This is a genomic window from Venatorbacter sp. C2-1 (genome assembly GCF_022832715.1).
Taxonomy (GTDB): domain Bacteria; phylum Pseudomonadota; class Gammaproteobacteria; order Pseudomonadales; family Oceanobacteraceae; genus Venatoribacter; species Venatoribacter alkanivorans.
Window position 1 is genome coordinate 3,882,747 of sequence record NZ_CP094879.1, and the last position, 57,671, is coordinate 3,940,417.

Here is a 57,671-nt window from a genome sequence, read left to right on the forward strand (position 1 = left end):
CTGTCAACACTTTTTCGCTTATTTATTATCAACTTACGAATTTACAGCAAAAACGGCGCCGATTGTGCAGATTACGTACAATCAGCCTGCCTGACTGCATTCAACCAGCTCCCAGCTGATCTCTTTATCGCCCGCCTGAATACGCTCACGCATGCGCTCATTAAGTTGTGAAACTTCGATAACCTCAACCCAGTATTCGCGCACCGACTTGGTAACCACCAGCACCTCTACCGGTATTCCGGAACTCTCCACATCTTTCTGCAGACCATAGGCCGACTCTTTATTGCGGAACAGGCCCAGTGAAACACCTTCTGCCAGATCGCCCTGGGTAATGATGTAACTGTCGAATTTCCGCTTCTGCAGCTCCTTTAAAGTACGCAGGGCTTCTTCGCGGGTGGCCCGTGGCGGAACATGCACCCAGTATTCAGAAGGCTCACCACTGGCGATTTCAACAATATTAATCCGTCCGTGCAGACTCAGTGCCGTTACACGCGCCAGCAGATGGCGCGCATCCAGCTCATCGGCATAAGGGCCTGCTACGTAGCAGAGCGAATCACGGTGATCGCTGGTTGCGCGCGGAGCGGCAGGCTGCAAACTATCTCCGGCCTCACTGACAAGCTGCAGGCGCTTGACCGACCCTGGAATTTCCAGTGCACCAGGTGGCGCCGCATTAACTTCACCCTGCTTTTGCCAGAACGTCGCCAGCAACAGCAGGTTGCCAAACACTAAGGTAAAAAAGATCCAGCGCATAAGGAATCCATACCATCAAATACAAGATCAGGCCGGTACTCACAGCCCAGCTGTGTTGCCAACCATAAACCATCACCACCGGTAATAACCAACAGATGCTGTGGATAATCCTGCTGCACAGAGCGCACCAGTGCAGCCTGCTGGCGGTAAACACCGGAGCTGACACAACCAACAGTGTCCCGCCCAGGCAACAACTGCTGAGCAGCCTGCTCGTCATTATAAGGACGCACACGCTGCGTACTGTTAAACAGCGCCTGCTGCGCCAGCTGTAATCCGGGGACAATAAAACCACCGTCATGGTGATTGCCTGCTGACATTAAATCAACCGTCAGTGCGGTACCGGCATCGGCCACTATTAATGCAGAAGAATAATGACAACGCGCCCCCAGCATAGCCAGCCAGCGGTCGACTCCCAGCCTTGCCGGGTCAGGGTAACAATGCACAAACGCGGGGTAATTACTTACCGGCTGCGCCAGCCAGTGCAGTCTGGCGCCATAATGCGCATGCAGACTCTGATGCAGCCCGCTATTGTCGCGCACACTGGCAACCACAACACGGTCACATTGCGCCGGGAAAAGACGCCCCACTTCAGCATCAGACATCTGTGCCAGATCGGTATGAGCAACGCCCCCATGAGCCTGCACAACACCGGCCTTGCGCCACTGCCATTTTATGCGGCTGTTGCCGGCATCAATCAGCAGGACGGACACTGAGCTCTCCGGCATTAATAACTTCAATCCCGTTATCCGTCTGCAGCATTAATTCACCTTTACGGTTAACGCCTTTTACCCTGCCGCGCTTTTCATGAGCGGCGGAGATGATGCGCACATCCTGCTGATGGTAAATATCACGTTCCGACCAGTATTGCTGGTAGGGAGCAAAACCATTACGCTGAAACTCATCCACAACGGCAAGCAACTCATCAAGGATGGTGGCGGCCACTTCATTACGCGACAGATCCGGCTTAAAGCTGCGCAACTCGGCCCAGGGTTGTTCAATACTTTCCGCATCGCTGTTGCTGAGCGCCAGATTCAGTCCTACACCAATAACAACCTGACAATGGCTGCTGTACTCACCGGTCACTTCCAGCAAAATGCCGGCGAGTTTTTTTCCGTCGGCGTAAACATCGTTCGGCCATTTCAGACCAATGCCATTAATACCCAGCCGGGCGAGTGCTTTTTCGACCGCAATAGCCGTCATCAGACTTAACCCTTCGAGGGCAGCCATACCGCCGGCAAATGAAACCAGCAGTGATAAATAAATATTTTTACCAAAGGGGCTGACCCACTGCCGGCCACGGCGGCCGCGACCACTGACCTGCTTTTCAGCCAGCACGGCATAACGCTTACCCATATGATCGCCGGCACGTTCAAACAGATAGGTATTGGTAGAACCAACATCCAGCAGAATTTCCAGAATATCGAGACGCTGACTCAGGGTTTGCTGAATACGCTCTTTGTCCAGCAACTCGATAGCATCTTGCAGGCGATAACCTTTCCCTTTAACGGACGAATAGGGAATATTCAGCTCGTCGAGTTTTTTCAGTTGCTTCCATACCGCAGCGCGGCTGACGCCCAGCGTTTCGCCCAGCTCTTCGCCGGAATGAAACTGACCATCCGCAAGTAATTCAAGAATCCTGTTGAGCATAGTGCTACCTCCGCGCTGCAATATACCCGATCAGCCTGCCCCACACAGCACACCATAATAAGAAGCAGGTAATTTTACCGGCTGCACAGCGACAGCGCTTTCAGCCATACTTTATGCAATCCGGATAATCAGGAACCGCGCACGCCGGTTCACCATCAGAGGCAAACATGGTCAAACCCCTGCTGATACTGTGCCTGTTGATAAGCAGCTCCGCCTTTGCCGCCGAAGCGATACGTGTTCAGCCACAACGGACTGCCGTCGATGGCAGCTACCTTTATTACACCGACCTGTTACGCCTTGTGCTCAATAACACCAGCAAAGAATATGGCGACGCCGAGCTGGTCAGCATCAGCCGCCTGACCCAGGCGCGGGCATTTCAGGCGCTGCACGATAATCTGATCGATGTGTTCTGGGCCGGCACCAGCCGCGAACGTGAAGTCTTCGTACAGCCTATCCGCATCCCCCTGCATGCTGGCTTGCTTGGTTTCCGTATTCCGGTTATCCGCAAAGCCGATCAGGCACGCTTCGATGCCCTGCACAACCTCAGCGACCTGCAACAGCTAGGCGCCTGCCAGGGTGACCACTGGCCGGACTCGGACATCCTTGAAGCCAACGGTTTTAATGTACAGAGAGCAACCAAATTTGAAGTGATGTACCAGATGCTGCAGGCCGGCCGTTGCGACTACTTTCCGCGCGGTATTAATGAAGTTTATGCCGAGGTCAGCCACGTCAGCCGTAACGACCTGATGGTGTACGAGCGCATCATCCTCAACTACCCCTTTCCGATGTACTTTTTTGTCAGCCATGACAACCCGCGCCTTGCCGAACGGCTGACCAAAGGTATGGAGCAACTGGCCGCCAGTGGTGAACTGCTGAACTTCCTGCAACAACATCCGACAACGCGTGACATATTCCCCCTCAGCCGGCTCAGCAACAGCTGGGTTATTCCACTGCACAACCCACTTCTGCCCGAGCGGACCCCCTTGTCCAACAAACGCCTGTGGATTGAACTTCCCTCCAGCACCAGGCAATCACCAGCCACTCCCTGAGTCGCGCAATCAGCTGCCAGCCTTTGGCCCGGGTTCTTCTCACATCACCAGAAAAAATGTCCGGTATAAAGAATATGCGTTCTCTCTATGCAGACAGCGCCGGTGGCCGGAACTGACTCGCCCATAAGAATGAGCGCCGCGGCACACGCAGTGCGGGATACAGCCGCATGCTGGCAAAAATACTGGTAAAAAATTGATCGAAATCAGGGCATCTGAAACCACCTTGTGAGCCTGAAATACAGCATCACCCCCACCGGGCCTGCATTGCGACTAAAGCCCAACATGTGTATAAAACGCCCGTTTGAATTCTGGCCGGCAGACACAATGAGCCACAAGCTCGCGCTGGCAGGCACCAACAGTGCCGAACTGTGTACAGATTTTTACCTACAGGCGAAATCGAATGGCAACAAACAAGGTAGATGTACTGCTTGTTGGTGGCGGGGTTATGAGTGCCACTCTGGGCACCCTGCTCAACAAGCTTGATCCTTCCCTCCGACTGACCATGGTGGAACGCCTGGATCATGTCGCCCATGAAAGTACCGATGGCTGGAACAATGCCGGTACTGGCCACGCAGGCTATTGCGAACTTAATTACACTCCGGAAAACGAGCAGGGCGATGTCGAAATCAACCGCGCCCTGACCATCAATGCCAACTTTGAAGTATCCCTGCAGCTGTGGACTTCTCTGGTTGGCTGTGGCGACCTGCCGGCACCGGACAACTTTATCAATCCAACCCCGCACATCAGCTTTGTCTGGGGTGAAGATAACGTTGCTTTCCTGCGTCAGCGCTGGGAAAAGCTGTCCGCGCATCATCTGTTCAAAGATATGCAGTACAGCGAAGACCACGATGTGCTGCGCCAGTGGATGCCACTGGTGATGGAAAACCGCGACCCTGCTGAAAAGATTGCTGCTACCCGTATTAACTACGGCAGCGACGTCGACTTCGGCTCCCTGACCCGCAATCTGGTCGAAACGCTGAAAAAGCGTGAAGCCTTTGAGCTGCTGCTGAACCACGAAGTCAGCGAACTGGAGCAGAACAAAGACGGTAACTGGAAAGTACGCCTGAAAGACCGCGCCTCCGGTAAGAGCAAAACCATCGAAGCCGGTTTTGTCTTCCTTGGTGCCGGTGGTGGCGCCCTGCCGCTGCTGCAGAAATCCGGCATTCCGGAAAGCAAAGGCTACGGCGGCTTCCCGGTTTCCGGTCAGTGGCTGGTCTGTAAAGACGAAGCCACCGTTAAGCGTCATTACGCCAAGGTCTATGGCAAAGCCGCGATCGGTGCGCCACCGATGTCGGTTCCGCATCTGGATACCCGCATCATCAACGGTACTCCGGCGCTGCTGTTCGGACCTTACGCTGGTTTTACCACCAAGTTCCTTAAGGCCGGCTCCAAGCTGGACCTGATCAAATCCGTACGTGCCAATAACCTGCTGCCGATGATGGACGTGGGTATGAACAATATGGATCTGACCAAATACCTGATCGGTGAAGTGCTGCAATCCCACGAAGACCGCATGAAATCCCTGCGTGAATACTTCCCGGGCGCTGACTCCGGCAAGTGGACACTGGCCGAAGCCGGTCAGCGTGTACAGATCATCAAAAAAGACGGCCGCGGCCGCGGCAAGCTGGAGTTCGGTACCGAACTGGTGGCTGCCAAAGACGGCTCGCTGGCGGCCCTGCTGGGGGCGTCACCCGGTGCTTCGGTTGCCGCGCAGGCGATGATCGAAGTGATCGAACGTTGCTTTAAAGAGCGCCTGGAGAACGGCTGGAAAGCCCGCCTGCAGGAGCTGGTGCCATCCTATGGTGAATCTCTGGTCAACAATGCCGAACTGCTCGGCAGCATCCGCCAGAACACCCTGAGCACCCTTGGCCTGCTGCGCGATTAACGCGCGCAGGTCAGCTGACAATTTCAAGATAATCCAACAGGAGTTTTACCTATGTTGATTGGTGTACCTAAGGAAATCTATCCTGGGGAAGCCCGGGTCGCCCTGATCCCAGCCGGGATTCAGACCCTGCTGACCGCCGGCTTTGAAGTCGTGGTACAGGAAGGCGCAGGCGATGGCGCCCACTTCAGCGATGAAGAATACCGCAGCAGCGGTGCCAGCATCGCCCCGACTGCTGAGTCGCTGTACGAGCAGGCTGACATCATCCTGAAAGTCCGTCAGCCACTGGACAGCGAAGTGCCACTGCTGAAAGAAGGCACCACCCTGATCTGTATGCTGGATGCCTGGTTCAACCAGCCGCTGATTCAGCGACTGGCTGAGCGCAAAGTGCGTTCTTTCGCGCTGGAATTTATTCCGCGCACCACCCGCGCGCAGTCTATGGACGTACTCAGCTCTATGGGTGCGATCTCCGGTTACCGTTCAGTACTGACTGGCGCTATGGCACTGCCACAGTACTTCCCGATGCTGATGACCGCTGCCGGTACGATTCACCCGGCGCGTGTATTCATCATTGGTGCCGGTGTTGCCGGTCTGATGGCCATCTCTACAGCCCGTCGTCTGGGTGCGGTGGTTGAAGCCTACGATACCCGTGCTGAAGTCCGTGAACAGGTTGAATCACTGGGTGCCAAGTTCGTTGAATTCGACCTGCCACAGGAAGAAGGCGGCGCCACCGGTGGTTACGCGACCGAGAAATCGGAAGAGTTCTACCGCAAGCAGCGTGAACAGATGACCGCCAAAGTATCCCAGGCGGATCTGGTTATCACCACCGCGGCGATCCCGGGCAAGATGTCTCCACGCCTGATCACCAAAGAAATGCTGCATTACATGAAGAAAGGCTCTGTGATCGTCGACCTGGCTGCCGAGCGTGGCGGTAACGTCGAAGGCACTGTGGCCGGCGAAAAAGTGTACGTCGATGGCGTCACCATCATCGGTTACACCGACCATCCGGGCCGTGTACCTGTGCATGCTTCTCAGCTGCTGACCAAAAACATCTCCACCTTCCTGCTGAACATGTCCAAAGAAGGCGTGCTCAACGTGAATATGGACGATGACATCGTGGCCGCCACTCTGATTACCGAAGACGGCGAAATCAAACACGCGGGCCTGAAAGCCCAGATCGAGAAGGAATAAATCTGATGGAAATGTTCATCATGAGCCTGACCATTTTCGTACTGGCGATCTTCGTCGGTGTGGAAGTGATCAACAAAGTACCCCCTACGCTGCACACCCCGCTGATGAGCGGTACTAACGCTATTTCCGGCATCGTCGTGGTTGGCGCCATCTTAAGTTCCGGCGGCAGCGAGCACACCACTGTGCTGTCTACCGTGCTGGGCGTCGCCGCCATCGTGCTGGCAACCATCAACATCGTGGCCGGTTTTATGGTAACCGACCGCATGCTGAACATGTTCAAAAAGAAATAAGGTAGCGGGACACAATGGAAATTCTGATTAACTTAGGTTACCTGGCTGCCGCCGTACTCTTTATCTTCGGCATCAAAGGCATGACCACTCCGAAAACCGCCGTGCGCGGTAACCAGATGTCGGCTATCGGTATGCTGGTTGCGGTGATTGCCGCCCTGCTCGACCACAACGTGGTGCGTTTCGAATACATCATCATCGGTGTTCTGGTCGGTGGTGCTATCGGTGCCCTGATCGCCAAGAAAGTCGCCATGACCGACATGCCGGAAATGGTTGCCAGCCTGAACGGTATCGGTGGCGGTGCTTCCCTGCTGGTTGCGGCAGCCAACTACCTGGAAAGCCAGAAGCTGGCGGAAATGGGTCAGTTCACTGCCTCTTACGACTGGTCGCTGGCGGTTATTCTGTCGATCCTGATCGGTGCGGTTACCCTGACCGGCTCTTTCGTTGCCGTCGGCAAACTGAAAGGCAAAATCGGCGACAGCAACAAAGTTATGCTGTTCAAATGGATCGTTAAACTGTGCTTCCTGGTTCTGATCAGTGGTGCGGCGTACTTCGCCATTGTTGATCCGCTGAACTCCGACATGCTGGTTGCCGGTCTGATCATCATCTGTCTGATCCTGGGTGTTTCTCTGGTGATGCCAATCGGCGGTGCGGATATGCCGGTTGTGGTATCCCTGCTGAACTCCTACTCCGGTCTGGCCGGTGCCGCTGCCGGTTTCGTACTGGGCAACAACGGCCTGATCATCACCGGCTCTCTGGTGGGCGCGTCCGGTATCATCCTGACCACCATCATGTGTAAAGCGATGAACCGCTCCCTGACCAACGTTCTGTTCGGTGGCTCAATGGCCGCAACCGCTGGCGTGAGCAAGTCTGAGAACGATGCTTTCTACGAAGGCAAAGTGAAGTTCTCTTCTGCTGACGAACTGGCGATGCTGTTAGACGGCGCGCAGAAAGTGGTCTTCGTTCCTGGTTACGGTCTGGCCGTTGCTCAGGCACAGCACGCTACCCGCGAACTGGCCAACATGCTGGAAGCCAAAGGTTGTGATGTTAAATACGCCATTCACCCGGTTGCCGGCCGTATGCCTGGTCACATGAACGTACTGCTGGCGGAAGCCGAAGTGCCGTACGACCAGCTGGTTGAGATGGACACCATCAACCCTGAGTTCTCTCAGACCGATGTGGCCATCGTACTGGGCGCCAACGACGTGGTTAACCCGGCAGCCTCCAAAGACCCGGCGTCGCCGATCTTCGGTATGCCGATTCTGGACGTACACAACGCCAAGACCGTTGTAGTGGTGAAACGTGGTCTGTCACCAGGTTTCGCCGGTATCCCGAACGAACTGTTCATCCGCGACAACAGCCTGATGGTATCCGGCGACGCGAAGAAAGTTCTGCAGGAAACCATTACTGCGCTGAAAGATCTGTAAGACACTTCAGTACGCAGAAACAGAAAGCGCCCCTTGGGGCGCTTTTTTTATGCCTGACGACTGCCCTGCGGCGACCGTCAACAGCCCGGACACTGCCTGCTGTCATTCGAATCCGGTTGTGCGGTTAAAGCTGCTGCTTCCTGCAGCATGATTCTGTGGATCACCCGGTTGCATGCTTAGCGCGGGTCCGAAGGCGGATGTGCTTTCAGTAAATCGATAAAGTCCTGCAGGTATGGCGGCATATCCTGTTTAAGGGTAACAGCATGCCAGTGACGATTGGCCCATTCGACATTCAGCGAGCGCAATACCACATCCCCCGCATCTGACCAGCGTTTTACTGCCCAGCGGGCCATCAGCGTGATGCCCAGACTGGCACTGCACCATTCCAGAACGGCTTCGGTCAGGGGCATTTCGGTGACGTTAAGTTTGCTGATTTGCGCATCATTAAACATGGCGCGCAGTAAACGACTTTTGCCTGAGGGATACAGCAATAAATGCTGATCAAGCAATTGTGCAGGCTGAACAGAATCTGACCGGGCTAATGCATGGTCCGGTGACATCACCACAACAATGTCATCGTTAAACAGAAGGTGGTTCGTGAATTTTCCAGCAGACGGTGACATCCGGATGGCAATGTCCAGTTCACCGGATTCTAATTGTTGGCAGAGGTTATTGCTGATTTCCGGCTGCAGCTGAATGCGCACATCAGGGTATTGCTGCTGATAAAGGGGAATAATCCGGGGCAGCCAATGGAATGACGTATAACATTCTGTCGCCAGGCGAATGCAGACATCATTGCCCCGTTTCAGATTATTTAAGTCGTCATGCATCGCGGTCAGCTCATCAAATATCGTCCCGGCCGCTTCCAGAACCCGCTGTCCGGCAGGAGTGATCACCATTTTCTTTCCGTGGCGATAAAACAGACTGATAGCCAAGGTTTCTTCAAGCACTTTTAACTGATGGCTTAATGCTGACTGAGTGAGATGCAAGCCACTGGCGGCGGCAGAAAGGCTGCCGCTGCTGGCAATCGCCCGTATCAGGCGCAGATGGCGAATCTCAAGACGCTTGAGCAGAGATTCCATAGGGCTTGCCCCTCAATAAAACCAATTAAACAGATTCATCATTATTACAAAAACAATGAGATAGATTCACCAATTACTCAATTCTACACTGCCCGGGTACTGACCACTACCTGAGGAACTACCTATGTACGCACTGTATTATCAGCCTTTCGCCTGCTCCTATGCGGTTCATATCGCGCTGGAAAAAACCGGTCAGCCCTTTGAGTTGCATAAGGTGAATTTACGCAATGGCGAGCAGCAGTCAGAGGCTTTTCTGGCGCTGAACCCGCAGGGACAGGTGCCCGTGCTGCAATATGCTGACGAGACTCTCACCCAGGCCGGGGCCATTCTGTTGCGCTTGTCTGAACGGCATCCTGAGGCTGCGCTTATGCCAGAGCCTTCTTCACCGCTAAGAAGTACGGCGCTGCAAATGCTCTTTTATATATCGAGCACCCTGCACCCGGCTTTTTCGATGCTTTTTTACCCGGAGCGTATCGCCGCATCTGCCCGTGATGAGGTAAAAAGCAAAGCGCTGGAAAAAATTCAGCTGCAACTGAGCCACTTAGAAAGGCGGCTCGGGCAACATACCTATTGCGCCGGTGAGCAGGTATTTGCGCCGGACTACTTACTGCTGGCAATTTTAAACTGGTGCCGCCTGTTTCAGATTTCTCTCAGCTCCTTTCCCAACATTAAGCGGTTTCTGGCCGATATGAACGAAAGAGCCGAAGTGAAAAAAGCACTGGCGACGGAGCTGCAGGAAATGGCGGCTTAAACAAACCTATCCCCGGCTCCGCTTGAGGTGCTGTGCATAAACAGCATCTCGGCTGCCCGGCTACGGCACCCTTGCCCTGACCTTCCTTTACCCATAAGCCCGCAGCCCTGGGTTAGTATTCATATTTTCATTAATAGTGGAGTCAGAGATGAGCGGCAACCACATCCGCGTCTGGGATATTTTCGTGCGCCTGTTTCACTGGCTGCTGGTCGCGGTGATCGGTTTTGCCTGGTGGACTGGCGAACAGGGCGGCGACTGGATGGAGTGGCATAAACGCTGCGGCTATACCGTACTGGGGCTGGTGATCTTCCGGGTGCTCTGGGGTTTTGCCGGTACGGCCTATGCCCGCTTCAGCCATTTTATCTATTCCCCGAAAGCCACGTTCGCTTACCTTGCCGCCATGCTGAAAGGCCGTGAGCCTCTGTACCTGAGCCATAACCCGCTGGGTGGCTGGGCAGTCGTGGTGTTACTGCTGTGGTGTACTTTACAGGCCGGCACAGGCTTATTTGCCAACGACGATATCCTTACCGAAGGGCCGCTGGTGCATCTGGTTGGCTACGATCTGAGTATTGAGATTACCCGCTGGCATAAACTGCTGTTCGATGGTCTGCTGATCATCGTCGCGGTTCATATCGCCGCGGTGCTGTACCACCAGCTGCTGCGTAAAGAGCCGCTGCTGCAGGGCATGCTGACGGGCAATAAAGCGGCCGGTCATAGCCACAATCAGGCAGCCGACAGAGTGTCTGTGGCAGTAAGCGCTGGCTGGCTGAAAGGCCTTGCGCTGGCAGCGATTGCCGCCGCCAGCGTCTGGGGACTGATCAGTCTTTAAACGGCTCAGTCTTTGAACTTGTCGTGGCAGGACTTACAGGTCTTCGCCACGCTCATAAAGGCCGGGCGGATGGCGTTCATATCGCCGCTGGCGGCGGTTTCTGCCAGGGCTGCGGCGTTGGTTTCAAAGTCGGACATAATGCCGGCAAAGGTTTCCCAGTCTTTTTCAATCGCTGGTAAGGCATCGGTCGAGCCGCTGTAGCTGCCGTTGTAAGTACCGGCAATAAAACCTTCCAGTGGCATCTTGCTCAGCGCTGCCAGGTTATCAGCGCGGCGGGTAAATTCAGCCGCATTGAACTCCTGCTTGCCTTTCACCATGTCGCCCATCGGGCCGAAGTTCCACTTCACTGCCTTGTAGATACCCTGTCGGTATTCCACGGCGTCAGATGCTTTTACTTCAGCCAGGGTTGCTGCACTGATGGCCAGCAGTGTGGCAACGATTCCGGTACGTGTTATCAGGTTCATGCTTTTATCCTCTCAGCATTATCAGTTACCGCTGCAGTGTATCGGTCTGGCCGCCACAGGCTATAAACCATTACCAACCTTTACATTTCTATCAATAAGGCATTAGCCGGCCCACGCAGCAACCGTCATTACCGCTTTTAATCAGCGCCATCGGCAAAACTCATTATCCGGGTGGTTATGCCCGCGCCTATGCTAAAGGTTCAGGCTAAAGGTTCAGGCTAAAGGTTCAGGCTAAAGGTTCAGGCTAAAGGCTCAGACTGACGGCTCAGGGCTAAATGCACCGCGTGGCATTCACCGGAGAAATAGAGGACATCACGAATATGATTAAACAAGCGTTTATCAGTGTTTTCGCCCAGTTAGGCGCTCAGGCAGCGGCCGATTCCTGAGTTTCAGGAGCGGCAGCATCATCCTGCAGTAAGGTGGGGAGCAGAAAAGGCATCAGCGTCTGCGGCGCCAGATCCAGCAACAAACCCGGCAGGGTGACGGTGAGCGGTGGCAGCCAGCGTGGCGGGCTGTAAGCCAGTTCACATAACTGGCACTGCCCTTCACCGCCGTTACCCAGTCGCTCGGCCAGACTGTGTACGCTGCCCAGTACGATCAGGGCAAGACACAGAAGTAGCAGGGTGAAAGACGGGCGACGACGCATAGCACCTCCGCAGTGGTAACCGGTCAGAACAGAGCTAAAGAGAACATCTGTTCAATCCAGCTTAGCCGCATGGATATTGAAGTGCACCTCAATCGCCCGCTGCACATCACGAATGGTCGGTGTTTTTTCGGTATGCACCAGAATAATCAGCGACTGAGCATGCACGTGATGATCACCGTCGGGATGGGTAACCACCTCACCGTCTTTGGTCACATACGCCAGCGGAGTCCCCAGATTGGCCTGTACCACCGCATTCACCACATCGGCCCAGCGCTCGCCTTCCAGCCAGACCGGAAAACGCACCGGGTGATCGTCGGCATGGGTAAACATATCTTCAATCACCAGCTCCACGCCGGGTGCAACCATCGCCCGCACGATGATTTCCGGATAGGAGCGGATCGGGCGCAGCACGGTTTTAATCTGCAGCTTACGCAATCTGGCGCGGTTGCTGTCTTCCACACACTCAACAATAGTGATGTGGCCCAGGTGCAGCTCAAACAGGCGGTAAGCAATATCGAAGGTGTAAGAATCACTGTCGGCGGAATATTCGTCACGCGCCAGCACCACAATATGGCTGGCACGCTCTGCCCCGGCACGTTTTAAATCCTCCGGCCGGCTGGCCAGCCCGGTGGTATGAACGACCCCCAGCTGACGCAGGCTGTCGGGCAAACCATCGGGGAAATCGTCATTCAGCAGCTGGATCGGCGTATCGCGGTATTCGTCGCTTTCACGAATCTGCATGATCATGCGCTGAAAATAGGCTTCGCGGTTATATTTGGGCGAATTAATAATGAGAATATGATCGGCCATGTTCCAGTCCCAGTGTCCGGTGCGGATACGTTCCCGCCGCGCAATGCGGAAATCCACATAATCGCTGATTAAAAAAGTCATAAGTGTGATGCCGCAGATAAACATCAGCAGCATGGTGGCGGCCTGACCGGCCGGGGTAGAGGCAGATACATCACCATAGCCCACAGTAGTAAGCGTGGTCATGGTCAGCCAGATGGCGTGCCAGAGCGCCATTTCCTCCAGCCACACCATGGCCGCCACGTGCAGCGCCGCAAAGCCCAGCAGCACCAGCGCCGAGCGGATCACCGAGCGGCGGATATTGGTATCAGTCTGATACACCGCATGCCGCACACGGCGGTGATGATGGATAAAACGGGTTACTTTATTCATGCCCGCATCATAGCCCGGCCCCAGCGCATCCCCAAGCCATCAGTACCTGAAAAATATGCCGTAATCCGCTACACTCGCGCTATTTCTTACCGCGAGAGTCAGCTTATGGGTTACCACATTTACGGCATCGGCAATGCACTGGTCGATAAAGAGTTTGAAGTCGGCGATGAGTTTTTCGCCAAGGCCGGTATTCAGAAAGGCATGATGACCTTAATCGATGAACAGCAACTGGCCAGCATGCTGGAAACCCTGAGCACGGATTACGGCCTGAAAAAACGCGCCTGTGGTGGCAGTGCTGCCAACACTATTATTGGTGCCAGTTATTTCGGTGCGAAAACCTTTTATACCTGTAACGTAGCCGCTGACGAAGCCGGTGATTTTTACGTGGCCGATTTAAAAGCTGCCGGTGTCGATACCAATATTGGCGGCGAGCGCGATCAGGGTGTAACCGGTAAGTGTCTGGTGATGGTAACGCCGGATGCCGAACGCACCATGAATACCTATCTGGGAATTACCAGCGACCTGCACGAAAAGCACATCCACGAAGATGCTCTCGCACAATCGGATTATGTGTATATTGAAGGCTATCTGGTGACCTCCGACACCTCCCGCGCTGCGGCCGTACGCGTACGCGAACTGGCACGCAAACACGGAGTAAAAGTGGCGATGACTTTCTCCGATCCGGCGATGGTGCAGTTCTTTAAAGACGGCTTGCTGGAAATGCTGGGCGACGGCGTCGACCTGCTGTTCTGTAACGAACAGGAAGCCAAGCTGCTGGCCGATACTGACGATCTGAATATCGCCATCGATGTGATTAAACAACACGCCAAAACCTTCGCCATTACCCTCGGTGCCGAAGGCGCACTGGCGTTTGATGGCGAAACCCTGCATAAAATTGCGCCGCACAGCGTAACCGCCGTCGACAGTAACGGTGCCGGCGATATGTTTGCCGGCGCTTTCCTTTATGCCATTACTCAGGACTATGGTTTTGATGTTGCCGGACGTCTGGCATCCGCCGCTTCGGCTCAGGTTGTCAGCCAGTTTGGTCCGCGTCTGGATGCCGAACAGCACGCGCCGTTAAAAGCGCATCTGCAGGGCTAGGACCTGTCGACACTAATTAAACAGGCCCTAAGAGAAACGACGGGCGCACAGCCTTTACCTGATGTGGGCAGCCGATAAACACGGCCTGCCCGCTTCTCTTTCTTCAGTTCCTTATCCCCTGCGCCGATCCATCAGAAACCGCCGGTCAATCCCGCCCCACCGCGTTATCCAAACAGGATATACCCACAATGATCCGGCCTGCGCTATTGAAGATGCCAGCCGTCCACATAAAATCAAAAATAACTGGTGGCCCCGAAGCTGGGCTTGGTTATGCAGGATTGCTGGTGCTTGTATCATCGGGATAAGAGGGTTGGTGGTACTTTTTGCGGGCAGTCGGGTCATCGGTTTCTTTTAACGCTATTCGATACTGGTGCTTAGATGAATATTGAAAACTATGAGGAACTCATTCTGGCTGCCATGAGCCAGCAGGAGCCACAACGCCTGCTGTTTGTTCTGGCAAAATCAGAGTTGCCCGAGGGATACACAGAAGAGCAGCAGGAACGCTTTGAAAATGGTGAAGGCGGTGTGCTCAGCCCGGTGTTATGCGTTGATAAACTTCCTGGCGAAGTGATGCACTTTCATGAGCTGGTCAGCGAATCGGAAAAAACCGGACAGCAGTGGGACGTGGCATTTATCAGTGCCATGTCTGGCCATGACGGCTTTCCGCCACAACCGGAAGAGGCTGACCAGTACCTGCAGCTTATGGTGAATAAGATCAACGCCGGCATGATATCCGAATACCTGACGTTCAACCGTAGTGGTGAACTGATCGCCCTTTACTGATTTGCCCTTTGCTGATTTATAGCGACTTCTGGCTCTGTTTATGAATGCGGCTGATTAATTTCATAACCGGGGCCGGAATTCTCCCCATCAGTTCCAGACTGTCGATAAAGTTTTTCAGATACAGCCCGAGCTCGGTGTTACCTGTTATTAACAGCCGACGCTGGAAAAACAGCGTATCCGGATCCACTTCGTTATGCAGCATTTCCAGCAACGATTGCTGATCTGTGCGCAGAGTAACCTCTGAGATCTGCGCCGGGATCATCACTTTGATTCTTTTATCATAAGCCGTAACGGTAAATGAGAAGTTCAGATCACGGATATTAACCGTCGCCAGCTTGCGCTCAAGAAAATCAAGTTCTCCGGCAGACAGCTCTTTTCCAAGAAGATGATTAAGTGCAGATGCGATTACCTGCTCAAGAATAAAATCGGGCGTATAACGGGTTATTTTCTCAGGTAGTTTTACCAGCCTGTCACCTGCGGCCCTATGAAATTTCCGGGAAAGCATAACTAACCTTCACACCCCAGCACCTGTATTTCCGCCAGAATAAAAAATTCTTAAGCCAATGAGCAAAGCCCATTAATGGGTAGTTCAAACCTACCTATTCGTGGGCTTAGCGGCGGTCACCTGATTTCATTAACATATCAATAGTGTCTTAGGTCCTATCATGGCGGAAATACTATGGAATTGCTTTGCCCTGCGGGAAGCCTTCCTGCCTTAAAAGCGGCAATAAACCAGGGTGCTGATGCGGTATATGTTGGCCTTCGGGGAGATACCAATGCCCGCCACTTCGCCGGCCTGAACCTGGCAGGTTCAGGGTTAGATGAAGCCGTTGCTTATACGCACAAACATGGGCGGAAAATCCATGTTGCCATCAATACATTTGCGCATACAGACGGCTGGGAGCGCTGGCAGAAATCCGTTGATACTGCAGTAAGAGCCGGGGCTGATGTCCTGATTCTTGCCGATATATCGCTGCTGGCATACGCACATGACCGTTATCCAAAAGTTGAAAAGCATCTGTCCGTTCAGGCTTCTGCAACCAATCCTGCCGCTATTGATTTTTACCGCAATCTGGGAATCTCTCGTGTGGTACTGCCGCGGGTATTATCGATGCAGCAGGTAAAATCATTAGCGCGGATTTCAGATATGCCGCTGGAGGTTTTTGCATTCGGCAGCCTCTGCATTATGGCTGAAGGCCGCTGCTATCTCAGCTCTTATATGACCGGTGAATCACCGAATACTGCTGGCGTCTGCTCTCCGGCTGCCTATGTCCGCTGGGATGAGAAAGCAGACGGATCGCTGGAGTCGCGCCTCAACGGCGTCATGATTGATCGCTTTAATGCTGATGAAAATGCCGGCTATCCCACATTGTGCAAAGGACGCTTTCAGGTCGGAAACGATTTGTACAATGTGCTTGAAGAGCCAACAAGCCTGAATACTCTGGAACTGCTACCGGAATTATTCAATGAAGGCATTGCCTCGCTGAAAATCGAAGGGCGCCAGCGCAGCCCTGCCTACGTGGAAAAAATTACCCGGGTATGGCGCCAGGCAATTGATGCCGTTCAGGAAGATCCGCAACGATTCCGGGTAAAGGATGAATGGAATCAGGTTCTGAATTCATTATCGGAAGGCAGCCAGACCACACTTGGCGCTTACCACCGGAAATGGAAATAAATAATGAAATTTTCTCTCGGTGCAATTCAGTATTACTGGCCTAAAAATACCGTTCTGAAGTTTTATGACGGTGTGGCCGCCTCTGATATCGACATTGTTTATCTTGGCGAAACGGTCTGCAGCAAACGCAGGGAACTGAACTTACAGGATTATCTGGATATAGCATTTAAATTGCGGGAGGCAGGAAAGCAGGTCTGCCTGTCGACAATGACCCTGCTTGAGAGCCCGGCCTTACTGCGGGAAATGGCACGTTATATTGATAACGGTGAATTTGTTATTGAAGCCAATGATATTGGCGCCGTGCAGCTTGCGCAGGAAAGAAACCTGCCGTTTATCGCCGGCCCGGCAATCAACTGTTACAACCAGCACACGCTGAAATATCTGGTAAATTCCGGCCTGAAACGCTGGGTAATGCCTGTGGAGCTTTCCCGTGACTGGCTGAAAACATTGCTCGAACAGGAAGTCGTGCGTGATATCCGCAGTTGTTTTGAAACAGAAGTGTTTGCTTTTGGTCATCTGCCTCTGGCCTGGTCAGCCCGCTGCTTTACTGCACGCTCAGAAGACCGGCAAAAGGATCAGTGCGAACTGTGCTGCATTAATTATCCCAAAGGCAGGGAGGTACACAGTCAGGATGGAAAACAGGTATTTGTTTTAAATGGTATCCAGACCCAGTCAGGCCAGCGTTACAACCTGATCAATGATTTACCTTCCATGCACCGGCTGGTCGATATTGTCCGCCTGAGTCCGGAACCGGAAGGCACTCTGGATTGGCTGGACCGTTTCCGGGAAAACATCCGCGGTAAGCATCCGGTCAAACTCGCAGCAGGAGACAGCAATGGTTATTGGAATCGCCTTGCCGGAATGCTGACGGTTGAAACCTGAGTCAGCACCTGTGCCAATATCTCAGAATGAGTATCTGACATACCTATCTGGTGGGGGCGGAGTATCTCTGCAGCCGAATTGTTTTTGCCCTTAATTCTGTCATCGTAGCCTATTCTATATGGCTTAGTGGCAGGACTTTATATGCCGAATCTGACAGGCTGGAAGCCGGACGATACGGATTTCTGGAAAAATACAGGCAACCGTTATGTACGCCACCTGCCGGTTCTGCAATTAATTCTGTTACTTGCCGGTTCGTCCGTATGGATGGGCTGGTCAGTACTCTCGGCCCTGATGGCCGACAGCAGTTGGGGTTTCAGCCCGCAAGAGCTTTTTTCGCTGATTTATATCGCAGGCTTTTCTGGCGCAGCGCTGCGTCTGTGTGGCAGATTTCTGGTATTTCAGCTGGGTACCCGGGCCGTAATCTGGTCAGGAATTATTGGAATATGGATTTCGCTGATTGCCATATTCTGGGTCTTTAAAGAATCAGACACGCCTCTTTGGGCATTCAGAATAGCGGCAGCCTGCTGTGGCTTTGGCGCTGTTATCCTGCCCCAGATCACCAGCATCAACCGCTATATTTATCCGCGCCGTATGCGTTTTATTTCCCAGGAAATGCCCATTGGACTGGGTGATGCCGGGCTGATTCTGATTATGGTAATGATCCCGACGATCATCTATTGGAATCCACCACTAAAAAATATTTTTACCGAATACGTTCTTATTCATGACAGCAGCAACCTGATCGGTGTCATCCATGAAGGCCACGGGCTTTGGTTTCAGTGGTTAATACTTCCAATTGCCGGAATGTGTCTTTTTGCCGCCTGGCTGAACCGCTTTTCACCGGCAGTTAATATACAGAATATGATGCTGACCCGGTCGGCCAGTATCTCTTCCTGGGGGCGTTCCTGGTTGCTGCTTCTGCTGGTCATATTGGCCAGCATCGGCATCCCCTATATGTCGAATAACAGCATGATTACCGGCGCCTTTCCTGCCGTCAGGGAAATGAGCATTTTTATCGTTATTTTCCTCGTGATTTTTGCCATGCAGAATCTTGCGGGCAATCAGATATTTGCAGAGCAGCAACTGAAAGCCCTGGCTAATCGTGAAGTCCATATACTGGCGCTGATGTACCTGATGGGCCATGGTTCTTTTCTTGGATTATCCGTCAGCCTGCCTCTTCTGACAGACCTGATATTTTCCTATATTCCAACCGATGGACATATCGGCAGCCGGATCAATCCTGCCGCCCCATCCATCCTGTCCTACTGCTGGATAGGCCCTCTGTTAGGGCTTTCGGCCAGAGCTGCGGGAAGCTGGATGTCTAAACACATCAATCCGGGAAAGATTCATCAGGTGGCACTGTTTGCGCTTTTTCTTAGTACCGTCGGCATGGCTTTGACCATAACATCAGCACTCTCTTCATCGAATCCGGAATTCTATTTCTTTCGTTTTTACATGATTACCCTGTTATTTTTCATTGCTTCTGGCATGTCATCCGGAAGCATTACCAGCCTGGCTATTAAGAAGATTCCTGCGAATTACGCCGACCACAGCCTGATATGGATAATCAGTATATCGTCCTTCGGGTTTTTCTATATTCCTGCATTGTTTGCTGATCACTGGCAAAGTGCCGGGCCGGCGGCGGTGTTATCCGGCCTGTCTATTTTTTACCTGACAGGGATGATCATTAACTGGTTTTTTTACTGGCGAAAGGGAGAGGAATCACTCAGCTGAATGACAAGATACAGAATCAGGAATGAATATCGGGGATAATTTTACTTTCTATATGGTTTACCAGATCAAGCAGAACATCGTCGCCATACTCTTCATCCTGACGTTTTTTTAAGCCATATTCAGAAAGCAACAGATGATGACTCTCGGTGACATCAATACTGTTAAGACTACGCTGTACGCAGCGCAGCGGACACCCATCAATTGCCAGAACCGGACGACCCGACTGAGCCAGCCGGATAATAGGTTTAACCTGGCCACCGATACCGGCTATACAGGACATTTCTGCAACACCTGAACGATCCAGATGAACGGCAATCCGGTTGGCAAGCTGTGCCACCTGAGAACAGCCAGAGCAAGAATAAACCAGTGGTTTTTCCGGATCTTTCATAAGAATTCTCCACTGAAAAAATCTGTATACCAGAGTTTTATTTCCAATAAACAGCTGCGTTTTCTAGTAAAAACGGGGATTAATTACGGGGAAGTTTTAATATATCACGCCGGATATTTTTTACTATCAATCTGTTCAGAATAGATGTCGGTCTTATGCGGAAAAGGTGAGGAGCCTGTGAATAATCCGGTACGGATATGATCCGTTATTCAGAGGCTCACTCTTTGGGTATCAGCCATAGTAAAGGCCATTCCCCCTAGCAGGCTGTTGATTTTCTATCTGCTTTGCCACTGCAGTGTTAAAAACCGACTCAAAATGCTCATTTACGACCTGTAAACTGCGCTTTTTCGCCGGTTTTTGCCTTGCATTGACTACCTCAAAAACGAAAATAAACAACCTGACAAGCCTGTTACTTGGCTTTCTGCTGACTGTAATAGGCAGCAAGGTTAGCAATATCCTGATCACTCAGACCTTTTGCCATTGGCGCCATAATGGCTGCATTGCCTCCGGTTCTCTGGCCATCGCGATAAGCCTTGAGTGCATTTTCAAGATAGGCCGCATGCTGTCCGGCCAGTTTTGGATACATTGGGACCATGCTGTTACCATCAGCATTATGGCAGGCTGTGCAAATTCCTGATTTTGCCTGTCCGGCAGCTGCATCGCCGGCCGCCATGCTGGCAGAACTGAATGCCATAGTAACAATGGCGCTTGCCAGAAGTATTTTTTTCATCATCAATCTCCTTAAGGTTGCCCTGAGGCTTATAGCTGCCAGATGGCAGTCAATGTGACTGCAGAAATGGTTATTATTAACCACCCATACAGAATTCTTTGTAAGAAGAGCGGAGCCTGCTTCATCTCCATAAAATACCGGATGATCCAGATACCTTTTATCAGAGCTGCAAACCAGGCTGCAACCGCTAACAGAATCAGATGCTCCGGCTTGCGGAGAACAACAGCCAGTGTCAGCAACAGCATTAACAACCACAAAGTCTTTAATGACGTTCCTGCCATACTGCTCATAGCATCATCCTGTTTCATCTTAGTACATAAAGCGCCGGGAAAAGAACGATCCACACCAGGTCAACCATATGCCAGTAAGAGGCTGCACTTTCCGCCGCTTTTAGTTTCTGCTCATCGTCCGAGTCTGTCTTTTTCAGCCAGTGGCCGAGAATAATAAGAATCATCATTCCGGCAAGCACATGGAGAAAATGAAAGAACGTCGTGAAAAAATAAAACCCGAAGAATATATCGTAGTGCAACGAGTACCCATTGCTATAGAGTGTTTGATATTCACTCACTTTACTAATGACATAGATCATTCCACAGCCGGATGCCGCGAAAAAATAACGCGCATAGCCATCGCCCTGAATGCGGAGCTTATTAACGCCTGTTGCCACCAGGTAACTGCCCGTCAGCAATGCCATCGTATTAATCACCCCGGCATAAACATGCAGCTCCTGCAGACCGGCCTGAAACATCTCCGGCTGCCGGAGGCGAACCAGAGAGAAGCCGGCAATCAACAGGCCAAAAACAGCCAGTTCAGCACAAAGAAAAAACCACAGGGCAATATCACCCGGTATCTTGTCTTTTCCGCTCAGAGTCAGCGGGCTGTTCATATGTTCAGTCCGGTCAGATTAAGATAGAGCTTCGGCAGTATCCGTGGCAGCTGATCCGCACGGTTAATACAGAAGTACCCCTGATGACCAAACACATAAGGAACATAATCAGCACTGTTCTGATCAATGGTGACACAGTGGGTTGTTACCCCTGCACGGTGAGCCTCGGTGATCGATACCCGGGTATCTTCAAGGCCATAACGACCTTCATACAGATCCAGATCATTAGGCTTACCGTCGGTCAGTATCAGCAGCAGGCGCTTTTCTGCCGGATGGTCATTAAGGATATCGGTTGCCTGGCGGATAGCCGCTCCCATGCGCGTGTAGTAGCCGGGCGTTAAGGCTTTAATCCGGCCGTGAACATTTTCACCCCAGTGTTCATTAAAGTTTTTGATCATATTAATCCGCACGTGATCGCGCCGGCGTGATGAAAAGCCATACATAGAAAAGCGATCACCGCTGGCATCCAGTGCCTCCCCCAATAAATGCAGACTGTCGCGGATAACATCGATAACCTGCTTATCATTGTTGGCCCAGGCGTCGGTCGACAGCGACAGATCAGCGAGAACAAGACAGGCCAGATCACGGTTCTGACGACGCTGCTGCCGCCATACCGGCGCCACGCTTTCGGCGTGTCCCTGCAGCCGGCTGGTGCAGTGATCGATCGCAGCATTTATATCCAGCTGCTGCCCCTGAACCTGCCGCCGCAGTTGCACCGGCTGAGTGTTAAAGCAGGCAAACTGCCGGCGCAGACGCTGCGCAGTCTGCTTAAGCTCATCTGGTAAAGGGGCTGGCTCAGCACCGCGTGGCAGCATCGGAATAACCCGGCAGTAATCCTCACGTAAACACTGCTGGCGGTAATCCCACTCCGGATAAGACAGGCCGGAGCCCAGCGGTATGTCATCCTCCGCCGCGCTGGGCAGATCCAGATCGAGACGTATTTTTGAAGCCTGACTGCCACGGGTCCGCGATAGCGTAATCAGATCAAGATCTTCTGCTATTTTTCCGGCATCCGCGTCGTCTGCATCATCTGCGGTACGGTCAACAGGAATAAATTCCGACCACGACAATAAGCTTTCCAGACGAAATAACAGCAGGCCATTACGGCCATCAGGATCATCGGCAAATTCGGCCTGGCGGCGGATATTTGCCGTGCTTTTCTGTTGCACCTCAGACGCTGCGGGCTCCTGTACATCGCCACTGCGCTGAAGCGGAGCCAGATTTCTGCCCGGATATAACCACAGGGGCACAGGATCAGGATCTCCCGGCCCGTCAGGCAGCGCAGTAACAGATCCCGGCTCCTTCAGAGCAGCACGCAATGCCATCTCTCTGGGCAGAGCCGCAGCACTGAGCTTCAGCCGTAAATCTCTCTGTTGCAGCTCGGCCTCAACCAGACGCCGGTAGACAGGGACCAGACCGGGATAGCGTTGCAAACAATGCTGCACGCTATGCTGATTATCAACAAACCACGGGGCAGAGCCGGCAGCTGCCGGAAGCGTGCAGGATGCCAATGCCGCCAGCCACAGATACAGGTCAGCATTCAGCGTCCGCTGCGGATAAAAGTCGATATGATCCGGCAGATATAAATGATTCTGATCACGCCACGCCAGCGCCTGACGCAGACCGGAACCTGCGACCTTCTGCAACCACGAGCGCGACGCTTTAACCCGTTGCTCAGCAGCAACCGAGAGACGCAACCCGGCATCGCCGCCCAGCGCCCTGAATATCATCGCCAGTGTTTTCTGTTCATCGCTGAGCAACACCGCCGCATCCGGATAAGTACGGACAGCCACGCGGGTAATAAAATGATGCCAGCGGATACCAACAGCTTCTTCCATCGCAGTTACTCCTGTTCCCGGGCAATAATTACTGGTAATTGCCGCTCATACTGTCTGGCATCATCGCCACTGGCCCAATACAGCAGTGATCCGGCAGGATTGTGTTTTTGCACTTCAGCACAGGTATCAATACAGAGCCTGCATTGAGTGCAGGTAATCTTCCGCTGCTTATGTGCTCTTGGCGGCAGGCGCATAGGACAGACCTGATCACAGGCATGACAGTCACGGCAGTCTTTTCCCCGCTCTTTGCGGTAACCAATCACCAGGCCACGCGGATTAGCCGCCCAGATCAGACTCTGAAAAATTCCGACTGCGCAGCCATACCGGCAGAACCAGTGACGGGCCAGCGTAAATTCGATAAAAAATAATACCGTTGCCGCACACAGAAAAATCAGCGGATATGTATCAACCTGCAGCCGGAAAATACCCTGCCATAAAGGCAACGGAGGAATCAGATAACTGAGCAGAGAAACCGCCCATAAAAAAGAACAGGCCAGAATCCAGAAAAAAAGGACCGTTCTGGAACCAGGACGCGCCCCGCTGCTGCTCTTTTCCCACAACGAACGCCTGCCAAGCCAGTAATGCATTTTACTGTCCAGCCACTCCAGAACAGAAAAATGCGGGCACAACCAGCCGCAGTAAATTCGTCCCCAGCGCCAGACAAAAACAATAAGTACGATGACCGTCAGCAGGACGGGCAGCGCCAGACGCCAGAATAATTGTGAAAATACTGAAGCAGCACTCTGACCAGCAGCAGGTGCAAGCTCCAGCGTCCAGTCATAACCCAAAAAAATAAAATGGCCGAGCGTCAGATCCAGACGAAAAATATCCAGAACCGGCGCCAGCAGAAATAATAAAAAAAATACGCTGCGGCTGATCAGGCGGTAGCGTTGCACCCCTGAATTCATCAGCCTGTCTTCCTGGCCGCTGCCCGAAGGCAGCGGCTGTGATCTTTGCATATATTCAGGCACTGACAGGTAAAGCAGGTGCATCAGCCTGAGTACGGCTGGCGACAACAAAACTGTATAAGTACAGCATCACGCCACCACCAAAAGCGATACCAGCAACCAGACGCGCCCAATAAATAGGAACAATCAGGTCTTGTGTCGCCATATAGCCCAGGGCAATGCCATCAGCCGGCATACGCTGCTGCATCACCTGAATAATACCCGCCGCAGTCAGCAGCAGAGTAATCATCAGCATGGATACACACATGACCCAGATGGAGGCAATTTCCACTTTCTGCGCCTGCAGACTGTTACTTAAACGTCCCTGCAACTGTGGCCATGCGTAAGAGATAATCGCCAGCACAATCATCACGTAAGCGCCAAAGAATGCCAGGTGACCATGAGCGGCCGTAATCTGAGAGCCGTGGGTGTAATAATTTACCGGCGCCAGGGTATGCAGGAATCCCCAAACGCCCGCACCAAGGAAAGCCATAATGGTACAGCCGGCAGCCCAGGTAACGGCGGCTTTGTTAGGGTGTTCGCGGCGGCGCTGTTTAATCATGCTGAAAGCGAACACCATCATCATGAAGAAAGGTAACGGCTCGACGGCAGAGAAAACCGATCCGATCCATAGCCAGTATTCCGGAGCGCCGATAAAGAAATAATGGTGGCCGGTGCCAAGAATGCCGCTGATCAGAGCCATCGCAATAATCAGGTACAACCATTTTTCCACAACCTCACGATCCACACCGGTGGTTTTGATCAGAATAAAGGCGAGGATACTGCCGAGAATCAGCTCCCACACACCTTCAACCCACAGGTGCACAACCCACCACCAGAAATACTTATCCAGAGTCAGTGATGCCGGATTATAAAAAGAGAACAGGAAGAACACTGCCAGACCGAGAAGACCGGTGATCAGCACCATGTTAATCACGGTTTTACGGCCACGCAGAATAGTCATACCAACGTTAAACAAGAATCCGAGTGCAACAATAACAATACCTATTTTGGTAATAGTTGGCTGTTCCAGAAATTCCCGCCCCATGGTTGGCAGAATATTGTTGTATGTAATCTCCGCCAGCGTTGCATAGGGAACCGATAAATAACCAACAATGGTCAGGGTTCCGGCAATGGCATAAGCCCAGAACAGTATCCAGGCCAGTTTCGGACTATACAGCTCACACTGAGTTTCTTCAGGTACAAGATAGTAAGTCGCGCCCATAAAACCACAGAGCAGCCAGACGATCAGAAGATTGGTGTGCACCATACGGGCAACGTTAAAAGGGATTTCCGGAAACAGGAAATCACCGATGATGTACTGCGTGCCAAGAATCAGACCGAAGACAATCTGACCGACAAACAGCAACATGGCAAAGGCAAAGTACGGTTTTGCAACCGCCTGGCTTTGATATTTCATGATGTTTGATCCTTGAATAATTAAATTGAAATGGTCGTCATGCATCAGCCTTCGATATTTGGTGGCCAATCGTTGGTGTCGATGCGGGAAGTCCAGATCAGGAATTCAGCTAAATCGTTAATCTCCTGCTCTTTTAAATGGAACTGTGGCATTTGGCGGCGTCCTTCAACACCAGTAGGCATTGCCTTCATCCAGGCAGAAAAATACGCCTTGAATACCTGCTCATTTTCCATCCCGCGGCGCTGAAAAACGTTCCCCAGCTCGGGAGCAAAATAGGCCCCCTCTCCCAGCAATGAATGACAGCCGACGCAGTTATTTTTTTCCCAGATTTCTTTGCCATGTGCGACTTCAGCGGTGAGCAGTTCACGATTCTCACGCTTCGGCAGCACCGTAACGGTATCAACCGTCAGAGCAACAAAGAGGAGGAAAAAGAATGCGCCCCCACCGTAGTAAATATTCCGGGCCATGCCCTTAGTGAAACGTTCTGACATAAAATGTCTCCTCGCGGTTATAAAAAGACGGCTCATTCACCAACTGGCATAAGAGCGCGGATAATCTGGCGAACAGCTTGCTGGGCGGCGGGCTCGTCACTCAGGGTTTCAGTCAGAGCCGCTTCCGTTGCGATTTCTGCCGGCAACCCGCTGCGGATCAGACGGGCACAATGAATCAGAAGGCGGGTAGAAGGAGACTCCTCAAGATCGGCGTCATTAAGCTTGCGCAGAGCAGCAGCAACCGCACACAGACGCTGCGCAGTCTGCAGATCGATACCACTTTCCTGCATAACGATCCGGGCTTCCTGCTGTTCATCCGGGTAGTTAAAACCGATGCTGACAAAGCGCTGGCGGGTACTGGGTTTAAGCCCTTTCATAAGGTTGCGGTAACCCGGGTTATAAGACATAACCAGCATAAAACCCGGCGCGGCATGAAGCTGCTCTCCGGTGCCATCAAGCGGCAGAATGCGTCTGTCATCGGTAAGGGGGTGAATAACAACTGTTGTATCCTTGCGGGCCTCAATAACCTCGTCCAGATAACAGATTGCCCCTTCGCGCACAGCGCGCGTCAGTGGACCGTCCTGCCAGAACGTGCCGTTGTTGCCGATCAGGTGGCGGCCAATCAGATCGGCAGCGGTCAGATCATCATGACAGGCAACGGTATAGAGCGGGCGCTTCAGCTGCTCCGCCATATGCTCAATAAAACGTGTTTTACCGCAGCCGGTAGGGCCTTTAATCAGAACAGGAAGCTGATTACGGCTGGCGTGCAGGAAGAGTTCAACCTCACTTCCCTGCGGCTGATAAAAGTGCAGCCGTGAGTCCGCTGGCGACACAGCAGGAGCATTCATATGCCGATCCTATGGGTAACTTTACGGTGCTAATGCTGTCCTTTAGCAAAGAGGTCATAAATACCAAACAATAGAGATCGATATACCCATATATAGGTACTTTTCCTTAAAACAGGCAAAATATACCTCTTAAACCAACTATCAGAATCAAAACAGAATGAAAGTAAGTTATTGTTTATTAAGGATTTTAATTTATTAAGCAGAAACAAAAATCTAAAAATGGTTATTTATTCAATTCAAATGGTTAAATATACCCAAGTATAAAAAATACCAACTCAAGTCAATTTTATAGCCGGGATAAGGCAGTCGTTATTATATTTTTGACCTGAATCAGTTTTTTATCCGCACATCTGGTTGAGCATGCAATTCCATTCAGGAATTAATGGATTTCGGCATGACACGCAAACCTCCGGGTCTCCTCAGCCTGTTATTTGTATTGCCTATGGCATCCCCCGCCCTGCCATCCCGGGCCGATAACACAGCCACAAGCCTGCCACTGATGGTGGTTTCCGCAACCGGCTACCGCCAACAGGCACTGATGAGCCCGGCAGCCATTACCGTGCTGGAACAGGAGCAACTGAATCAGCAACCGGTATCCGACCTCGCCGAAGTACTGCGTGATATTCCCGGCATAGCCATTGTCGACTCCGGGGTTCCCGGCATGAAGCGTCTGTCATTGCGGGGGGAAAGCGCCCGCCGTGTGCTGGTAAAAATTAATGGCCAGCCGCTGGCCGACCATTCCAATTACGGCACGCCATTACTGATCGATATTAATATGATCGAACGTGTCGAAGTCGTTCGTGGCCCATCCTCTGTTGTACATGGCGGCAATGCTCTCGGCGGTGTCATTAATATCATCACCCGCCAGGCATCTGCCGGTGAGCAGGAAGCTATTTTCAGCTCCGGATATTACTCAGCAACCCGCGGACAACGCGTTTCTGCCGGCGTACTGGCTGCCCGGCAAGGGCTGGATATGCGCCTGCAGGCCAGCCGCACATCCCATCAGGATCGCCGTCTGGCTGATGGCACACTGGAGAATTCCGATTCTCTGCAGCGCTCAGTCTCAGCAGAGCTGGGTTACAGCCAGGCACAACACCATATCAGCTGGCAGGGCGACTATTTCAAACAATATGCCAGCGCCTGGGTGGAACCCGACTCGGGTATTGATTATCTGCGCTTTCCGGAGCGCAACTCTCTCCGTCATGCGCTGAATTATGAATACCTTCAGGATCACGGCAGCCTGCAAAAAATTAATGCCCGGATGTATCAACATAATGGCCGGCGCGTTATGGAAAATGCTATCAGCAGTCAGACACCCGTGGTGGCTGTGAATGTTGATAATTTCTCCGATGATGATCTGCTGACCAGTGGCGGCCAGTTAAGTACAGAAGCCCGCTGGCTGGGAAATAACCTGACGGTAGCTGGTATGGAGTATCAGAGCGACCGCCTGGATACAGACAAACGCTCGCAAACAACACTGCGTATGCTGACCCTGCCGGTTCCGCCAACCGTGACAGAAAAAAAATCCGCGCAACAAGCGGAACAAAACCAGTGGTCAGCATTTTTACAGCAACAGATTGTATTAACCGCAGATGCTGAGGCACACGCCGGTCTGCGTTATTACCGCATTAATTCACGCCTGACCGACAGCACAGAGCGCTCTGACAGCGATAACCATGATGATGAAATGGTTGGCTCCGTATCCATGGTCTGGCGCGCCACTCCGGCCTCGGCATTACGCATCAACCTTGCTCAGGGATATTCCTACCCCAGCGTCACCCAGCAATTTGCCGTTACCGCCGGTGGCAGCAATGTGCATTTTGGCAACCCGGATTTAACCGCAGAAAAAGCAACCACACTGGAATTCGGATTCCGCCTCGACAACAAGCAGTGGCTGCTTGACCTCGCGCTGTATTACAACCGCGCACGTGACTTTATCGACCGCGAAGCCCTGACTGCGGCTCCGCCTGAATACACCACAACCACCACAGCATCACAGTCTCTCTGGCGCTGGGTCAACATCAATAAAGCCAAAAGCTACGGTTTGGAACTGGCCGTTTCCCGTCAGCTTAAAACGCTCCGCCCTTACGCCAATATTACCGTACAACGCCGGGAGCTCGATTTCGCCAGCGGCGAAGACACCTGGAACAGCGGCCTGCCCGAATACCAGCTGCAGTCCGGAGTGCAATGGTCAGCCCGGCCAAATACACAGCTGGATATCTTTCTGCGCTCTTACGGTGATGCCCGGCGGGATGACGAAAATGGCGTAAAGACCGCACACAGCGGTGGCTACGCAGAATTCAATATCGCCATGCAGTATCAGCCGGTTAACAACCTGATGCTGACCGCTGCGGTTAATAACCTGACCAATCAAAGCTACCAGAACCCTGAAGAATTACCGGCTGCCGGACGTGCGCTCAATGCCGAAATGCATTGGCGTTTCTGATGACAACCAGACGACCTGAAACTGGGATATATGAGAGAGGAACGATCATGAAATACTGGAAACATCCACTTTGCCTGGCCATTGCCGCGCTCAGCTTAGCGGTTCACGCGGTACCCAACCCGGAAAATGCAGCATCGGCTTATCAGGGCGAAGCGTCTGCTATCGACCCGGCATCGGCTAAAGTTGTGCGCTCACCCGGCGCACCGGATCTGACTGAGGCAGAATTTGAAAAAGCCAAGAAGATTTATTTTCAGCGCTGTGCCGGCTGTCACGGCGTACTGCGTAAAGGCGCAACCGGCAAGCCACTGACACCGGATATTACTCAGCAAAAAGGCCAGGCTTACCTCGAAGCACTGATTGGCTATGGCTCGCCGGCCGGTATGCCAAACTGGGGCTCATCCGGTCAGTTTTCGCCGGAAGAAGTCACCCTGATGGCCAAGTACGTTATGCATGAACCACCGACACCTCCTGAGTGGGGCATGAAAGAAATGCTGAATACCTGGGAGGTATTTGTTAAACCTGAAGACCGCCCGAAAAAACAGATGAATGATCTTAATCTGGATAATCTGTTTTCTGTCACACTGCGGGACGACGGTAAAATTGCATTGATCGATGGTGACACAAAAAAAATCGTAAAAACCATCGAAACCGGATACGCCGTGCATATCTCCCGCATTTCGGCTTCGGGCCGTTACCTGCTGGTTATTGGTCGTGATGCCCGGATCGATATGATTGATTTATGGATGAAATCACCTGGCAAAGTTGCTGAAATCAAAATCGGCATCGAAGCCCGCTCGGTAGAAACATCCAAATACGAAGGCTACGAAGATAAATACGCTATTGCCGGTGCTTACTGGCCGCCGCAATACACCATTATGGATGGCGAAACCCTGGAACCGCTCAAAATTGTTTCGACCCGTGGCATGACCGTCGATAAACAGGAATACCATCCGGAGCCCCGCGTTGCTGCGATTATCGCGTCACATGAACATCCGGAATTTATCGTTAATATTAAAGAAACCGGTAAGGTACAGCTGGTTAACTATCAGGATGTCGATAACCTGACCGTTACCACCATTGGCACCGCTCCGTTCCTGCACGATGGTGGCTGGGATGTAACCCATCGCTACTTTATGACTGCGGCAAACCAGTCGAATAAAATTGCCGTGATTGACTCCAAAGAGCGGAAAATGACTGCACTGGTTGATGTGGGTAAAATTCCTCATCCGGGACGTGGCGCTAACTTTGTGCATCCGGAATTTGGTCCGGTCTGGGTAACCAGCCACCTGGGCGATGAAACTATCTCCCTGATTGGTACCGATCCTGAAAACCATCCGGATCATGCCTGGAAAGTTGTGCAGACTCTGAAAGGACAAGGTGGCGGTTCTCTGTTTATCAAAACACACCCAAAATCGAACCACCTTTACCTGGATACCACCTTTAACCCGGATGCCAAAGTCAGCCAGTCTGTGGCGGTATTTGACATTAAAAATCTGGCAAAAGGCTACACTGTTCTGCCGATTGCTGAGTGGTCCGGAATCAAAGAAGGAGCCAAACGGATTGTTCAGCCGGAATACAATGCCGCTGGTAACGAAGTCTGGTTCTCAGTCTGGAACGGCCAGGAAGAACCGTCCGCGATTGTGGTGGTTGATGACAAAACACTGAAACTGAAAAAGGTAATTAAGGATAAACGCCTGATTACCCCAACCGGTAAATTCAATGTAAAAAACACTCAGCACGATATCTACTGATCATCGTCTTCTGAGCAGAAAAGCGGCACGTTATGTGCCGCTTTTTCTTTTTTCAGGTGCGGAAAATTCAGCCGGATGATGCTCATCAGCATGAGAGCTCAGAGGAAACTTCTGCTCCAGAAGTTCAAGCTCAGGTCGGTGCAGCCAGGCAATCCGACCCGCCAGTTCATCACCGGCAGGCAGCAAATGTATTTCTATGCAGCGCTTATCGGTTATCGATTCACGCCGCTCTACCAGACCCAGCTCACAACAGCGGTCGACCAGCATCACCGTACCATGATGTTTTGCCTGAAGTTTTTCCGACAATTCACTGATTGTGGCCCACTCCCGTCCGGAAAAGCCTTTCAGATGCAGCAATAACAGATACTGCAATGAAGTCAGACCATGGGCTTTGCAGATATTTTCACTGTGGCGCTGGAAGATACGCAGGCGGTAGCGGAAATCCGAAAGGTTCTGATAATCCTGCTTATTCAATTTATCCATAAAGAATCTGATCCTCAGACAGCTTCAGCAATACGGCCCGATATGCTTGCCACCGGATTAAAGGTGATCTAAACCATATATATCATAGCATGATATATATGGAGGTAATTATGAACCTGTCAGAACTGATAATGCCCTGGTCAGCGAAAGGCTGGGAAAAAATGCAATCGATGAATATCTCCATACCGGCTCTGGCCTGGAAGCTGGTTCTGCCACTGTCTTTCCTGCCGCCGGTTCTGCTCTATTATGCCGGAACTCATTACGACAACAGCTACATTCAGAATTTCCCGGAAAAAAACTGGCATTTTATTACCACCACATTTTTCCTCGCAGAATTACTGACCTTTTTTGTAATGGGATGGCTTATTCACTCGGTACTGGAAAGCCACGATCTGGCCATTAACTATCACGACGCCTACTTACTGGCGGCTATTGCCCCCATTCCTATGTGGCTGTCTTCTCTGGGATTACTTATTCCTTCCGCTTTAATTACCGGCATTTTTGCAGGTGTCGGATTAGTCGCTTCCTGTGTCATTCTCTACCTTGGAACCAGCGCGCTCTGTCACCGCAATACGGATGATGTGGTCAGCATGTCCGCAACCTATACGATAATGTCTGCCGCATTTCTCGCCTGGATTATGCTGATGGTTATCGTCTGGGCTTATTAAGACACCTCTGAATAGTTCAGTGCCCGCTTCGGCTTACTGAAAAAGTCCAGCTCGCTGCTGAAAATATATCTGCAGTTTTAATTGGCATTTTGCGCCATGCCAATCCATCGACACGGAAAATTTTTCTTATCCCTGAAGCTGTCAGGCTGTTTTTGCAACGGCTGGCCCAGACTGTCCAAATAACCGGTTTATACATCCCCCTGTAACCTCTGATTTTATGCGCCAAAAAATATTTAATGGCGGGTGACAGGGGTTATTGATTAAAAACACAAAAAATTGACCTGAGTCCTTCAACCTACCTCCGATGGGGTATGTTGGCTGTGTCCGGTGACTGCGACAATTTGACGCATTAGCCAGACTGATGCTCACTCCAGACATCAGGCTGACGCTGAATAGGAATTGTATGATGTCAGCACCTGACAGCCCCCTGAAACATTATTTATGGCCTTTTTTTGTCCTGATTTTTTTTGTCCTCAGTATTTCCGTAGCAGCGGTTCCGGAAGTGGCAGCCTCAGAAAACGCTGGACACAAAGCAGAAAATCGACAGCAGAAACGCCTGCAGGCTCATAAGCCCTCCGATAAATCAGAAGACACCGCACAGCAACGCCTCCGCCTTATTCTGCCTGAGGCGACAGAGATATCGTCTCCCGAAGGTGATTTCGGTATCCGGACCATCAAAGGAAATGACCGTTTACTGGGCTATATGTTTGAAACAATCAACGTAGCCAATATTCCTGCCTACTCCGGCAAGCCAATTAATATGCAGGTTATCCTCAGTCCTGAGGCCGTTATTCTTGATGCCTGGCTGCTGGAACACCACGAGCCAATTCTGCTGGTCGGTATTCCGGAACAGAAGCTGGTTGATTTTGGCGTAGCCTATCAGGGCATCAGGGCTGATCAGCGCGTCGTGGTTGGCAGCACCAATGATGAAAACGCCGTGACCGTCGATGCCATCACCGGTGCCACCGTTACCGTGATGGTTGTGAACGAAATCATCATGAAGGCCACTCACACAGTCGCCGCATCATTGGGACTGGTCGAAGCGCAACTGTCACAGAAACAGAAGCCCGCCAATATTCTGCCAGAGGTTTACAGTAACGCCGGCTGGCAGCAGCTGACCGGAGACGGCTCCATCCGTCGTATGCACCTGTTACGCTCCCAGGTGGACGAATCATTCAGGGGCACCGACGCCGAACAGGTGGAAAAAGCCACAGCGGATCAGCTTAACGATACCTTTATTGATCTTTATGTTGCCTATCTGAACGCGCCAACTATTGGCCGCAACCTGTTGGGTGACAGTCAGTACCGCTTCCTGATGGAAGAGCTGAAACCCGGCGAGCACGCCATTGCTGTGCTGGCCAACGGCATGTTCTCATTTAAAGGATCAGGCTATGTGCGCGGCGGTATTTTTGACCGCATCCAGCTGCGTCAGTTTGGTGATGTTATCTCCTTCCGCGATCTGGACCAGCAACGTCTGTACGATGTCATGGCCGACGGCGCACCGGAGTTTAAAGAAAAATCGCTGTTTATTATCCGTGACAAAAGCCATTTTGACCCTGGCACTGACTGGACCTTTGAGTTACTGGTGCGCCGCCAGACAGGCCCGGTGGATGGCGTATTCACCAGTTTCGAACTGGGTTATCAACTGCCCCAAACCTACTTCGAACGGCCAGCATTAACAGCCGAAGAACTGGCTGCCATTGAAGAAGCCAACCGCCCTCTGTGGCTGAATATCTGGTATCAGAAGAGTTTCCAGATCGGAGTTCTGATAACTGCCCTGGGTGTTTTGCTGGTGATTTTATTCCTGCAGGATTATTTCACCAGCAAGCCTGCATTTCTGCACTGGCTGCGCCGGGGTTATCTGTTATTTACCGTGTTCTTTATTGGCTGGTATTGCCTCGGCCAGCTGTCGGTTGTCAACGTACTGACCTTTGTTCATTCACTGATGCAGGGCTTCCGCTGGGAGCTGTTTCTCAGCGATCCCGTTATATTTATTCTCTGGGCATTTACCGCAGCCACCATCCTGCTCTGGGGACGGGGAGTATTCTGCGGCTGGCTGTGTCCGTTCGGTGCTCTGCAGGAGCTGATTAACGAAGCCGCCCGTAAATTAAAAATCCGCCAGTATGAATTGCCCTTTGCTTTGCACGAACGCTTATGGGCCGTTAAATACATTATTTTATTGGGTTTATTCGGGCTGTCTCTGGAGTCACTTGCTACTGCAGAACGATATGCCGAAGTGGAACCCTTTAAAACCGCCATCATGCTCAAATTCAGCCGTGAATGGGGCTTTGTTTTCTACGCTGTGTTGTTGCTGGTTATCAATATTTTTACGCGCAAAGTCTACTGCCGTTATATCTGTCCTCTGGGAGCTGCCCTGGCAATACCAAGTAAGGCCCGCCTGTTCGACTGGCTGAAACGCCGCAAAGAATGTGGCCAGCCCTGCCAGCTCTGCGCCAATGAATGCGAGATACAGGCCATTCATCCCGATGGTCATATTAATCACAACGAATGTCACTACTGCCTCGATTGCCAGATGACATATCACAACGATCATAAATGTCCGCCACTGGTTGCTAAACGTAAAAAACAGCAAAGAAATAAACCCGTTCCACAGCGTATCCCGGTGGTACAGATGGATCCGCAAAACTGAAGAAGCCAATCTTGTTCAAGGAGATAGACCATGACAGATGACAGCAATAAAAATGTACCCGGAAAAGAAAAAACCGGACTAAGCCGCCGCGGATTTCTCGGTGCCAGTGCTCTGACGGGTGCCGGTGCGGCACTGGTCGGCGCAGCCGGCCTGGGTTCTGCAGTAATGAGCCGCGAGGCCTTTGCCGCAGCCGCTCAGGACGCCAAAAAGAAATACCATGTAGAGCCAGGTGAGCTGGACGATTACATCGGCTTCTGGAGTGGTGGTCATCAGGGCGAAGTGCGCGTACTGGGTATTCCTTCCATGCGCGAACTGATGCGGATTCCGGTATTTAATATCGACTCGGCTACCGGCTGGGGCATCACCAACGAAAGTAAGGCGATAATGGGCGATAGTGCGAAGTTCCTGAATGGTGACTGTCACCATCCGCACATCTCCATGAAAGATGGCAAATACGATGGCAAATACGTTTTTATCAACGATAAAGCCAACAGCCGTGTAGCCCGTATCCGCCTGGATATTATGAAGTGTGACAAGATGCTGACCGTGCCTAATGTTCAGGCGATCCACGGACTGCGTCTGCAGAAAGCACCGTACACCAAGTATGTATTTGCTAATGCTGAATTTGTTATGCCACATCCGAACGATGGCAAACATTTCGATTTGCAGGCCGATTACAGCTACACCATGTTTAACGTCATTGACGCAGAAAGCATGGAAATGGCATTTCAGATTATGGTTGACGGTAACCTGGACAACTGTGATGCCGACTACACAGGCCGCTTTGCTGCTTCCACCTGTTACAACTCAGAAAAAGCCTATGATCTGGGCGGCATGATGCGTAATGAACGTGACTGGGTTGTGGTATTTGATATCCAGGCTGCAGAAAAAGCGGTTAAAGCCGGTAAATTCACCACTCTGGGCGACTCTAAAGTACCGGTGCTGGATGGCCGTAAAAAAGGCGAAAAAGACAGCCAGTTTACCCGTTATATTCCTGTGCCGAAAAACCCGCATGGCTGTAACACCTCATCCGATGGCAAGTACTTTATTGCCAACGGCAAGCTGTCACCAACTGTATCCATGATCGAAATTGCTAAACTGCCTGACCTGTTTAACGGCAAAATCAAAGATCCGCGTGACACCATTGCTGCAGAACCGGAACTGGGCCTTGGACCGCTGCACACTACCTTCGATGGTCGTGGCAATGCCTACACCACACTGTTTATCGACAGTCAGGTCGTGAAGTGGAATATGGCCGATGCGGTACGTGCCTATAAAGGTGAAAAGGTTAACTACATCAAGCAGAAACTGGATGTGCAGTATCAGCCTGGTCACATTCATGCCTCGCTGTGCGAAACCAGCGAAGCTGATGGCCAGTGGCTGGTTGCTTTGTGCAAGTTCTCCAAAGACCGCTTCCTGCAGGTTGGCCCACTGCACCCGGAAAACGATCAGCTGATCGATATCTCCGGTGAAGAAATGAAACTGGTGCACGATGGCCCAACCTTCGCAGAACCGCATGACTGCACCATGGCACGCCGTGATCAGATCCGTACCCGGAAAATCTGGAAACGGGATGATCCTTTCTTTGCCGGCACCACCGCCATGGCGAAAAAGGATGGAATCAATCTGGAAACCGACAACAAGGTTATCCGTGATGGTAATAAAGTCCGGGTTTACATGACCTCGGTAGCGCCAGCCTATGGCATTAACGAGTTCAAGGTAAAACAGGGCGATGAGGTTACCGTAATCATCACCAATCTGGACCAGATCGAAGACGTTACCCACGGTTTCTGTATGGTGAACCATGGTGTCTCCATGGAAATCAGCCCACAGCAAACTGCGTCAGTTACCTTTGTGGCCGACAAAGTGGGTATGCACTGGTACTACTGCAACTGGTTCTGCCATGCTCTGCATATGGAGATGGTAGGTCGAATGCTGGTTGAACCAGCCTGATCGGCTGGCGGCGGGCCGTGATGCCCGCCGCCCCTCCACAACTGCGGGACATTATGATCCTTTCTGTCTTTTTTTTACTGCTGCTGGCCAGTGCCGGTGCGCAGGCCCAGTACCAGTCATTACCGCTGCAACCGCAGGGGGATATTCTGGTTTTACCCGCCGGTCACTATCAGGGGAATTTTCTGATTGATCAGCCCGGCCACATCCGCTGTGCAGCCAACGCTGTCATCGACGCCGGGGCGCAGGGCCATGCGGTGAAAATTACCGCCGCCGAAGTCAGCCTTGAAGGCTGCCATATTATTAACTGGGGACGTAACCTCACCGATCTGGATTCAGCCATATTTGTTGCTGCCCGGGCCGACCATGTACGTCTGCTGAATAATCATCTGCAAGGGGCCGGATTCGGCATCTGGGCCGATACCAGCCAGCATATTGAAATCCACGGCAATCAGATCAGCGGCGATGACACTGTGCGCTCACAGGACCGTGGCAATGGCATTCATCTGTTTTCTGTCCGTCAGGCCAGTGTGACCGACAACGTTATCCGCCACACCCGGGATGGCATCTACATCGACACCTCCAACCACAACACGCTGACCGGTAACGTGCTGGAAGACCTGCGCTACGGAATTCACTATATGTTTTCCAATAACAATGTGGTGCATAACAACACAACCCGCCGCACCCGCACCGGTTATGCCCTGATGCAGAGCCGTAATCTGGATGTACGCAATAATCTGTCTGAAGACGATCAGAACTACGGCATTCTGATGAACTACATCACCTACTCCACCATCAGCAACAACAGAGTGCAGGGGGTGATCAGCGGCAGCACCGGCGACAGTATGATTCAGGGAGCTGAAGGCAAAGCCTTGTTTATCTACAACTCCGTATTCAACACCATCAGCCACAACTACTTTGCCGACAGCGTGATGGGTATTCACCTTACCGCCGGCTCTGAAGACAATAAAATCTTTGGCAATGCCTTTATCGCTAATCAACAGCAAGTTAAATATGTCGCAACCCGAACTCAGGAGTGGTCTGAAAATGGCCGCGGAAATTACTGGAGCGATTATCTTGGCTGGGACCGGAATGTCGATGACATCGGCGATCTGATTTACGAACCAAACGACAATATCGACCGCTTACTGTGGCTTTATCCACAAATGCGTTTATTACTGAACAGCCCGGCCATTGAATTACTGCGCTGGGTACAGCAAGCGTTTCCGGTCGTTAAATCCCCCGGCGTACGGGACAGCTTTCCCCTGATGCGCCCACCGCTGACAGAGGCCCCTTAAAATGAACCTGGTAGAACTGCAGAATGTCAGTCTTGCTTATGGCCGGATGGAGGTTATAAAAAACCTTTCTCTGCATCTGGCAGAAGGTGAAGTACTTGGTTTGTTCGGCCATAACGGTGCCGGCAAAACAACCACCATGAAAATGATCCTCGGCCTGCTCGCGCCCGGCAGCGGCCATGTTCAGGTATTTGGCAATACTCCGGATCATACCGAAGTCCGTAAGCGGCTTGGTTATCTGCCGGAAAACGTTATGTTTTATCCGCAATTAAGCGGAGAGGAAACACTGACTTATTTTGCCCGCCTGAAAGGTGCAGCTCATCATCAGATCGGAGAATTACTGGAAAAAGTCGGGCTGACCCATGCCGCTACACGTAAAGTAAAAACCTATTCCAAAGGTATGCGTCAGCGGTTGGGTCTGGCTCAGGCGCTGCTGGCAAATCCACGTCTGTTATTACTGGACGAGCCGACCGTCGGTCTGGACCCGGTAGCCACGCAGGAACTTTATCAATTACTGAACGAGCTGCGTCAGAACGGTACCGGCATTATTCTCTGCTCTCACGTGTTACCCGGTGTTGAACCTTATATCAGCCGCGCCGCCATTCTTGCCGGTGGTCAGTTACAGGCTGTCGGTACCCTGAGTGAATTACGCCGTCAGGTAGCACTGCCTACGCGCATTCGCCTTGGCAGCCTCTCGGAACCGGAGCACTGGCAAACCCGGTTATCCGGCCTCGGCTTCGATTCCCGCTGTATTGGCCGCGATGCTCTCGAAGTTTTAACGCACAACGGCGCCCGCCGGGAGTTACTTAACACCCTGATAAACAGCAGCGAAGCCGCCGATCTGGAGGTCAGCCCGCCGTCCCTCGACGATCTGTACCGCCATTTTGCGGTCGTTCCGGCACAGGAGAAATCGCAATGATGCAAGTCTGGAATATCGCCATTAAAGAGCTGAATGATGGCCTGCGTAACCGCTGGCTGCTGGCCATCAGTCTGCTGTTTGCCATTCTCGCTGCGGGCATTGCCTGGCTTGGCTCAGCCGCCGCCGGCCAGGTGGGTTTCAGTTCCATTCCGGCAACCATTGCCAGTCTGGCCAGCCTGGCAACATTTCTGGTTCCGCTGATTGCTCTGCTGCTTGCTTACGATGCCATCGTGGGTGAAGAAGAAGGCGGAACCCTGTTGTTATTGCTGACCTACCCGCTCAGTCGCGGGCAGTTACTGCTGGGGAAATTTATCGGTCACGGGCTGATTCTTGCGCTCGCCACCTCTATTGGTTTTGGCAGTGCCGCCGTCGCCATTGCATTATTGGTCAGCGATCTGGATATCTGGCTTCTGATTCAATCGTTCTCACGGTTTATTTTTTCAGCCACGTTACTGGGCTGGGTATTCCTTGCTTTGGCTTATTTTCTCAGCAGCAAAGCCAGCGAAAAATCGACCGCGGCCGGCCTCGCTCTTGGCGTGTGGTTTCTGTTTGTGCTGGTGTTTGATCTCAGTCTGCTGGCACTGCTGGTCTTCAGTAAAGGGCAGCTCAACCCTGACCTTCTGCCATGGCTTTTACTGCTTAATCCCACCGATATATTCCGGCAAATAAATCTGTCCGGTCTTGGCGACGGCAGCGCTATGAATGGTGTTATGGCTTTGGGGCGGGATTTGCCCATCACAAATCCGGGATTGTGGTTCTCATTATTTATCTGGTTGATTGCCAGCCTGGGTATTGCTCATTTCGCCTTACGTCGTCGTGCGATTTAACGTTATAAAGGATAAGTTCATGAAAAAAGTACACTCCATCATTTCTGTTGCTGCCCTGATATTCAGCGCATTACTGGCAGGCTGCAGCCAGCCAACCAACAGCGAAACCACCACACATTCACCGGTAGCCTTTCACTCGTCAGATGAATGCCACGTGTGCGGCATGGCCATCACCCGCTTTCCCGGTCCCAAAGGCGAAGCGATATCGGGCAATGGTGCAACCAGAAAATTCTGCTCATCCGCCGAGATGCTGCACTGGTGGTTACAGCCTGAAAATCAGGTTCAGCAAATGACGTTATACGTTCACGATATGAGCCGCAGCGACTGGAACAGACCGGATGATGCACATCTGATTAATGCCATGCAGGCGTTTTACGTTGTAGCCCCCGATATGGCAGGCTCAATGGGCACGCCAATCGCCAGCTTTGCCAATAAGGAAAGTGCAGCATTGTTTGCCTCTGACAGACAAACCAGCGTGATGACATTCGAGCAGCTGAAAGAAGCCCTGCTGCAGCATCAGCAAATGATGGGCGAAAACCATTCCGAAGATCACAGCATGCACCATTAAGGCGGTACGTATTATGGGAATAAGTCCATGGCAGTTACTGATCGTACTGCTGATTGTAATCGTATTATTTGGCAGTAAACGGCTGCGCTCTCTGGGAGGTGATATTGGTGGTGCGATCCGGGATTTTCGTAAAGCCGCCAATAAACAGCCAGAAGATAACGAGCAATAATCCAGGCCTGTCCGGATGCCGGCAGGCAGCTTCTGAAAATAAATAAAAAGCTGCTATGCCGGCACAAAAAACAGAAAATAATCAGCTCGCCGGACGGAAAATACTGATGACCTCCGGATTACATTCCAGATAGGGCCCATCCATAAGATCAATACAGTAAGGTACAGCGGGAAATACCGCATCCAGACACTGGCGTATTGCTTTCGGCTTGCCCGGCAGATTAATAATTAATGATTGTTTTCTGAGTCCGGCAGTCTGCCGTGAAAGAATGGCGGTAGGCACATACTTCAGAGACTCCATACGCATCAGCTCACCGAACCCCGGCATCATACGATCACAGACCGCCTCGGTTGCCTCCGGCGTCACATCACGCAGAGCGGGCCCTGTTCCTCCGGTAGTAATTACCAGACAGCATTTTTCCTCATCCACCAGCTCACACAGTGTTTCTTCAATCTGTGGACGCTCATCGGCGATCAGACGATAAACCGCTTCCCACTCACCGGATAAATATTCCGTTAATGTTTCACGGATAGCCTGACCCGAAATATCTTCATAAATACCGGCACTGGCTCTGTCGCTGACCGTCAGAATGCCGATACGGATTTTTTTCTGCATGATAACTCCTGAAGTTTTCCGGAAATTCAGTAACAGGGGTAAATATACAACGATATACCGCCGCTATCAGTTATTGTTATGCGGAAACCTGATGTGAACAATAAAGGCGTTTCTTAAATCACTGAGCAATCCGTACGAAGACTGGGCCAGCTCGCACCGGCCCCTCGCAGGTTTTATATTACTGGCAGCTGCCGCAGCAGTCTGAAGACGTTGCTTTAGGTGGTACAAACAGAAAATAATTTTCCAGCGTAATGTGCCGCATAAGATCGTCCACCAGCGTCTGCAGGCCCAGATACAGCGAGCGCCAGCTGTTACAGGCACCGGCCGGAACTTTCATATTATTGGTCAGACTGCACAAGCGGTTAATGGCTTCCAGATGTTCCAGGTGCTCATCCTGCATCACATTAATCGGGCCATTCGGATAAATTCCCCCGGCCAGCATCGGAAACAGGATCTGCTCCTCTTTCATCATATGGCTTTCCAGCTCATGACTCATATCGCGCAACAGATCAGCCAGTCCGGACGGACAGTTGGCGGAATCGCTGTGCACCCGTTCAACTTTGGCAGCCAGGAAGATCAGCTCCGGTAACTGCTCACGATGGCGGGCATGGTAACGCTCCAGGATGTGACCGATCAGTTTCATGCGGGGTTCTTTGCCCCAATCAATGGCGGGATCATCATGATGGTGTTCGGTCATTTCAAGTTCAGCCAGACCGGCCGCCACCTCTTCCGGATCAAGTCCCTTATGTTCCAGTGCCTGCTGCAAGCTCACCATGCCCTGATTGCAGAAATTAATATCCAGCTGACGTAACAAAGCAGAAGCACCGGGAATGGTTGTGGCAATATCACTCAGAGAACGATTCAGAATTTCCATAAACTCTCCTGATATATAAAGGTTTTGATTCAACAGAAGTGATCAGCAAGATGCAGGCCAGCCGCCAGAGCGCATACTTGCTGCCGGTCAACAGAGGGTGGGTATAAATAACCCGGATATTCCCTGTAAAATCTACACTTTGGTAAATACCACCAAGCACATACCAACACAGAGACCTCTCATGCCCGGACAACAGCTGCTTACGGAACTCATCAAAGATATGCCGGCCGGCGAACGCTTTGACCATATCGTTAAAAGTATCCGCACCAGCTTTAACTGTGGCGCTGTCGCTCTGCTGCGCCTGCAGGGTGAATATCTGCGGCCTGTCGCCGTCTCCGGTCTGGTTACCGAAGCGCATGGCCGTAAATTCAGTCTGGCTCAGCACCCACGCCTGTCGGCCGTTATGACCACCAGCCATGCCCTGCGCTTTCCGCCAGACAGCCCGTTACCCGATCCCTATGATGGCCTGCTGGAGACTCAGCCGGGGGAAGCATTGCCGGTGCATGACTGCATGGGAACCAGCCTCTGGCTGAACGGTGAGCGCTGGGGCGCCCTGACCCTCGACTCTCTGACTCCGGGCACCTTTGATCAGAGCCGCATTGACGAGCTGGACAGCTATCGCCCGGTACTGGAAACGGCCATCCGTATCAGCATGCTGGAAGAAGAAATACGCGGTCTGCGCCGTGTCCGGCTGGATGGTGCCGGCAATATCGCCATTGGCACCGAAGCCGACAATGAAATTATTGGCAACAGCAGTGCCATCCGTCAGATTAAAAAAGAACTTGAAGTGGTTGCGGCCTCCGACCTGCCGGTACTGCTGCTGGGAGAAACCGGTGTTGGTAAAGAAATCTTTGCCAGCTACACACACCGGCTGTCAGCACGCGCCGCACGGCCAATGGTATACATCAACTGTGCGGCACTGCCGGAACACCTCGCTGAAAGTGAATTATTCGGCCATGTTAAAGGCGCATTTTCCGGTGCTACCAGTGACCGCGCCGGGCGGTTTGAAACCGCAGATAAGAGCACACTCTTTCTTGATGAGGTCGGTGAATTACCGCTGCCGGTACAGGCCAAACTGCTGAGGGTTTTGCAGAATGGTGAAATACAAAGACTGGGCAGCGATAAGACCCGCCATGTGGATGTCCGTATTCTGGCTGCGACCAACCGCAACCTGAAAGAGCAGATTACCGAAGGCGCATTCCGGGCCGATCTGTATCATCGCCTGTCTGTTTATCCTATCCCGATTCCTCCCCTGCGTGAGCGCGGGCAGGACATTCCTCTGCTGGCCGGGCATTTTCTGGAATTAAACCGCACCCGCTTAGGGTTGCGCAGCCTGCGCTTATCGGCCGATGCCGAGGCAGCACTGCAGACCTATCCATGGCCCGGCAATATCCGTGAGCTGGAGCATGTTATCAGCCGTGCAGCCATCAAAGCGCTGAGCCGGGGAGCACAACGGCACGATATTGTGACTCTGGATTGCCGTTCACTGGATCTTGAGCTGCCGACCTCCCGTCACCATGCACACGCAACAGGCGAAGACAGCAGTGATTCATTACTGAAAGCGGTGCAGGGGATGCAGATGAAAGAAGCTGTTAAATACTTTCAGCAGACTCTGGTTCTGCACGAACTGCAGCAACAGCAAGGCAGCTGGAGCAAAACCGCACGGGCTCTGGGTATGGACCCGAGTAATCTGCACAAGCTGGCACAGAAGCTCGGGCTTAAATAAACCGTACCGCTTTACTCAGGACTGAGCAGCGCAATCGGCACAGTCCGGGCGGCGGGTAATCCGCCATTCATGAAAGCGGCTGGCACGGGCATCAAACGACAGCAGCCGCCCACACAGAGACTCACCAGCCGCGCTCAGCAGCTTCAGGGCTTCCACCGCCTGTAACGTACCGATAACTCCTACCAGAGGCGACAGCACGCCACTCTCACTGCAATTACGCTGGTCCGGCTGCACATCCGGATACAGGCAACGGTAACAGGGGCTGTCGGCCCGGCGCGGATCAAACACCGTCAGCTGACCGTTCATGGCGACAGCGGCTGCACTGACCCAGGGAATCCGGTGTTTCAGCGCCGCTTTATTGAGGGCGTAACGGACCAGAGGCTCGTCGGTGCAATCCAGCACCAGAGAAAACTGCGGTAAAACCTGCTCAAGCCAGGCAGCATCTGCGCGGCGGATTTCGGTATGCACCCGCACATCATGATTCAGCTGCATCACGGTTGCCGCGGCAGACTCGGCTTTGCTCATTCCCACCCGATCCTGCGGATGAATAATCTGGCGTGGCAGATTGCTGAGCTCAACACGATCATCATCCACCAGCGTCAGCTGCCCGATACCGCTCGCCGCCAGATAGGGTAAAGCGGCCGCGCCCAAACCGCCCAGACCAATCACCAGAACATGGCTGTCACACAGGGCCAGCTGGCCATCGATATCAATCTGGGGGAGGAAAATATGCCGGCTGTAACGCAGCAGTTGTTCGTCGTTCATGGTGTTAATTCAATAATGTACCCAAAGGCATTACACGAACCTGCTCGCCCGGCGCGACATGACCGCGCTCCGCTTCAAGTACGGCATACCCCTGAGCATTAGCAAAACCATGCAACAGGCCAGAACCCTGACTGCCACACGGCGAGGCCGTTAAAACACCCGCTTCAGAGTCCAGACGGATGCGCTGAAAGTCCTGCCTTCCCGGTTGTTTTCTGAAGGCTTCAGCAGCGGTTGCCAGCAGCGGCAGTGCCGCCTGAACACGTTCGCCACACAACTGGCGCAATACCGGCTGAGCCAGTTGATCCAGGGTTACGATGGCCGATACCGGATTGCCCGGCAGACCAAAAAACCAGCTGTTTTTTACGCGTCCGAAAGCGAAAGGTTTCCCCGGCTTCATGGCAACCCGCCAGAAATTAACCTCGCCCAGTTCATCCAGCACCTGACGGGTATAATCGGCATCACCGACTGAAACACCGGCGCTGGTGATAATAACGTCGGCTTCCTGTGCTGCTGCAGCAATGGCAGAGCGCATGGCCTCAAGGGTATCCGGCAGCCAGGCAAAGTGGATAATTTCAATCGGCATACGCTCCAGCATCGCCCGTAAAGCAAAGCGATTACTGTCATAAATCTGGTGTGCCTGGCGGGAGTCGCCCGGCTGGCATAATTCATCGCCACTCGAGAACAGGGCAACCCGTAATTTACGGAAGACCTCAGCCTGCGCCAGACCGACGCTGGCTAATAAGCCAATATGCAGCGGAGTTAAACGTTGTCCGGCGGCCAGCATTACCTCACCGCGACGGATGTCTTCGCCGGCATGACGCACATGGCTGCCGGGGTGGAGTGGTACCTGCGAAACAATACGCTCGCTATCTGCCTGCACATCGACCTGCACATCTTCCTGCATGATGACGGTATCGGCGCCGGCCGGCATTTCAGCGCCGGTCATAATCCGTAACGCCTGTCCCGGTTGCAGCACACCACGGAAGGGATGCCCCGCCAGTGCCGCACCAGCCAGCGTTAAACCGGTGCTGCAGAGCAGCTCTGCATCGCGGCTGTGCAGCGCATAGCCATCCATCGCCGAGTTATCAAACGCCGGCACGGTTTCCGGTGCATAAAGAGGTTTTGCCAGAATGCGTCCGTCCAGTTGCTGCAGAGCGACAATCTCTTCACCCAGGGCATATCCGGATGTCGCCGCCAGCATCCCGGCAACAGCATCGGCGACAGACTGCATACTCACCCCTTATCTTCACCCTGCTGGTTCACCATCCAGACCGCCGCTTCCACACGGGAGCGCAGTCCGAGCTTTTTCAGCAAATGCTTCACATGAACCTTGACCGTACCGTCGGAAATATCCAGCTCGCGGGCAATAACTTTGTTGCTCATCCCCTTGGCAATGCATTCCAGAATTTCAACTTCACGTCCGGTCAGGGCATCCAGTTCAGATGCAGGACGCACCGCCGGACGGCGAATAGCAGCAGCCAGAACCTTGGTCACCGCTTCACTCAACACCATTTTGCCGCCGACAGCCTGCTTAATCTGCTCCAGCAGCATATCCGGGTCGGTATCTTTCAGCAGATAACCATCAGCTCCCTGACCAATGGCGGTAAGCACATCGTCATCAGCATCCGAGACAGTAAGCATAACGATTCTGGAGGTAATGCCCCGGTCGCGTAATTTAGTCAGTGTCTGCAGACCATCCATACCCTGCATATGAAGATCCAGAATAATAAGATCCGGCTCATCTTCAACAGCAAGATCAATTGCTTCTGCACCGCTGCTGGCTTCGGCGATAACCTCAAGGTCATCCTCAAATGCAAGCAGCTGCTTTAATCCTTTACGCAACAGGGGATGATCATCAACCAACATGATTGTCGATTTTTTGCTATCCATTTTTTTAACCGTTTTCGCTGATTATCGTTCCATACTAAGGCGCACCCAATCAAAGTCAATTGAGATTAAATCGGGTGAAAATCGTTATACCCTTTATGAGGTATGCGTTCTTTAGTATTGCCTGTGCATAGTATCCGGCCCAATATCACCGTCAGGTCAGAGGCATTCGACATGGCGGGAAATAATAAAAACATTCTTATCATCGGCGACAACAACACTTCACACCGGCTGCAGGACAAACTCTCAGCCAGTAATTGTTTCAGCCATATTCACCTGCTGTCACAATCCGACCACCGGTATTTCCCCCGTCACTGCCTTCCTCAGCTGCTTGCCGGTATATTGCCGATAGCAGAAATGGAAACTCCGCCGGAGTGGTATCACGCACGGAAAATCCGCTATATCTGCCGCCATACAGAACCCGACATAAATTATGCTGCCGTCGTCGATACACGCCCTGATGCCAGGCATGTATCGGTACTGAAAACGGCCGGTGACCGGAGTCTGTATATTCCACTGCACACACCTGAAAATATTCAGCTCGCCCAGAACCATTTACAGAAATCCGGCGGTATAACCATCATCGGCAGCTCTGAACTGGCAATCCAATATGCAACCAGTGTTGCCCGTGCAGGATTTCCGGCATACCTGGTTGCCGACAAAGCCGCCCTTATAAACCCCGGGTTTGACAAACATATTCAGCGGCTGATTTACAGAGAGATAAAAAACTCTGGCGTTAAAATAATTCTGCCTGAAGAAAAAAACACCATCCCCAAAACAATACCTGTAATTTACATGCCGCTGAGCAGCAGAAATAAAGAAATCCGTCATGCTCAGATACAAACCCGGAACATAAAAATCTCTTCAACTGACAGTCTGGATCTGCCCGATGGCGGAGATCATTTCACACCGCCTGAATCAATTCTTAATATGTTTGCCTCCCGCTGCTGGAGAAAAACGAACGAGCATTCCGATCAGTTTTCGTTATTGCGGGAACTCTGGCTTGGCAAACCAGATCTGCCACACCGGATTTCGGTCAATAAATTCGCCATTCATTATGCCGGAAGCCTGAACGCCGAAAAGAACAATCAGTGCCTCACGATGCATATTCCGGAGTGTGGCATCTACCGCAAGATCATCATTGCCGGAGATCGCATTATCGGTTTTATTCTTGCCGGTGATGTGCGCGGCAGCGAAACCCTTGCGGATATGATGCTGACACACCGGGACATCCGTTACTGCCGGGATCAGCTGCTTTTCAGCGGACATCAGGCTGCAGTGACCTACCCATAAAGAGGCATGTCACTATCCCGGGAAGCGGATAGTAGCAGCCCCCTCATACCGCTATATTCAACTGACGCCGAGCTGATCTGCCTAACGCTCACTCCCCTCATCGGTGAGTTATGGCAGCTCAGCCGTGGCAATACTGCCACCGGGATTCAGGGGAAACCCAGCTTCCTCCCATGCTTGGAAAGGTGTCTTATGCTGACCGACCGTTTTGCCCGGCGCTTTACTTACCTGCGCCTGTCGCTGACTGAACGCTGTAATTTCCGTTGTACCTACTGCCTGCCAGAAGGTAATGATTGTGATACAGCTGAGTCTGATCTGAATATCCATGAAGTCCGCCGCCTGCTGACCGCCTTCGCCCGTCTGGGTACCCGTAAGGTTCGCCTGACCGGAGGAGAGCCGGCACTGCGCCGCGATCTCAGCGAAATTATCAGCTTATGCAAATCAGTACCGGGTATAGAACAGGTTGCCCTGACCACCAATGGCTACAATCTGCAGAAAGAAATATCCGGCTGGAAAAAAGCCGGACTGGATGCCCTGAACATCAGCGTCGACAGCCTTGACCCTGCTATTTTTTCACGCATAACCGGGGCCGATCGTCTGCATTATATTTTGCAGGGGATCGATCAGGCCCTGCAGCTGAATTTTCAGAAAGTAAAACTGAACACCGTCTTATTACGCCAGCACAATACCCATTCTCTTCCTGGCTTTTTGCGTTTTATAAAAGACCGGCCTGTATCACTGCGTTTTATTGAATTAATGCGGACCAACGATAATGCCGGTTTCTATCAGGAACAGCATTTAAGCGGTGAATTTATCCGTCAGCAGCTGACCGAGGATGGCTGGCAACTGCAGCCTAAGGCAACCACCGATGGTCCGGCGCTGGAATATGCCCATCCGGATTATGCTGGCCGGGTCGGACTTATCATGCCTTACAGTAAAGACTTCTGCAGCAGCTGCAATCGCCTGCGCGTATCCAGTAAAGGGGAATTATTTCTCTGCTTATTTGCCGACGAGCATCAAAGTCTGCGTGAGCTGTTGCAAAGCGACGACCCCGCACCGGTCGAAGCATTTTTACAGCGGGCCATTGGCGGAAAAGAAGAAAGCCACTATCTGCATCAGCAACGCAGTGGCCAGACCCGTCATCTGGCCATGATCGGGGGGTGAGATATGTTCAGTGCCATTATTCTTGCCGGTGGACGCTCTTCACGTATGGGGACCGATAAAGCGCAGTTGCCGATGAACGGCCTGCCGCTATGGCTGTTGCAGCAGGTACGGCTGCAACAGGCGGGTTGTGACGATATTCAGCTCAGCCATCCGCAACTGGGCACTCCCGACCAGCAGGCAGGGCATGGGCCCCTGTCTGGTCTGCATACTCTGCTGCCATTCTGCAAACATGAGCGTGTACTGGTACTGGCTGTCGACATGCCCTGGATGACGGCAGCACTTTTGCGCACTCTGATACGTCATTCACAGGAACAGCCGGTTTTCTTTAAAGATCATTATCTGCCCTGCGTGCTGCATAACAGCAGCGATTTACAGTCTTATATTGCAAAACAACTGCATGAAAAAGGACGGCGTTCTGTTGGTGCCCTGCTGTCTTATTGTGCGGCCAGAGCAATTCCCTGCCCATCACCACAGCTGTTGCTGAATACAAATACTCCCGAAGACTGGCAGCTGGCCTGCCATGCTTCGCAAGGCGGTCATTAATATGAGTAAACATACCAGCAAAGAATTTTTCCGCTTAAACATTGCCATTCTGACGCTGTCGGATCATCGCACTCCGGCCGAAGACAGCAGTGGCAATCTGCTGCTGGCACTGGCTCAGGAAAGCGGCCACACAATCCGCGCCCGCGCCCTGTTAAAGCATAACCGTTATGACATTCGCGCCTGCATCAGCGACTGGATCGCCAGCCAGGATATTCAGGTCATTATTATTAATGGCGGCACCGGTTTCTCTGAGGGCAACTGCACGCCAGAAGCCATCCGCCCTTTATTTGATGCAGAGGTCGAGGGCTTCGGCGAGCAATTCCGGCAGTTAAGTTTTACCGATATTGGCAGCAGCAGTATGCAATCCCGGGCACTGGCCGGGATTGCCAATAAAACCCTTATTTTTTCTGTTCCCGGTTCTGGCGGCGCCTGCCGCCAGGCCTGGGAAGCGCTGATCGAACCACAGCTGGACAGCCGCACCGGGCCATGTAATTTCGTTGCCCATGTTAAAAACAGCCCTGTTAATGCCTGTCGTTAGGCACTAACAGACCCTGGAGAATTTGTATGTCAGATCTGACCCATATTGATCAGCACGGTCATGCTCACATGGTCGATGTGTCGGCCAAGGAAAGCAGTCTGCGCAGCGCTTATGCCAGCGCCAGAATCATCACCCGCCCGGATGTTATCGCCCGTATTCAGCAGGCTGAAATTAAAAAAGGTGACGTACTGGCAACGGCACGCATCGCCGGCATTATGGCGGCCAAACGTACCAGCGATTTAATTCCGCTTTGCCATCCACTGGCCCTGAGCAAAGTCAGCGTAGATTTTGTTCTTTCAGAACAGGAAATTCATATCACGACCCTGTGCCGTCTGCACGGCCAGACCGGCGTGGAGATGGAAGCGCTCACGGCGGCATCCGTTGCAGCCCTGACCATTTACGATATGTGCAAAGCGGTTGATCCGGCCATGGTCATCAGTGATATCCGCCTGCAGGAAAAGCAAGGCGGTAAAAGCGGCCACTGGCTGCGTAGCGGAGAATCTGATCATGTTTAATATTGTTTTTTTTGCCGCCCTGCGCGAAACCCTTGGTTGCGGGCAACTTAACTGGCAAAGCGAAGCCAGAAGTATTGCCGGTTTAATACAGGAATTACGCGCCCAGGGAGAGAACTGGGACTCAGCACTGGCCAGGCCCGATCTGCTCTGTGCCCGTAATCAGCAACTGTGTACACCTGACGAAGCAATTACTGCCGGTGATGAAATTGCTTTTTTCCCTCCGGTGACCGGTGGCTGATATGGAACATTTAACCCGGATAACAGTGCAGCAGGAAGATTTTAATCTGGCCGACGAATACGCAGCGCTGGGTAATCAGGCTGGCTGCGGAGCCATCGTCAGTTTTATCGGCAGTGTTCGCGAGCTGGCCGGCGACTCGTTATTAAGCATGACGCTGGAGCACTATCCGGGCATGACCGAAAAATCATTATTGCAGATCACCGAACAGGCACGGCAACGCTGGCCCCTCGGCAATATCACCATTATTCATCGCATTGGTAAATTAAGCGTTAACGAGCAGATTGTGCTGGTACTGGTCAGCAGCGCTCACCGCGAAGCCGCTTTCCGCGCCTGTGAATTTATTATGGATTTTCTGAAAACCCGCGCGCCGTTCTGGAAAAAAGAACAGACAACAGCAGCCGGCTATTGGGTGGAAGCAAAAGACAGTGACAACCAGGCCGCTCAGCGCTGGTCGTCGCCGGAATCATAAAGGCTCAGGAATAACATGGTAGGGATTACCGCGTCCATCAATCGCCCGCCACTCCTCTTCGGTCAGCCACAGCGTTGGTTTCTGACCACATAATTCTGCCAGTGCTGCCAGAGCATGAGCCCAGGTGCAGCCGTTTACAAATAACAGCGACTGAGTATCCAGTGTGCCGCCACGGTTGATATACCCCAATGCCCGGGTTCGTTGCGCGCCCAGATCCAGTTGCCGGCAGGTTGCCAGCAGCACCTCAGCCCGGCCATGGGTGAGAAAAACCCGGTAACGCACTCTGGCAGGAAACAATGCGCGCACAACCGCCGGATCAGCCAGCGCTGATTTTTCCCAACGGTCGCGCGCCTGACGGAAACGTCCAGGCTCTAATAAATAAATCAGTGAATGCGCTACACGCTGCTGACGTAAGCGGTCGGAGGCTTTCAGCATTTGCTGCAGTTGCACGGCACCGCAGGCAACCAGCTGCAATTCAGCGCCGCAATGTCCGCGCAGACAGACAGCACCATCCTGAACCAGTTGGGTAGCTTGCCGGGCAGAAAAAAACTGTGGCATCACACTGCGCGTAACCACCAGATTCCAGACCACCCCCAAATCGCCATAGCAGGTGCGCAGACAGGCCATCGCACTGTTGGCATCAGCAGGAAATACTACCCGTGCCATATCGGCCATTTTAAGCATCAGTCCTTCCGATAAACTGGAGTCCTGATGGCTCTGATCATGCTCGCCGTTTTCCCAGATCAACGAGGTGGTCACAACCGGAAAGCCAAGCCAGCCTGCTGCATCCCCCGCTTCTTTTTGTTGGCGTGAAAAAATAATGGCCTGCCGCAAAGCACACAGCATTTTTATGGCAAAGGCTTCATAGGCAACGACCAGATTAATACCCGCCTGATTCGCCAGACAGGCACTGACAACGGCCTCTTCATTCAAAGCCGTAATAACACAGCCATCGATAGCTTCTGCGGCGGTAATTTCCGGACGGGTAACGCGGTGACGAAACTGATCCAGCGTCTGGCTCATACCATTGCCACGCAGCTCATCAGGATTACCAACCCGGACCCGCAAGCGCGGATTAACTTCGGTTAATTCAATAAAATAACGATCGATAGCCGCCATAGCGGATTCCCGCCGGTCAGCCCATTCCGGTTCAGGGCAATTAACGGCCAGCATAGGCGTACTTTTTTGTTTAGGTTGCCCCAATAAAGAAGCGGCTTCGCGCCATTGCGCATCCGGTTGCAATAATGCTTTTGCTCCCCGATGAAAAAAGGCCAGCGCTTCCGGATTTTCTGCCGGATAGGCTCCCAGCGGCAAACCATACGCGGCGCCAGTGCCGGCCGCAGGAAAGCCAAACCCTTTTACCGTTTCAGCAATACAGTAAGGCAAGGCAACCGGATATTGCGCCTCGCCCTGACGGATACGTTCAAACGCCTGGGACAGCTGAATTTCCATATAATAAATGGCGCACATAAAGGCCGCAGGGTCCCGCCCATCAATCACAAAAGGCGCAAAGCCCTGATTACGTAAATGACTGACAAACCAGCTGCAGCCACCCTGTTGGGCAATGGTCGTGCGCTGATCAATACGCCGGCCATTGGCAATCATTACCGGCGCAATCAGGCCGGTGTCTTCTCCACGCCACCAGCGCGCGGCCCAGTCGGTACCGCGCTGTTCTTCAAAGGCTCCGTCACTTAAAAAAGCGACCAGACGCTCTCCCGGCAGCGGCATATGCGCATATTGCATTCCGGCAAAGCCCAGATAACCACCCTCCATTCGCGCACCGGCTGTATGCACGTTAACGTGAGCGCCCAGTGTTGATATCCGCTGCCCGGTATTATCGAGGCGGGTGTCATAACAATCGGCGACAAAGCGACTCAGGCCTTCATCATTTAATGGATACTGCTGACGGCGTTCAGATGCTGCGGTGCCGGTCAGCAATTGCAAAGCATCAATGGCAGCAACACAGTGGCCCTGCCCCATCAGCCAATCCCGCGGCTGGCCGGTAAAATGATTTAACGCCAGCAAACCGGCATAGGCCGGCACCATATTCAGAGCGCCGCCGGTATGTCCGCGTGGGTGGGTTTTAAAATCCTGAGGCGTGAGATTACGGCCATCGGTATAGACTCGGCGGGCATAGGTCATATGCACCACCAGCCACATCGCCTGCTGGGTCAGGCAATCCAGAGCACGCAAACGCTGAAAAAAATATCCGGTATCAGCAATAAGTCCTTTTTGCAGCAATGACTCAGCCATCAGGTGTGCCTGAATCTGAGTAGCCGGGCGGTGTTCAATCACTCCCAGACCGGCAGCCCAGAGCGCCAGTTCCGGATTCTGATCGCGCAGATTCTGCGCTTCATGATCCAGATATTCCGGAGTCATCGGGTGACTGGTTTGCTGGTATAAATTAAGCGTCATAGCAACTCCGTGTCAGGAGTCTCTGATGAAACGCGTTTTGACATCGCCGATCTATACCCCGCAGGGGATAGACCGGCGCAGACCATGACACAGATCAGCTGACAGCCTGTAAACGCTGACGATTACCCGGATTTTCCTGACGTTGCTGACGGTGATAGTGACGGATGGAATGTTCCTTACGGCGCCCGGCACTGAACGCAGAGGTACGTTTCAGGTAACCGATAACCCGGGTTCCATAGTCAATATCGTCAGAGCCGCAGGCCGGACAATATTCCAGCGTCCGCTTATCAATTTTTTCACATTCGTTACAGATGGTGATTTTGACGTTCACGCAGAAATAATTACAGCCGGTACGGGCCGCAATATTCAGTAAGGCCAGATAACCGTCTTCACTCAGTTTTTCTTCCAGATTCAGATGCAGTGCCGATCCGCCATCCAGATAATCGAGTAGCTCACGGCCATGCAACTGGAACTTATCCAGCACATTGGTTTGCTCATCTTCGACCTGATAAAAATAGGAGTTGTAGCAATCCCGCTGCACACGATAGCCATCGGATTTATCCCAGCGGGCATTTTTGATGCCCAGATTTTCAGCCGGAACAAACTCCGTGTTAAACATATATCCATATTCAAGCTTAGCGGCCTTATTGGCCTCATAAATCACTTTCAGATGATCTCTGACAAAGTTTTTATACGCCTGATTATTACCGGCAACCAACCCCTGCGATTCGGCAGCCTCGACCATACCGTTAATGCCGATAGTCAGGAATTGCTTGTCCAGATTAATAAACCCGGCGTTGTAAACCGTCAGCATTCCGGCCTGAAGGTACTCTTCCATTAAGCGACGATAGGCCACCTGATAACGCTGCACCTTACTGATTTCTTCGGCAAGATCACGGCCATCCTGAACCAGCCGGTTCATATTAACTGTAATTACATTAATAGAACCGGTTGCCACACCACCGGCTCCCAGCGAGTAGGAAAATGTATTGTCGCTGATTTCACTGCGTAAGCGGCAGCAGGATGCCAGGCTGTCTGCACTGTCAGAAAGGTAGACAAAGAAAGAGCTGCCCCGATTCAGATGAGCGGCCATACTGCGGGCAAAGTCCTGATCTTTACACTGCCCTTTTTCGGTCAGCATGGCCACGGTGACAACCGGAAAGGTGAGGATGCTTTTGCTGCGCTCAGTATTGAACCAATCCAGGAAAAAATGCTGCAGTTTATCCAGCGTCTTCCAGCAGGGTTTGCTGAAATCAGGGAAGACGAACTCACCAAACATGCTGTCGAAATAGTTTTTGTCGTATAGCGAAAGATTCCAGAACACACTCTGATAACCCCGGGCGGCAGCCGGCTGATTGATAGCATACACGACATGCTGAAGATGGTTGGCAATCTGCTGACGGTGGGTATTCAGATAATCATCGCCGTAATCTTTGCGGGCAAAATAGTCGAAGTAAGTTAAAAATTCGACCGTAGCCACCGCGCCAGCGAACTGGCTGCTGACAGCGAAGACAAAATTTACGAATGAACCACAGAACGATTCAATATGCTTCGGTGCCTGAGATTCGCCACCAAGCTTAGTCAGCCCGTCCAGTAAAAACGGATACATAGTTACCGATACACAATAGGGCTTCAGGCTGGTTTCATCATGTACATAAATCTCATGGTTCTCTATCTGGCGGATATATTCCTGTGCCAGATCATCCCCGAATAAATCGGCAATTTTTGCTGAAACCTGCGCACGGTTAATCTGCACAAAATAATCTTTCATCATCTCCGCTTCGAGCGTGGCGATATTCTTTTCGGTCACATTGGCATTGGCATCCATCCGTGAGCCGTCGGCGGCATTTTGTGCAGCCAGATAATGTTCAATAAAATCCAGCTTATGCTTAATGTGCTCTGCGCTCAGTTTCAGCATGATTCCGCTCCTTCAGAGTAGGCAATTGTTATTGATGAAATTTATGATTCAGGCAGCGATTGCTGCGTAAATCCATAAAACGCTGATTTGTTAAGGGAGACTCCAGCCCCCCGAGATCCCGTAACCAGGGACCGGTTTTCAGATAGGTCAGCTCAGCCTGCAGGCACGGAGCAACCGTATCGAGCCCGGTATAAAGACAGGTATTCAGTCCTTGCCGGCGGGCCAGCTTCAGCAACAGTAACAGCTGCGCTTCATGCCACTCTCCACCCATAAACAGCACGCAGCTGATCAGACCGGCGTATGTCTCCAGACGCTGCCGGAAGTACTCTTCGGACAGCGGTTCACCCGCCATCGCGGGCCAGGTATCGGCACTGTGGCAACCGGGACAACGCAGCGGACAACCGCTGATGGTGTAGGCCAGAGAGACTTCTCCCGGCACTTCCTGGAAGACCACCTGTTCACGACTGAAATACATAAAACCCCATATGTAGTGCCTTAAATGATAAACAGACACAAGATATGGACAGAGACTAACGAGAGGCGGCCGAATAAAATTGATCCAGATCAATTTTATTCGCAAACTACTCCGACATGGGTATCCGATACAGAGAACGGGCGATCAGGAAAAGGGCCGTCAGCGCAATGCCCATTTATGGCGCAGTGGCAATGCAGAAAGAAAAAAGCCGGGTTATTACCCCAATGCTCTTCACTTAAGCAACTTGTCCGCATCCCTGCGGGCAGACCAGACATATCAGCGGTTTCTGCGGCGGCCCCAGAGGCGCAGAAAACCCATCACCGCAATGTCGCTTTTCAGATCAAGCTAATTTTTTAAATATCATGTCTCACACACGGTTTCCTTTGGAGTGCGGCTGAGCGGATTACTTAAACCGGCGATCGTGCGGCGCCAGACAACCAGATGATTCTGCGGCCTTCAGAGCAAAACCCTGCCCCGGAACGCTACAAATGTTTGGTGTTTTAAAGCGTCGTTCCGGGGCGAATTGTTTTGCGTGCCGCATAATCATTGCAGTTGGCTGGATAAAGCCGGACGCGCCGAAAAGAGAGGATCGTAAGGAGATACCTCTCCTTACAGGGGGCCAGGGGCGGAGCCCCGGAAAAGCGTTTCAGATTGAAACACAGTAATCGATTAATGCTGCAGTTTGGAATGACGATGTCACTCCAAACTGTGGGACAGTAGTGAGGTTATTCTTAGGCTAAAGAATATTGGCACAATGACTTAGCCCGCGCGGCCGTCCGGCCGTGGACCAAGCAGAATGCGCGCATAACAAAAGACGAAGAGTATAAAAGCGGTACTCCACAACAAGGCCGACAGGCTGTAAAACAGCAAAGACTGTTGTGGCCAGATAATCACTCCCAGAGAACGCAGCAGTGCAGCCAGCAGCAACAACGCAAACGACAGTGACATTAACGGCCTTGGCTGCAGTGGCCGGCCGGAGTGCCCCAATGACACTCGGGCAATCATGGCCAGAATCATTCCGCCAACCGCTCCGGCGGTCAGTGCATGCAAAGCCGCACTGAAGGTGACCGGCCAGCCAAGGTAGTGCATCGCCAGCAACAAGAGGCCAAGCGGAATAAACCAATAGGCAAGATGCAATGACCACAGCAAGGGGATTTTCCAGGTAACCCCGATACGTAAGCGCGCAATCCGCAGCGCCTGACTGGCTGCCGTCAGCACCAGCAGCAACGCCAGCACAAAGGGTGGTAATAACAGATCAAGACGCAGCAGATAAATCACAAGCAACAACCAACTCGCCCCCAGCACCAGTTTTTCCAGCCAGGGAAGCGCTTCTGTTTTCGGCGTCATACTGCCATTGGCGGTAAACATCGGCATTACCCGACCGCCAATCACTGTAATCATTAATATCAGCATCCAGCTGACACTGTGACTACCCCACTGCACCAGTGACATATCCTGCACCGCATTGCCCCAATGCATCACCGCATTGGCAAAGGTCATCAACAACAACACTGGTACAAAGAAATAATTCCGCTGTTGTTTAACAGCAAACAACAGTCGCCAGAAAAACCAGGCGACCAGCGGCATAAATGCCATATCAACC

Annotated in this window: 57 protein-coding genes and 1 riboswitch (1 of these 58 only partly in view); of the genes, 30 read left to right on the forward strand and 27 right to left on the reverse strand. The window is 52.3% G+C overall.

Going from position 1 to position 57,671, the window contains the following annotated elements:
• Positions 1–81: 81 nt before the first annotated feature.
• Genes MT343_RS17465 through birA form a run of 3 tightly spaced genes read right to left on the reverse strand, consistent with a single transcriptional unit; the run spans position 82 to position 2,397 of the window.
• Positions 82–750 carry an SPOR domain-containing protein gene (locus tag MT343_RS17465; protein WP_145468067.1) on the reverse strand — a complete coding sequence of 223 codons (669 nt, stop codon included), beginning with the start codon at positions 748–750 and terminating at the stop codon, positions 82–84.
• Positions 726–1,460: a type III pantothenate kinase gene (locus tag MT343_RS17470; protein ID WP_186435848.1), complete on the reverse strand. Its 735-nt coding sequence runs from the start codon at positions 1,458–1,460 to the stop codon at positions 726–728. The genes MT343_RS17465 and MT343_RS17470 overlap by 25 nt, the downstream gene beginning before the upstream one ends.
• Entirely contained in the window at positions 1,441–2,397 is a 957-nt protein-coding gene (gene birA / locus MT343_RS17475) for a bifunctional biotin--[acetyl-CoA-carboxylase] ligase/biotin operon repressor BirA (protein WP_145468063.1), read from the reverse strand. Before birA ends, MT343_RS17470 begins: the two co-directional genes overlap by 20 nt.
• A gap of 167 nt (positions 2,398–2,564) precedes the next feature.
• Here birA and MT343_RS17480 point away from each other — a divergent pair, with 167 nt between their 5' ends.
• From MT343_RS17480 to MT343_RS17500, 5 genes are all read left to right on the forward strand, one after another.
• A complete protein-coding gene (locus tag MT343_RS17480) occupies positions 2,565–3,446 on the forward strand; it encodes a substrate-binding periplasmic protein (RefSeq protein WP_145468061.1) in 882 nt (293 codons plus the stop codon).
• Positions 3,447–3,846: 400 nt separating this feature from the next.
• Complete coding sequence (gene mqo / locus MT343_RS17485) at positions 3,847–5,331, forward strand: malate dehydrogenase (quinone) (RefSeq protein WP_145468059.1); 1,485 nt, start codon at positions 3,847–3,849, stop codon at positions 5,329–5,331.
• 51 nt (positions 5,332–5,382) lie between these two features.
• A complete protein-coding gene (locus MT343_RS17490; protein ID WP_145468057.1) occupies positions 5,383–6,519 on the forward strand; it encodes a Re/Si-specific NAD(P)(+) transhydrogenase subunit alpha in 1,137 nt (378 codons plus the stop codon).
• 5 nt (positions 6,520–6,524) lie between these two features.
• Complete coding sequence (locus MT343_RS17495) at positions 6,525–6,809, forward strand: NAD(P) transhydrogenase subunit alpha (RefSeq protein ID WP_145468055.1); 285 nt, start codon at positions 6,525–6,527, stop codon at positions 6,807–6,809.
• Between the two features lie 14 nt (positions 6,810–6,823).
• Positions 6,824–8,233 (forward strand): NAD(P)(+) transhydrogenase (Re/Si-specific) subunit beta, encoded by a 1,410-nt coding sequence (locus MT343_RS17500; protein ID WP_145468053.1) that lies wholly within the window; start codon positions 6,824–6,826, stop codon positions 8,231–8,233.
• A 176-nt stretch (positions 8,234–8,409) separates the two neighbouring features.
• Here MT343_RS17500 and MT343_RS17505 read toward each other — a convergent pair whose 3' ends face one another.
• Positions 8,410–9,315 (reverse strand): LysR family transcriptional regulator, encoded by a 906-nt coding sequence (locus MT343_RS17505; RefSeq protein WP_145468051.1) that lies wholly within the window; start codon positions 9,313–9,315, stop codon positions 8,410–8,412.
• A gap of 124 nt (positions 9,316–9,439) precedes the next feature.
• On the opposite strand from MT343_RS17505, the gene MT343_RS17510 reads away from it, so the two are divergent.
• Together MT343_RS17510 and MT343_RS17515 are read left to right on the forward strand one after the other, a co-directional pair.
• Positions 9,440–10,066 carry a glutathione S-transferase family protein gene (locus MT343_RS17510; protein WP_145468049.1) on the forward strand — a complete coding sequence of 209 codons (627 nt, stop codon included), beginning with the start codon at positions 9,440–9,442 and terminating at the stop codon, positions 10,064–10,066.
• Between the two features lie 148 nt (positions 10,067–10,214).
• Positions 10,215–10,895: a cytochrome b/b6 domain-containing protein gene (locus tag MT343_RS17515; RefSeq protein ID WP_145468047.1), complete on the forward strand. Its 681-nt coding sequence runs from the start codon at positions 10,215–10,217 to the stop codon at positions 10,893–10,895.
• 5 nt (positions 10,896–10,900) lie between these two features.
• Here MT343_RS17515 and MT343_RS17520 read toward each other — a convergent pair whose 3' ends face one another.
• The 3 genes from MT343_RS17520 to MT343_RS17530 form a co-directional block, all read right to left on the reverse strand.
• Positions 10,901–11,359 carry a c-type cytochrome gene (locus tag MT343_RS17520; protein ID WP_145468044.1) on the reverse strand — a complete coding sequence of 153 codons (459 nt, stop codon included), beginning with the start codon at positions 11,357–11,359 and terminating at the stop codon, positions 10,901–10,903.
• 364 nt (positions 11,360–11,723) lie between these two features.
• On the reverse strand, positions 11,724–12,005 hold the full coding sequence (locus MT343_RS17525; RefSeq protein WP_145468042.1) for a hypothetical protein: 282 nt from the start codon (positions 12,003–12,005) through the stop codon (positions 11,724–11,726).
• A 51-nt stretch (positions 12,006–12,056) separates the two neighbouring features.
• A complete protein-coding gene (locus MT343_RS17530; RefSeq protein WP_145468040.1) occupies positions 12,057–13,184 on the reverse strand; it encodes a potassium channel family protein in 1,128 nt (375 codons plus the stop codon).
• Positions 13,185–13,289: 105 nt separating this feature from the next.
• Between MT343_RS17530 and MT343_RS17535 the strand changes: the two genes are divergently transcribed.
• On the forward strand, positions 13,290–14,285 hold the full coding sequence (locus MT343_RS17535; protein ID WP_145468038.1) for an adenosine kinase: 996 nt from the start codon (positions 13,290–13,292) through the stop codon (positions 14,283–14,285).
• Positions 14,286–14,663: 378 nt separating this feature from the next.
• The gene (locus MT343_RS17540) at positions 14,664–15,068 is read left to right on the forward strand and encodes a ribonucleotide reductase subunit alpha (protein ID WP_145468036.1); all 405 of its coding nucleotides are present in this window, start codon (positions 14,664–14,666) and stop codon (positions 15,066–15,068) included.
• A gap of 16 nt (positions 15,069–15,084) precedes the next feature.
• On the opposite strand, the gene ubiT is transcribed toward MT343_RS17540, so the two are convergent.
• Complete coding sequence (gene ubiT / locus MT343_RS17550) at positions 15,085–15,573, reverse strand: ubiquinone anaerobic biosynthesis accessory factor UbiT (protein WP_145468035.1); 489 nt, start codon at positions 15,571–15,573, stop codon at positions 15,085–15,087.
• Positions 15,574–15,747: 174 nt separating this feature from the next.
• On the opposite strand from ubiT, the gene ubiU reads away from it, so the two are divergent.
• The 3 genes from ubiU (at position 15,748) to MT343_RS17565 (ending at position 19,359) form a co-directional block, all read left to right on the forward strand.
• Positions 15,748–16,743 carry a ubiquinone anaerobic biosynthesis protein UbiU gene (ubiU, locus tag MT343_RS17555; RefSeq protein WP_145468033.1) on the forward strand — a complete coding sequence of 332 codons (996 nt, stop codon included), beginning with the start codon at positions 15,748–15,750 and terminating at the stop codon, positions 16,741–16,743.
• Positions 16,744–16,746: 3 nt separating this feature from the next.
• A complete protein-coding gene (locus tag MT343_RS17560) occupies positions 16,747–17,625 on the forward strand; it encodes a U32 family peptidase (protein ID WP_145468031.1) in 879 nt (292 codons plus the stop codon).
• Positions 17,626–17,889: 264 nt separating this feature from the next.
• Complete coding sequence (locus tag MT343_RS17565) at positions 17,890–19,359, forward strand: hypothetical protein (protein WP_145468029.1); 1,470 nt, start codon at positions 17,890–17,892, stop codon at positions 19,357–19,359.
• Between the two features lie 16 nt (positions 19,360–19,375).
• Here the strand turns inward: MT343_RS17565 and MT343_RS17570 are convergent, their stop codons facing one another.
• From MT343_RS17570 to MT343_RS17610, 9 genes are all read right to left on the reverse strand, one after another.
• Positions 19,376–19,747 carry a putative zinc-binding protein gene (locus tag MT343_RS17570; RefSeq protein ID WP_145468027.1) on the reverse strand — a complete coding sequence of 124 codons (372 nt, stop codon included), beginning with the start codon at positions 19,745–19,747 and terminating at the stop codon, positions 19,376–19,378.
• Positions 19,748–20,156: 409 nt separating this feature from the next.
• Entirely contained in the window at positions 20,157–20,477 is a 321-nt protein-coding gene (locus MT343_RS17575; protein ID WP_145468025.1) for a c-type cytochrome, read from the reverse strand.
• A gap of 29 nt (positions 20,478–20,506) precedes the next feature.
• Positions 20,507–20,767 (reverse strand): cytochrome C oxidase subunit IV family protein, encoded by a 261-nt coding sequence (locus MT343_RS17580; protein WP_145468023.1) that lies wholly within the window; start codon positions 20,765–20,767, stop codon positions 20,507–20,509.
• A 14-nt stretch (positions 20,768–20,781) separates the two neighbouring features.
• Positions 20,782–21,363, reverse strand: coding sequence for a cytochrome c oxidase subunit 3 (locus tag MT343_RS17585; protein ID WP_145468021.1), 582 nt, complete (start codon positions 21,361–21,363; stop codon positions 20,782–20,784).
• Entirely contained in the window at positions 21,360–23,201 is a 1,842-nt protein-coding gene (locus MT343_RS17590; RefSeq protein ID WP_145468019.1) for a nitric oxide reductase activation protein NorD, read from the reverse strand. Before MT343_RS17590 ends, MT343_RS17585 begins: the two co-directional genes overlap by 4 nt.
• 5 nt (positions 23,202–23,206) lie before the next feature.
• Positions 23,207–24,109 carry a 4Fe-4S binding protein gene (locus MT343_RS17595; protein ID WP_186435847.1) on the reverse strand — a complete coding sequence of 301 codons (903 nt, stop codon included), beginning with the start codon at positions 24,107–24,109 and terminating at the stop codon, positions 23,207–23,209.
• 55 nt (positions 24,110–24,164) lie between these two features.
• Complete coding sequence (locus MT343_RS17600; RefSeq protein WP_145468016.1) at positions 24,165–25,568, reverse strand: cbb3-type cytochrome c oxidase subunit I; 1,404 nt, start codon at positions 25,566–25,568, stop codon at positions 24,165–24,167.
• Between the two features lie 44 nt (positions 25,569–25,612).
• Positions 25,613–26,059 (reverse strand): c-type cytochrome, encoded by a 447-nt coding sequence (locus MT343_RS17605; RefSeq protein WP_145468014.1) that lies wholly within the window; start codon positions 26,057–26,059, stop codon positions 25,613–25,615.
• A gap of 32 nt (positions 26,060–26,091) precedes the next feature.
• Entirely contained in the window at positions 26,092–26,907 is an 816-nt protein-coding gene (locus MT343_RS17610) for a CbbQ/NirQ/NorQ/GpvN family protein (protein ID WP_186435846.1), read from the reverse strand.
• Positions 26,908–27,301: 394 nt separating this feature from the next.
• Here MT343_RS17610 and MT343_RS17615 point away from each other — a divergent pair, with 394 nt between their 5' ends.
• Positions 27,302–29,353: a TonB-dependent receptor plug domain-containing protein gene (locus MT343_RS17615; protein WP_186435845.1), complete on the forward strand. Its 2,052-nt coding sequence runs from the start codon at positions 27,302–27,304 to the stop codon at positions 29,351–29,353.
• Between the two features lie 47 nt (positions 29,354–29,400).
• Positions 29,401–31,104 carry a nitrite reductase gene (locus MT343_RS17620; RefSeq protein ID WP_145468010.1) on the forward strand — a complete coding sequence of 568 codons (1,704 nt, stop codon included), beginning with the start codon at positions 29,401–29,403 and terminating at the stop codon, positions 31,102–31,104.
• 30 nt (positions 31,105–31,134) lie between these two features.
• On the opposite strand, the gene MT343_RS17625 is transcribed toward MT343_RS17620, so the two are convergent.
• Positions 31,135–31,587, reverse strand: coding sequence for a MarR family winged helix-turn-helix transcriptional regulator (locus MT343_RS17625; protein ID WP_145468008.1), 453 nt, complete (start codon positions 31,585–31,587; stop codon positions 31,135–31,137).
• A gap of 110 nt (positions 31,588–31,697) precedes the next feature.
• Here MT343_RS17625 and MT343_RS17630 point away from each other — a divergent pair, with 110 nt between their 5' ends.
• From MT343_RS17630 to tatA, 8 genes are all read left to right on the forward strand, one after another.
• Entirely contained in the window at positions 31,698–32,255 is a 558-nt protein-coding gene (locus MT343_RS17630) for a Yip1 family protein (protein WP_145468006.1), read from the forward strand.
• A gap of 403 nt (positions 32,256–32,658) precedes the next feature.
• Entirely contained in the window at positions 32,659–34,905 is a 2,247-nt protein-coding gene (gene nosR / locus MT343_RS17635) for a transcriptional regulator NosR (RefSeq protein WP_243989427.1), read from the forward strand.
• 30 nt (positions 34,906–34,935) lie between these two features.
• Entirely contained in the window at positions 34,936–36,858 is a 1,923-nt protein-coding gene (nosZ, locus tag MT343_RS17640; RefSeq protein ID WP_145468004.1) for a TAT-dependent nitrous-oxide reductase, read from the forward strand.
• A gap of 53 nt (positions 36,859–36,911) precedes the next feature.
• Positions 36,912–38,156, forward strand: coding sequence for a nitrous oxide reductase family maturation protein NosD (locus tag MT343_RS17645; protein ID WP_145468002.1), 1,245 nt, complete (start codon positions 36,912–36,914; stop codon positions 38,154–38,156).
• A gap of 1 nt (position 38,157) precedes the next feature.
• Positions 38,158–39,072 (forward strand): ABC transporter ATP-binding protein, encoded by a 915-nt coding sequence (locus MT343_RS17650; RefSeq protein ID WP_145468000.1) that lies wholly within the window; start codon positions 38,158–38,160, stop codon positions 39,070–39,072.
• On the forward strand, positions 39,069–39,899 hold the full coding sequence (locus MT343_RS17655; protein ID WP_145467998.1) for an ABC transporter permease: 831 nt from the start codon (positions 39,069–39,071) through the stop codon (positions 39,897–39,899). The genes MT343_RS17650 and MT343_RS17655 overlap by 4 nt, the downstream gene beginning before the upstream one ends.
• Before the next feature lie 19 nt (positions 39,900–39,918).
• Positions 39,919–40,467, forward strand: a complete 549-nt coding sequence (locus MT343_RS17660; protein ID WP_145467996.1) for a nitrous oxide reductase accessory protein NosL — start codon at positions 39,919–39,921, stop codon at positions 40,465–40,467.
• 13 nt (positions 40,468–40,480) lie between these two features.
• Positions 40,481–40,636 carry a twin-arginine translocase TatA/TatE family subunit gene (gene tatA, locus MT343_RS17665; RefSeq protein ID WP_145467994.1) on the forward strand — a complete coding sequence of 52 codons (156 nt, stop codon included), beginning with the start codon at positions 40,481–40,483 and terminating at the stop codon, positions 40,634–40,636.
• Between the two features lie 81 nt (positions 40,637–40,717).
• Here tatA and mog read toward each other — a convergent pair whose 3' ends face one another.
• Positions 40,718–41,251: a molybdopterin adenylyltransferase gene (mog, locus tag MT343_RS17670; RefSeq protein WP_145467992.1), complete on the reverse strand. Its 534-nt coding sequence runs from the start codon at positions 41,249–41,251 to the stop codon at positions 40,718–40,720.
• A gap of 178 nt (positions 41,252–41,429) precedes the next feature.
• Complete coding sequence (gene ytfE / locus MT343_RS17675) at positions 41,430–42,125, reverse strand: iron-sulfur cluster repair protein YtfE (RefSeq protein WP_145467990.1); 696 nt, start codon at positions 42,123–42,125, stop codon at positions 41,430–41,432.
• A gap of 181 nt (positions 42,126–42,306) precedes the next feature.
• On the opposite strand from ytfE, the gene norR reads away from it, so the two are divergent.
• Positions 42,307–43,851: a nitric oxide reductase transcriptional regulator NorR gene (gene norR, locus MT343_RS17680; RefSeq protein ID WP_145467988.1), complete on the forward strand. Its 1,545-nt coding sequence runs from the start codon at positions 42,307–42,309 to the stop codon at positions 43,849–43,851.
• 15 nt (positions 43,852–43,866) lie between these two features.
• Here the strand turns inward: norR and MT343_RS17685 are convergent, their stop codons facing one another.
• Genes MT343_RS17685 through narL form a run of 3 tightly spaced genes read right to left on the reverse strand, consistent with a single transcriptional unit; the run spans position 43,867 to position 46,506 of the window.
• Positions 43,867–44,616, reverse strand: coding sequence for a HesA/MoeB/ThiF family protein (locus tag MT343_RS17685; RefSeq protein ID WP_145467986.1), 750 nt, complete (start codon positions 44,614–44,616; stop codon positions 43,867–43,869).
• A 4-nt stretch (positions 44,617–44,620) separates the two neighbouring features.
• On the reverse strand, positions 44,621–45,847 hold the full coding sequence (moeA, locus tag MT343_RS17690) for a molybdopterin molybdotransferase MoeA (RefSeq protein WP_145467984.1): 1,227 nt from the start codon (positions 45,845–45,847) through the stop codon (positions 44,621–44,623).
• 2 nt (positions 45,848–45,849) lie between these two features.
• The gene (gene narL / locus MT343_RS17695) at positions 45,850–46,506 is read right to left on the reverse strand and encodes a two-component system response regulator NarL (protein WP_145467983.1); all 657 of its coding nucleotides are present in this window, start codon (positions 46,504–46,506) and stop codon (positions 45,850–45,852) included.
• A gap of 171 nt (positions 46,507–46,677) precedes the next feature.
• Between narL and MT343_RS17700 the strand changes: the two genes are divergently transcribed.
• The 7 genes from MT343_RS17700 to moaE all read left to right on the forward strand — a co-directional run bounded on the left by MT343_RS17700 (position 46,678) and on the right by moaE (position 51,260).
• Positions 46,678–47,796: an NAD-binding protein gene (locus MT343_RS17700; protein ID WP_145467981.1), complete on the forward strand. Its 1,119-nt coding sequence runs from the start codon at positions 46,678–46,680 to the stop codon at positions 47,794–47,796.
• A 53-nt stretch (positions 47,797–47,849) separates the two neighbouring features.
• A riboswitch (molybdenum cofactor riboswitch) is annotated at positions 47,850–47,997 on the forward strand.
• The gene (gene moaA / locus MT343_RS17705) at positions 47,986–48,957 is read left to right on the forward strand and encodes a GTP 3',8-cyclase MoaA (RefSeq protein WP_145467979.1); all 972 of its coding nucleotides are present in this window, start codon (positions 47,986–47,988) and stop codon (positions 48,955–48,957) included. Its footprint overlaps the riboswitch before it by 12 nt.
• 3 nt (positions 48,958–48,960) lie before the next feature.
• Positions 48,961–49,500: a molybdenum cofactor guanylyltransferase gene (gene mobA / locus MT343_RS17710; protein ID WP_145467977.1), complete on the forward strand. Its 540-nt coding sequence runs from the start codon at positions 48,961–48,963 to the stop codon at positions 49,498–49,500.
• 1 nt (position 49,501) lies between these two features.
• The gene (gene moaB / locus MT343_RS17715) at positions 49,502–50,038 is read left to right on the forward strand and encodes a molybdenum cofactor biosynthesis protein B (protein WP_145467976.1); all 537 of its coding nucleotides are present in this window, start codon (positions 49,502–49,504) and stop codon (positions 50,036–50,038) included.
• 26 nt (positions 50,039–50,064) lie between these two features.
• On the forward strand, positions 50,065–50,553 hold the full coding sequence (moaC, locus tag MT343_RS17720) for a cyclic pyranopterin monophosphate synthase MoaC (protein WP_145467974.1): 489 nt from the start codon (positions 50,065–50,067) through the stop codon (positions 50,551–50,553).
• Entirely contained in the window at positions 50,546–50,791 is a 246-nt protein-coding gene (locus tag MT343_RS17725) for a MoaD/ThiS family protein (RefSeq protein ID WP_145467972.1), read from the forward strand. The genes moaC and MT343_RS17725 overlap by 8 nt, the downstream gene beginning before the upstream one ends.
• Position 50,792: 1 nt before the next feature.
• Positions 50,793–51,260 (forward strand): molybdopterin synthase catalytic subunit MoaE, encoded by a 468-nt coding sequence (moaE, locus tag MT343_RS17730; protein WP_145467970.1) that lies wholly within the window; start codon positions 50,793–50,795, stop codon positions 51,258–51,260.
• Here moaE and MT343_RS17735 read toward each other — a convergent pair.
• The 4 genes from MT343_RS17735 to MT343_RS17750 all read right to left on the reverse strand — a co-directional run.
• Positions 51,255–53,675, reverse strand: a complete 2,421-nt coding sequence (locus MT343_RS17735) for a xylulose 5-phosphate 3-epimerase (protein ID WP_225691038.1) — start codon at positions 53,673–53,675, stop codon at positions 51,255–51,257. The genes moaE and MT343_RS17735 overlap by 6 nt on opposite strands.
• Positions 53,676–53,769: 94 nt before the next feature.
• On the reverse strand, positions 53,770–55,593 hold the full coding sequence (gene nrdD / locus MT343_RS17740) for an anaerobic ribonucleoside-triphosphate reductase (protein WP_145467968.1): 1,824 nt from the start codon (positions 55,591–55,593) through the stop codon (positions 53,770–53,772).
• A 28-nt stretch (positions 55,594–55,621) separates the two neighbouring features.
• A complete protein-coding gene (gene nrdG / locus MT343_RS17745) occupies positions 55,622–56,068 on the reverse strand; it encodes an anaerobic ribonucleoside-triphosphate reductase activating protein (RefSeq protein WP_145467966.1) in 447 nt (148 codons plus the stop codon).
• A gap of 759 nt (positions 56,069–56,827) precedes the next feature.
• Positions 56,828–57,671: the 3' portion of an NnrS family protein gene (locus MT343_RS17750; protein WP_145467964.1), read on the reverse strand. The gene runs 344 nt beyond the window's last position; the window shows 844 of its 1,188 coding nt (coding positions 345–1,188); the start codon falls outside the window, past its right edge — the gene reads right to left on this strand; it ends in the stop codon at positions 56,828–56,830.

Coding starts and splice junctions, on each gene's coding strand:
- MT343_RS17480 (WP_145468061.1), top strand. CDS start 2,565: ATGGTCAAACCCCTGCTGATACTGTGCCTGTTGATAAGCAGCTCCGCC.
- MT343_RS17700 (WP_145467981.1), top strand. CDS start 46,678: ATGGCGGGAAATAATAAAAACATTCTTATCATCGGCGACAACAACACT.
- tatA (WP_145467994.1), top strand. CDS start 40,481: ATGGGAATAAGTCCATGGCAGTTACTGATCGTACTGCTGATTGTAATC.
- MT343_RS17725 (WP_145467972.1), top strand. CDS start 50,546: ATGTTTAATATTGTTTTTTTTGCCGCCCTGCGCGAAACCCTTGGTTGC.
- MT343_RS17570 (WP_145468027.1), bottom strand. CDS start 19,747: ATGAAAGATCCGGAAAAACCACTGGTTTATTCTTGCTCTGGCTGTTCT.
- MT343_RS17510 (WP_145468049.1), top strand. CDS start 9,440: ATGTACGCACTGTATTATCAGCCTTTCGCCTGCTCCTATGCGGTTCAT.
- MT343_RS17505 (WP_145468051.1), bottom strand. CDS start 9,315: ATGGAATCTCTGCTCAAGCGTCTTGAGATTCGCCATCTGCGCCTGATA.
- mobA (WP_145467977.1), top strand. CDS start 48,961: ATGTTCAGTGCCATTATTCTTGCCGGTGGACGCTCTTCACGTATGGGG.
- MT343_RS17500 (WP_145468053.1), top strand. CDS start 6,824: ATGGAAATTCTGATTAACTTAGGTTACCTGGCTGCCGCCGTACTCTTT.
- MT343_RS17645 (WP_145468002.1), top strand. CDS start 36,912: ATGATCCTTTCTGTCTTTTTTTTACTGCTGCTGGCCAGTGCCGGTGCG.
- MT343_RS17650 (WP_145468000.1), top strand. CDS start 38,158: ATGAACCTGGTAGAACTGCAGAATGTCAGTCTTGCTTATGGCCGGATG.
- moaE (WP_145467970.1), top strand. CDS start 50,793: ATGGAACATTTAACCCGGATAACAGTGCAGCAGGAAGATTTTAATCTG.
- moaC (WP_145467974.1), top strand. CDS start 50,065: ATGTCAGATCTGACCCATATTGATCAGCACGGTCATGCTCACATGGTC.
- moeA (WP_145467984.1), bottom strand. CDS start 45,847: ATGCAGTCTGTCGCCGATGCTGTTGCCGGGATGCTGGCGGCGACATCC.
- MT343_RS17630 (WP_145468006.1), top strand. CDS start 31,698: ATGAACCTGTCAGAACTGATAATGCCCTGGTCAGCGAAAGGCTGGGAA.
- MT343_RS17655 (WP_145467998.1), top strand. CDS start 39,069: ATGATGCAAGTCTGGAATATCGCCATTAAAGAGCTGAATGATGGCCTG.
- moaB (WP_145467976.1), top strand. CDS start 49,502: ATGAGTAAACATACCAGCAAAGAATTTTTCCGCTTAAACATTGCCATT.
- MT343_RS17585 (WP_145468021.1), bottom strand. CDS start 21,363: ATGAACAGCCCGCTGACTCTGAGCGGAAAAGACAAGATACCGGGTGAT.
- MT343_RS17685 (WP_145467986.1), bottom strand. CDS start 44,616: ATGAACGACGAACAACTGCTGCGTTACAGCCGGCATATTTTCCTCCCC.
- MT343_RS17490 (WP_145468057.1), top strand. CDS start 5,383: ATGTTGATTGGTGTACCTAAGGAAATCTATCCTGGGGAAGCCCGGGTC.
- MT343_RS17595 (WP_186435847.1), bottom strand. CDS start 24,109: ATGAATTCAGGGGTGCAACGCTACCGCCTGATCAGCCGCAGCGTATTT.
- birA (WP_145468063.1), bottom strand. CDS start 2,397: ATGCTCAACAGGATTCTTGAATTACTTGCGGATGGTCAGTTTCATTCC.
- mqo (WP_145468059.1), top strand. CDS start 3,847: ATGGCAACAAACAAGGTAGATGTACTGCTTGTTGGTGGCGGGGTTATG.
- MT343_RS17540 (WP_145468036.1), top strand. CDS start 14,664: ATGAATATTGAAAACTATGAGGAACTCATTCTGGCTGCCATGAGCCAG.
- ytfE (WP_145467990.1), bottom strand. CDS start 42,125: ATGGAAATTCTGAATCGTTCTCTGAGTGATATTGCCACAACCATTCCC.
- MT343_RS17590 (WP_145468019.1), bottom strand. CDS start 23,201: ATGGAAGAAGCTGTTGGTATCCGCTGGCATCATTTTATTACCCGCGTG.
- MT343_RS17600 (WP_145468016.1), bottom strand. CDS start 25,568: ATGAAATATCAAAGCCAGGCGGTTGCAAAACCGTACTTTGCCTTTGCC.
- ubiT (WP_145468035.1), bottom strand. CDS start 15,573: ATGCTTTCCCGGAAATTTCATAGGGCCGCAGGTGACAGGCTGGTAAAA.
- MT343_RS17735 (WP_225691038.1), bottom strand. CDS start 53,675: ATGACGCTTAATTTATACCAGCAAACCAGTCACCCGATGACTCCGGAA.
- MT343_RS17660 (WP_145467996.1), top strand. CDS start 39,919: ATGAAAAAAGTACACTCCATCATTTCTGTTGCTGCCCTGATATTCAGC.
- moaA (WP_145467979.1), top strand. CDS start 47,986: ATGCTGACCGACCGTTTTGCCCGGCGCTTTACTTACCTGCGCCTGTCG.
- MT343_RS17560 (WP_145468031.1), top strand. CDS start 16,747: ATGAAATTTTCTCTCGGTGCAATTCAGTATTACTGGCCTAAAAATACC.
- MT343_RS17625 (WP_145468008.1), bottom strand. CDS start 31,587: ATGGATAAATTGAATAAGCAGGATTATCAGAACCTTTCGGATTTCCGC.
- MT343_RS17520 (WP_145468044.1), bottom strand. CDS start 11,359: ATGAACCTGATAACACGTACCGGAATCGTTGCCACACTGCTGGCCATC.
- MT343_RS17580 (WP_145468023.1), bottom strand. CDS start 20,767: ATGAGCAGTATGGCAGGAACGTCATTAAAGACTTTGTGGTTGTTAATG.
- narL (WP_145467983.1), bottom strand. CDS start 46,506: ATGGATAGCAAAAAATCGACAATCATGTTGGTTGATGATCATCCCCTG.
- MT343_RS17515 (WP_145468047.1), top strand. CDS start 10,215: ATGAGCGGCAACCACATCCGCGTCTGGGATATTTTCGTGCGCCTGTTT.
- MT343_RS17535 (WP_145468038.1), top strand. CDS start 13,290: ATGGGTTACCACATTTACGGCATCGGCAATGCACTGGTCGATAAAGAG.
- mog (WP_145467992.1), bottom strand. CDS start 41,251: ATGCAGAAAAAAATCCGTATCGGCATTCTGACGGTCAGCGACAGAGCC.
- nrdD (WP_145467968.1), bottom strand. CDS start 55,593: ATGCTGAAACTGAGCGCAGAGCACATTAAGCATAAGCTGGATTTTATT.
- MT343_RS17565 (WP_145468029.1), top strand. CDS start 17,890: ATGGGCTGGTCAGTACTCTCGGCCCTGATGGCCGACAGCAGTTGGGGT.
- MT343_RS17610 (WP_186435846.1), bottom strand. CDS start 26,907: ATGAATGCTCCTGCTGTGTCGCCAGCGGACTCACGGCTGCACTTTTAT.
- MT343_RS17575 (WP_145468025.1), bottom strand. CDS start 20,477: ATGAAAAAAATACTTCTGGCAAGCGCCATTGTTACTATGGCATTCAGT.
- norR (WP_145467988.1), top strand. CDS start 42,307: ATGCCCGGACAACAGCTGCTTACGGAACTCATCAAAGATATGCCGGCC.
- MT343_RS17525 (WP_145468042.1), bottom strand. CDS start 12,005: ATGCGTCGTCGCCCGTCTTTCACCCTGCTACTTCTGTGTCTTGCCCTG.
- MT343_RS17465 (WP_145468067.1), bottom strand. CDS start 750: ATGCGCTGGATCTTTTTTACCTTAGTGTTTGGCAACCTGCTGTTGCTG.
- MT343_RS17530 (WP_145468040.1), bottom strand. CDS start 13,184: ATGAATAAAGTAACCCGTTTTATCCATCATCACCGCCGTGTGCGGCAT.
- ubiU (WP_145468033.1), top strand. CDS start 15,748: ATGGAATTGCTTTGCCCTGCGGGAAGCCTTCCTGCCTTAAAAGCGGCA.
- MT343_RS17605 (WP_145468014.1), bottom strand. CDS start 26,059: ATGTCAGAACGTTTCACTAAGGGCATGGCCCGGAATATTTACTACGGT.
- nosR (WP_243989427.1), top strand. CDS start 32,659: ATGATGTCAGCACCTGACAGCCCCCTGAAACATTATTTATGGCCTTTT.
- MT343_RS17495 (WP_145468055.1), top strand. CDS start 6,525: ATGGAAATGTTCATCATGAGCCTGACCATTTTCGTACTGGCGATCTTC.
- MT343_RS17615 (WP_186435845.1), top strand. CDS start 27,302: ATGACACGCAAACCTCCGGGTCTCCTCAGCCTGTTATTTGTATTGCCT.
- nrdG (WP_145467966.1), bottom strand. CDS start 56,068: ATGTATTTCAGTCGTGAACAGGTGGTCTTCCAGGAAGTGCCGGGAGAA.
- MT343_RS17620 (WP_145468010.1), top strand. CDS start 29,401: ATGAAATACTGGAAACATCCACTTTGCCTGGCCATTGCCGCGCTCAGC.
- nosZ (WP_145468004.1), top strand. CDS start 34,936: ATGACAGATGACAGCAATAAAAATGTACCCGGAAAAGAAAAAACCGGA.